This is a genomic window from Photorhabdus temperata, assembly GCF_025384845.1.
Lineage (GTDB): Bacteria > Pseudomonadota > Gammaproteobacteria > Enterobacterales > Enterobacteriaceae > Photorhabdus > Photorhabdus temperata.
Map to the genome: position 1 here is coordinate 1 of NZ_JAJAFX010000023.1, position 57,671 is coordinate 57,671.

Here is a 57,671-nt window from a genome sequence, read left to right on the forward strand (position 1 = left end):
CAAATGTAAAATAAATCTCTTTTTAAAAAGTTAAAAGCCTTTTATTTAAAATTTTGTTTCGGATAATCAAATCACACTTGAAAACTGATGTTAGCAAACAGGCTGGCGTAAATAAACATCAAAGCATATACAGACATTACGGTTCAGTAACCGACCTCACAGCATTTCTTTAATCGTTTTTAATACTACTAAACATTATTGTTCTTTTTCACTATGCGGTTAACCCTATTAAATATTTTAACACAATTTCATATTTTTATTATTTGGTTAACTTTGTTACCTTGTTAATCAATTTAAAACCTGTTTTTCCTGATATTTTAATGTCAATATAACATCGAATTTTTACCCACTTTAAAAAACCCTTAATCACTGTTTTACCTTTGCTGATTAAAGTTTTTACCTGTTTTTCCGTTAAATCCTACGAGCTTGCCAAAAAGCTTTTCTCCAGTAAACATTATTCATAGATGAACGGGTTACACCTTTATGGGTTGATGCATGAATAAATTCATTGTTGGCATCATAAATACCAACATGTAACCCATGTTCACTACTGCCTGTTTTAAAAAAAACTAAATCACCCGGCATTAAATCATCCTTATCAATGCGGGTTCCTAACCCTATTTGCCCACGGGTAGTACGAGGTAATTGAATATCAAACCGATCACTAAATGTACGGTAAACAAAACCAGAGCAATCGACTCCCTTACGATCCATCCCACCATAATGATAGGGTGTGCCGTACCATTGATTAAGCTGCTCTTTAAGTTGAGCAATCACCATGATGGGATCAGAAAGCGCCGTTTTTAACGCAGGAGCCTGAGTTCTGGGGGTATGGCTGGAACAACCAATGAGTAATAGGCTGAATAACAACAACAGCTCTTTTATTCTTATTGTCATCAACCTCACCCCACAGAACCCGCAAAATACGCTAACTTTATCCAGACCCCAATCAAAAAACAAGGCTGTCTTGCAAGCAGAAGAGCTAAGTATTTATTTTGTCATCCGTTCTGGACGGCTAATCAACCAGATACCAAATAAAATGAAAATTACACCTACTGTTTTCAACAAGGTGACTGTTTCATTAAACCAGGGCAATAAAGCCGCCATGAAATAAACAAATACATAACTCAGGCTTATTAACGGATAAGCTTTATTTAATGGTAAATATTTCAGCGCAAATAACCAACATAGCATAGATAACAGATACCCAGCCAGACCAGCCATTATCGTCACGAGAGAATGGCGATTATCCCATAGCCACCCAAGATCAAACCAATGCAAGCCAAGGTTCAATGCCGGCAAATTTACAACGCCCCATTTCAGTAATAGCTGTGCTATTGTCACCAATAATACGCTGGCTAATCCCCAAATATAACCTTTCATTCATTCAGGCTCATCAACAAAATTCCCAACATAATACAAGTAACCCCACTCCAATGCTTTCTGTCTACTTTTTCCTGATAAAGAAATTTCCCCGCCAAAGTAACCATAATAAAATTGATACTCAACATGGGATAAGCTATTCCCAACGGCAATATCTGTAACAAACGCAGCCAAAATAACATCCCGACAGCTAACAGAATCACTGCCCCTACCAACCATTTCAGCGCTAATGCTTTCTTGTTATCGGCATCACTCTGCCAGCATATCACAGCCTGTTTCTGACATAGCTGACCAGCACATGTCATCAGGCTGACCAGCAACAACAAAGCAAAACTTATCATGGGCGTTTCTCATAGACCATAATAACGAAGCGGTAATTACGGCTGACTTGATCTGCTTTTGGTAAATCAGGTAATTCTTCATTTTTATACAAATGAAAAAGTACTGATACCCGGCCTTCTTTACGGGCCTTTTCCAGCCATTGCGGAAAATCTTTATCACTAATATGCCGGTATCGGCTATCCGGATAATTCAAACCATATTCCAGTTCACCAAAACGCTCAAGCATATAAATATCATTGCGTTTCATCTCCCATGCAGCACTAGTCGCAAGACCAACACTTTCCGATACAATATATCGACTGTCTGCAAGCTCCTGACGATGCAGGTTAATAAAACGCTGAGGCAATTTGGAGTTAATGATATTTTCAGGCAAAGCACTACCAATCGTCAGACTGACAACAATAGAGCAAAATGCCGCCCACAACCAATATTTCCCATTCAGCATGAAACACAGATAGCCAATAATTGCCCAGATCCCAAAGGCAACAATAGCTAAAACCCATTTAAGCCATTCTGATGGCTGGTATAAAGCGTGTTTTGTCACTGCTTCCATAGCAAACAAAGCTATTACCGCCAACAGACCAATGAATACGTTAACCATTCCATTGATCTTCAATAACTTCATCTTACCATTTTTTACGCAATCTACGCCAAATTTAGCCATCATCATTGCCAATGGCGCCATACAGGGCAAGATGTAAGTCGGCAGTTTTCCTTTTGCAATACTGAAAAACAGTAATGGCACCGCAAACCAGCAAAGCAGGAAAAACATTTCAGGATGAGATTTTCTCTCTTTCCAGCTTTTAATCACAGCCCCAGGCAATAATCCAAGCCACGGGATCACACCAAGAATCAGAATCGGGATATAATACCAGAATGGTGCTATATGTTGGGCATCATCGGCTGAGAAACGCTTAACATGTTCAATCCAGAAGAAATAGTGCCAATAATCAGGCTCACGCAGGGCAACCGCAATAACCCACGGTAAACTGATTGCTATCGCGGAAATAATGGCAAGCGGACCAAAGCATATTATTTGCCAGACCCGTTTCTGATAAATGACAACCGGCAACATAGCAATCACCGGAACGGCCAAGGCCAGAAACCCTTTCGTCATAAATCCCATACCACAACACAAACCAAGCACCAGATATGCTATAATCCGCTGCCAGGTACAATCTGCTTTTAATGCCCAGAAACTGCACACCATGGCCGCAGTCACCCACAAAGAGAACATCGGATCAAGCACGCTATAAGTGCCAATCGCCAAGACCAGAAACGTTGAGATATAAATCAGACTGGTAGCAAAAGCAATATGCCGGTCCTGCCACATCATCATAGCAAGCCGATATAACAAAATTGCACTGATGAAAATACAGAAAACTGATCCAAAGCGGACAGCAAAGTTATTATCACCAAAAATCCATTGGCTGATATTATTAATCCAATAACCCGCTACCGGCTTTTCAAAATAACGAATATCCAGTAAATATGGAACAATCCAATCTCCCCGTTGCAGCATTTCACGACTAATTTCTGCATAACGGGTTTCGTCTGGTTGCCATAACAGACGACCATTAAGGGGTAATAAATAAGTAAGGACAAAAAAAAGAGCCATCAAAAAGGCCCCTACTTTACACGCCCGGTTATTTAACATAGATAAGTTAAACCTCTTGTTGGCATCCCAACCACCCTTCTCTGCCAGGAAATTCAGAACGAACAATTCTTCCCACAGGAATTCGCTGTATATTTTCAGGCAGCAGATGACTCAATGCACAAAATTGTATGTTTTCCCAGTGAGCCATTTCCAGCAGAGCTTCAAATTCTGTGGATTTAGACATCCCTTCCACTTCCGTATGGATGGTATATACCGGGACTCCCTGGTTGTTTTTTATTTCATCAAGGATAAACCGGTTAAAATCTTCATCTTTAACCTGAATTCCTATCACTTCATCATAAGTTGGCAACGTCACCGGAATTTGCACAGTGCCAATAGTACCATCCGGTAAAATGGGCCGGAATGGATGGGTCCCCCGGCAATCACTGTTGTAATCAAAACCAAACCGCTGCTTTACTGCAAGTACGCGTTCATCTGCCCGCCAGCCAGCAACAGCGGAACACGTTACCCGTTGACCCGTTGCCTGTACCAAAGCCTCCACGCCCAGTTTAACCTGCTCGGTTAACTGAGCTTCAGACCAGCGGCCAACTTTCGCCTGCCAACCCTGATGATCCCATGCATGCAAGCCAACTTCATGGCCTGCATCCAGCGTTTGCTTCATCAGATAGCCTAAGTCCCTGGCTATCTTCTTACCCGGCCATGCAGTACCCGCCAGTAAGATATCAAGACCATATAAAGATGCCGCATTTGATCTCAACATTTTCCATAAGAATTTCGGCCGTAAAAGACGCCATAAATGGCGTCCCATATTATCCGGCCCGACACTGAAGAAAAAACTGGCCTGAATCTGATGCTTCGCCAAGATTTTAAGCAACTGCGGTACCCCTTCAACGGTTCCTCGATAGGTGTCCACATCAATTCTCAAGCCAACTTGTTTCATGCACTTTTCCCTAATTCTTCCACTTCACCACGCAGGAAGAAATCCAATGTTTCATTGATCGTCTGTTTCATCTCAATGGTTGGTTTCCAACCCAGCAGCCGTTCCGCATTTTTAATGCTGGGCTTACGGTGTTCAACATCCTGATAACCTTTACCGTAGTAACTTCCGCTTTCAATCTTTTTGAATCCGGCAAACGGCGGAAAATGGCCTCTCAACTCATGATTTTCAAAGCTATCAAGTAACATTTCTGCTAACTGGCGAATACTGGCTTCGTTAGTTGGATTACCAATATTGACAATTTGACCATCACACAATCCATCACGGTTTTCAATAATCCGGAATAGCGCTTCAATACCATCATTAATATCAGTAAAGCAGCGTTTCTGTTCACCACCATCTACCAGTTTGATCGGTGAACCTTCAACTAAGTTCAATATCAGTTGTGTAATTGCTCTGGAACTGCCAATACGCGCAGAGTTCAGGTTATCCAAACGTGGCCCCATCCAATTAAATGGACGAAATAGCGTGAATTTAAGCCCTTCTTTCTCACCATATGCCCAGATAACACGATCCAATAATTGTTTGGATACAGAATAGATCCAGCGCTGTTTGTTAATCGGACCAACAATCAGACGAGAATCATCTTCATCAAACTCTTTATCATCACACATTCCGTAAACTTCTGATGTGGACGGGAAAATAATCCGTTTATTGTATTTAACACAATAACGAACAATCTTTAGATTCTCTTCGAAATCCAGTTCAAATACGCGCAGTGGATTGCGGGTATATTCAATTGGGGTTGCAATAGCCACCAGCGGCAGAACCACATCACATTTCTTGATGTGATACTCGATCCACTCAGTATGGATGCTGACATCACCTTCAATGAAGTGAAAACGCGGATTACCGATAAAACGTTCAATAGCAGCAGAACCGATATCCATACCGTAGATATCATAGTTGCCATCACGCAACAGGCGCTCTGTCAGATGATTACCGATAAAACCGTTCACACCCAGAATTAAGACACGCTTACGGTGGCTAATTTGAGAGGTTGCCTTTGGGCCGACACGTATATCAGTCACAATGCTCATATCCGCCGCCAGACGCGTCCCCTGAACATACAGACCGGATTCATTCTGCCCACTCATAATTTCCAGCGCACCTTGACCACAGGCAATAATCAGCGGAGCTACAGATAATATAGTACCTGGCTGTTTGTTATGCGTTTTATTCAGCACGGAAGCCTGCCAAATAGTCATCTTGCGATCACCCAGGAAAGTAAATGCGCCAGGATAAGGTTCTGTCACAGCCTTTATCAGGTTGTTGATTTCAGTGGCTGATTTGTTCCAATCAATTTCGCCATCAGCGGCAGTACGGCGACCAAAGTAAGTTGCCTGCTTCTCATCCTGCGGTGTTGCAGTGTAAGTTCCCGCTTTGATCTGCGGTAATACTTGATCAAGCAGTTTTTCCGCCGCTTCACGCATTTTACCGTGTAGAATCAACGAAGTATCTGTTTTTGCAATAGCAACTTTATGTTGAGCAACAATATCCCCTGCATCAGGTTTCAATACCATTTTATGCAGGGTAACACCCGTTTCTGTTTCACCATGCAAAATCGCCCAGTTAATAGGGGCACGGCCACGGTATTTTGGCAACAGAGAACCATGCAGATTAAATGCGCCTGCGCTCGCCAGCGATAAGATATCTTCGCTCAACATGTCCCGGTAATAAAAAGAGAAGATCACGTCAGGCTTCATTTCCCGGATACGTTCAATCCAAAGTGGATGGTTAACGTTCTCTGGTGCAAAAACCGGAAGCGCCAAATCTGCACTCAAACGGGCAACAGAAGAGAAAAAATGGTTTTCAGTAGGATTATCTGTATGGGTAAATACCGCCTGAATATCAAAGCCAGCTTTAGTTAAGGCATTGATCCCGACACAGCCGATATCATGATAGGCAAAGATAATTGCTTTCATTTAGTATTCTTCCTGGTTTTCTGAGTTGTCGTTGGTCTTTTTATTTCCGACCACTTTTTGAATAAAATAACGTGGGCGCGCACGGACATCGTTATAAATACGGCCTATGTATTCACCTAATAAGCCCATTGCGACGAACTGTGCGCCAATAAACATGAAAAGGATGGCAAACAGGGTAAACACCCCTTCTGCTGCCCAAATAGAACCGAAAATCAGACGTAAAGTTATCAGCAGTACCGCCAGTAAAAAACCTGAAACTGCAATGACACTCCCGACTACGCTCAACAAACGCAGTGGTGCCGTTGTCAGGCAGGTAAGCAGGTCATACATCAGGTTAATCAGCTTCATGAAGTTGTATTTGGAATCACCAAATTCACGCTCTGCATGAGCGACATCAATCTCTATCGTTTTACGGGCGAAGGTGTTTGCCAGAATAGGAATGAAGGTGCTGCGCTCATGGCACTGCAACATAGCTTCAATAATGTGACGGCGATAAGCACGAAGCATACAGCCATAATCCCCCATAGAACGGCCTGTTGCCTTAGTAATCATCGCGTTGATGATTTTTGAAGCGGTTTTACGAAACAGGGAATCCTGCCGGTTAGCCCGGCGGGTACCCACAACGTCATAACCCTGTTCTGCGGTTTTAACCAGACGGGGGATCTCTTCTGGCGGATTCTGTAAATCTGCATCAAGCGTAATAACCAGATCGCCATTGACCTGATTAAAACCCGCCATGATTGCTGAATGCTGGCCGTAATTACGATTAAGCAGAATTGCAATAATATTATTTTCAGGTTGTTCCGCTGCCTGAATCAGAATTTCCGCAGATTTATCACTACTGCCATCATCAACGAGAATGAGCTCATATTCCTGAGTCAATTGTTTACAAGCTGCCAAGGTTCTTTCCAGTAAAAGAGGTAAACTTTCCTCTTCGTTATAAACTGGAATAACAACAGAAACTTTCTTAATTTGTTCAAAGGACACTTATCTGCACTCCGAAATAATTTCTTGTAAAGCATCAATTACACAGTCCACATCGTCATCACTCATATCAGGGAAAAGTGGTAATGAACAAAGCGTTGCTGAATTCCATTCTGACTCAGGCAGCGACAATTGCGGGTAACGTTCCCGATAATATTTTTGCGTATGTGCGGCTCTGAAATGCAAACCTGTGCCGATATTTTTTTCCTTTAGACGTTCCATTAATGTGTCGCGGTCAATACCACAGATTTCCTTATTAATCCGCACCATAAACAGATGATGTGCATGTAAATGTTCATAATCGGGTACACTTAGCATCTGCAATGGCAAATTTTTTAATGCCGCTGAATAACGGGCTACAATTTGCCGACGGCGAGCATTCATTGATTCCAATTTACTTAATTGCACAACAGCAATCGCAGCATGAATATCAGATAAATTATATTTGTAACCCGGTTCTACAACTTCCGCCTGCTGTTTCCTGCCCTGAATTTGACGATCAAAAGCATCAACACCCAATCCATGAAACTTTAGACACCGGATTCGTTCAGCAAGTTCATTATTATCAGTAACAATTAAACCACCTTCCGCACAGGTGACATTTTTTATGGCATGAAAAGAGAAAATAGCCGTACCATGCTCACCAACCCACTCATTTTTATAACGAGTCCCTATTGCATGAGCCGCATCTTCAATCAACGGAATACCGGCATCCTGAGCAATGACACGCAGTGCATCCAAATCACAGGGAGCCCCAGCATAATGAACAGGGATAATCGCTTTGGTTCTGGAAGTAATTGCTTCCTTTACGGTTTCTGCTTCGACCATTAAGGTATTGCGATCGACATCAATCATGATCGGCTCGGCACCAAGCAGACAGATCATATTTATTGTGGAAACCCAAGTTTGAGACGGCGTAATAACTTCGTCACCAGGACCAATACCCAACGCCATTAATGTCAGGTGCATACCTGCCGTTGCAGAAGCTAAGGCAACCGCATGTTTACAACCAAACATACGGCAGAAGTCCTGTTCCAATTGATGATTTTGCGGGCCCGTTGTAATCCAGCCCGAACGAAGAACTTTCTCTACCGCCTGAATTTCTTCATCACCTATGGCAGGACGGGAAAATGGCAGAAAACGATCCATAAAAAACAGTCCAATTCATTCATAGTATGATGATATATTAGATGACTGTATTTTAACGAATCATCAACGCAGGTATGATTTAGTAAATTAAGTGAAAATTACAATAGGTTTACCCTGACTGAACTATGATCAAGGCAAAAAAACTCGCCAATATTTATGCCTTTTCTCTGACACGCATTTGATATCAGCCGCAAAAACGCTGGAAAGCGTATTTTCTTTCATTACCTCATCCGGTTTTCCATCCGCAACCAATCGACCATTGGCAAGCAACCAGATCCGATCAGCTTTATCATAACTGTGATTAAGATCATGGCCGCTCATGATAACGGTTCCACCGAGTGCACAGAATTTCTTTACTAACAGATCAAGTGCTGCCACCTGAGTGATATCAAGGTTATTTGCAGGTTCATCCAGGAGTAATAATTTACCTTTCGAATTAACTGATGGCCAAACCTGTAAAAAAACCCCGGTTAACCGCACCCTTTGCCATTCACCACCAGATAAATTTCCTACCGGTGTCTCCAGCAGCATTCCCAATTTAAAATAAACACAGAGTTCTGACAGCACATCGTCACAATTAACCCGATGGTGCATCAAGTGCAGTTGCAGATATTGAAAAACCGGCATTATGGGTACAGAAGAAATTTGCTGGCTGAGCCATGCTCTGTGCCGTGCTAATTCACCGTGGCTATATTGACTCAGGCATTTTTGTTGCAAATCAATTTCACCACTATACGGCAAAATACCTGCCATACAGGCCAATAACGTACTTTTCCCTGAACCATTCGACCCAATGAGATGGATTTGTTCACCTTGGTGTATTGAGGCTGTCAGCGGCATTAATCGGTTTTGTACTGAGATTTGCCGGAGAGTCATCAACTGGCTAGTGATTTGCACATCATTCACTTTCTTAACTCCAGTCTCTGACTTTTAACAATAACCAGATGAATACCGGTGCTCCTAATGTTGCAGTCACAACGCCAATCGGTACTTCTGCATTCGTCAGGCTAAGGCGGGAAAGTAAATCAGCCAGCAATAATCCATAGCCGCCTGCCAGAACACAGGCAGGCAGTAGTGTTTTATAATCTGTCAAACCACACAAACGCAAAATATGTGGGATCACCAAACCAATAAAGCTGATTGTTCCAGCAAGTGCAACACTTAACCCCACCAGCAATCCAATCGCGCAGACAAATAGATTACGCCAGCGATAAAGTGAAATACCCAACTGCTGAGATGTTGTTTCTCCCAGTGAAAGAAAATTAAGTACTTTTCCTTGACTGCTCAACCAAATGATTAAAGGAAACAAAGCAACAACCAACCATTGCTGTCGCCAGTCTATCCCACTGAAACTGCCCATCATCCAGTACATTAGCTGGCGCAAGTCCAGACTGGTGCTAAAATAAACCATCCATGTCATCAATGCACCAGAGACAACACCGAAAGCGACACCCACCAATAACAAACGGGCATTATTCAGATGACGCTTTCTTGAAAAGGTCAGTAATATCATGGTGACAGTGAGCGCGCCCAGCACAGCGCCAATGCTCAACAACCAGAATGGCGTAATACCGTGAAACATCAGCACCAAAAACACAACCACTACGCTGGCGCCATTACTGATCCCCAATAATCCCGGTTCAGCCAGCGGGTTTTCAAACAGCGCCTGCATCACCGCACCCGCCACAGTCAGGCTTGCGCCTACCGCAACGACAGCCAGAACACGAGGAAAACGCAGCTGCCACACAAACAATTGACCCGTTTCAGAAAACCATTTATCAGGCCATATCCAATTTTCCCCAGCACACAGTGAGAGAAAAAAAACAAATAAAAATAAACAAGTTAGAATTGTCAGAAAGCGATAATCACGCCTTTTCTGACGAATCACTAATTCAGCAATGGAATAGGTGGGTTGCATTGGAAATCAGCTCATAAGAGAGGATTTTTATAAGAAAAAGGCCGCTATTAATGCGGCCTTTTTGATTATTCCTTAGGTGTGGCTTTCTCAACCCTGCTTTTTAACTTCTGACCAGGGCGGAATGTCACTACTCGGCGAGCAGTAATCGGAATATCTTCACCTGTCTTAGGATTACGCCCCGGACGTTGGTTTTTATCCCGTAAATCAAAGTTGCCAAATCCAGACAATTTTACCTGCTCACCATTCTCCAAAGAACGACGCACTTCTTCAAAGAATAATTCAACCAGATCTTTAGCATCACGCTTGCTAATTCCCAGTTTCTCAAACAGATTTTCTGACATTTCAGCTTTAGTAAGCGCCATAGGTTCAGTCCCTCAAGGATGCTTGGAATCGCTGTTTCAGTACTGCAACACATTTATTAATAGTTGCAGCAATCTCTTCTTCTTCCAGTGTACGTGCGGTATCCTGCAAGATAAAACTTATAGCAAGGCTCTTGTGACCCTCTGCTACACCTTTACCACAATACACGTCAAACAAGTTTATGCCAACTATATGATTTACGCCAACTTTCTTGCATTCTGCCAAAACATCTTCTACAGCAACATTTTCAGGCACCACAATGGCGATATCACGACGGTTTGCCGGGAAACGTGAAATCTCTCTCGCGTCAGGAACCACGCGGCCTGACAGCTTGTTCCAGAGTATTTCGAATACCACTGTGCGACCATTTAAATCAAGTTTACGTTCTAATTCCGGATGGACAACACCAATGTATCCGATGTATTCATTTTCCAGATAAATCCCGGCACTTTGACCTGGGTGCAACGCCGGATTTACATCTGCTCTAAAAGAAATCTTAGATAATTTTCCGGTTAATTCCAGCACAGCTTCCAAATCGCCTTTCATATCGAAGAAATCGATAGATTGTTTTTCCAATGACCAATGCTCTTCAAAACGATTGCCGGTAATGACACCACCTAGCATCAGCTCCTGGCGAATACCCTGCTCCGCATTTTCATCAGGAACAAAACGCAAGCCGGTTTCAAACAGGCGTACACGGTTTTGCTGACGATTTTGGTTATACACCACCGTTGTCAGCAAACCCGTCAGCAATGATAAACGCATTGCAGACATATCCGCTGAAATTGGGTTAGGCAGCATCAATGCCCGTTGCTGTGGATGCAACAATGCCTGAATTTTAGGATCAACAAAGCTGTAAGTAATCGCTTCCTGATAACCTCGGTCAACCAACATGGTTTTAACACGTTTCAGGGAAAGATCCACTTCGCGGTGTTTTTTCATGATGAGATCTGCACGCATCGGTACATCTGGAATATTGTTGTAACCGTAAATACGGGCAACTTCTTCCACCAGATCTTCTTCAATCTCCATGTCAAAACGCCAGCTTGGTGCAATCGCCTGCCAACAGTTTTCCTGAACAGTGACTTTACAACCTAAACGGGTCAAGATATCACCAACCTGCTCATCAGGCACACAGTGACCAATCAAACGATCCAATTTTTCACGGCGCAGTGTGATTGTTGCAGATTTTGGTAATTGAGATTCATCAGTAATATCAATGATCGGGCCTGCTTCACCACCACAAATCTCAATCAGCAGTTGAGTCGCTCTCTCTATTGCCTGGTGTTGTAACTGAGGATCAACACCGCGCTCATAGCGGTGAGATGCGTCAGTATGTAAACCATAACGACGAGCACGACCAGCAATCGCCAAAGGTGCAAAAAACGCGCACTCAAGTAAAATATTTTGCGTTTCTTCATTCACACCTGAATGTTCGCCACCAAAAATACCCGCCATTGCAATGGCTTGTTTTTCATCAGAAATAACAAGAGTATCAGCAGAAAGCTTGGCTTCTGTGCCATCCAGCAAAACTAGTTTTTCATCCGGTTTCGCCATACGCACAATGATTGAACCCTTTAAGCGTTCTAAATCAAACGCATGCAATGGTTGACCTAATTCAAGCAACACATAGTTAGTCACATCGACAATTGGGTCGATAGAGCGGACACCACCACGACGCAGTTTTTCACGCATCCACAATGGCGTTGTCGCTTTCACATTGATTTTTTCGATTATCCGCCCCAAGTAACGAGGGCAAGCTTCTGTTGCTTCAACATGAATAGGAAAAACAGCATCTGTTGTTGGCTTGATTGCCTCAATTTGCGGTGCAGATAATGGCATTTTATTAGCGACTGCCACATCACGTGCAACCCCCATAATACTCAGGCAATCAGCACGGTTAGGTGTAATGCTGATCTCGATGACGCTATCATCCAGCTTCAGATATTCACGCAGATCAACACCTAAAGGCGCATCAATAGGTAATTCAATAATACCGTCGTGATCTTCAGAAATACCCAGTTCAGAGAAAGAACACAGCATTCCTTCCGAAGGCTCACCACGTAGTTTCGCCGCTTTGATTTTGAAATCACCCGGCAGCACAGCACCCACTGTGGCGACTGCAACTTTCAACCCCAAGCGGCAGTTCGGTGCGCCACAAACGATAGCCAATAAGCGCTCACCACCGACATTCACTTTTGTAACCCGCAACTTATCCGCATTTGGATGCTGGCCACATTCAACAACTTCACCAATAACCACACCATGGAATTGACCAGCAACAGCTTCAGTGCCATCAACTTCCAGACCAACCATAGTGATTTGATCAGACAATTCTTCACTGCCAATGGCTGGGTTTACCCACTCGCGCAACCAGAGTTCACTGAATTTCATGAGATATTCCCGCCTTATTTAAACTGTTTGAGAAAACGCAAATCATTTTCGAAGAACGCACGCAAGTCAGTTACACCGTAACGTAACATTGTCAGGCGTTCCACCCCCATGCCAAAAGCAAAACCAGAATAAATTTCAGGATCAAGGCCAACATTATTCAACACATTAGGATGAACCATACCGCAACCCAACACTTCCAGCCATTTGCCGTTTTTACCCATTACGTCAACTTCCGCCGAAGGTTCTGTAAATGGAAAGTAAGAAGGACGGAAACGAACCTGCAAGTCTTCTTCAAAGAAATTAGTCAGGAAATCGTGCAATGTCCCTTTCAGGTTGGTAAAACTGATGTCACGATCAATAATCAAACCTTCCACTTGATGGAACATGGGCGTATGTGTCTGGTCGTAGTCATTACGATATACACGACCAGGTGCAATGACACGAATTGGCGGCTGTTGGTTATGCATAGTCCGGACCTGAACACCGGAAGTCTGAGTACGCAGCAGACGTTTGGCATCAAACCAAAAAGTGTCATGATCAGCGCGTGCAGGATGGTGGGCAGGAATATTCAATGCATCGAAATTGTGATAATCATCTTCAATTTCAGGACCTGATTCTACAGAAAAACCTAATTCACCAAAGAAAGTTTCAATCCGCTCTATTGTACGGTTAACCGGGTGTAATCCACCATTTTCCATACGGCGACCAGGCAGAGATACATCAATCTTCTCTGCGGCTAAACGGAAGTTCAGGAGGTCAGTCTCCAGTTTTTCTTTACGGGCATTCAAAGCTTCCTGGACTTCCTGCTTCGCCTGATTAATAACCGCCCCGGCGGCTGGACGTTCTTCGACCGGCAGATCACGCAGCGATGACATTTGGAGAGTTAAATGGCCTTTTTTGCCTAAATATTCAACACGCACCAAATCCAACGCAGCAACATCCTGGGCATCTTCTATGGCTGCTTTTGCTTTTGCAACCAATTCAGCGAGATGTGGCATCGTTTTCCTCTTCCTTCGGCCTAACGGCCTGCTAATAATGATCGTTAATGACTCTCTATAAACCTGCTTCTGTTTTTATGTGATAAAAACAAAAAAGCCTCCACAACGGAGGCTCAGGCGCTACTTTTCGTTTCTTTTCTTACGCGCAAAGCCCCCTGAATTCAGGCGCTAAAGTAAAAAAAGAAGCGAAAAAAAGCTAAAGGCATAATATTGGTTCTCTCGGAAAAAATATTTTTTCTGACAACGACGCTCTAGTAAGCCACATTTTCAAACAAAGTAAAAGAGGGAGCATGCTCCCCCTCTTAACGACTCTAACTTATGCCAGAGCGCTCTTCGCTTTTTCAACCAAAGCAGCAAATGCCACTTTGTCAAACACAGCAATGTCAGCCAGGATCTTACGGTCGATTTCAACAGACGCCTTTTTCAGGCCATCAATGAAACGGCTGTAGGACAGACCATTCTGACGTGCAGCAGCGTTGATACGTGCAATCCACAGTTGACGGAACTGACGTTTACGCTGACGACGGTCACGGTAAGCGTACTGCCCTGCTTTGATTACTGCCTGGAAGGCAACACGGTAAACGCGCGAACGGGCACCATAGTAACCTTTCGCTTGCTTTAAAATTTTCTTGTGACGTGCACGGGCGACAACACCACGTTTTACGCGAGCCATATACTTCTCCTATCGTCTCTGAGTTCTAACCTAAAAAATTGCTTATGCGTATGGCAGACAAGCAACAACCAGGCCCAGATCACCTTTGGAGACCATGCCTTTTGGACGTAAATGACGTTTACGCTTGGTTGATTTCTTAGTCAGAATGTGACGAAGGTTAGCGTGCTTACGCTTAAAACCACCACTTGCGGTTTTTTTAAAGCGTTTAGCGGCGCCGCGTACTGTTTTAATCTTTGGCATTTTAATTTCCACTTCGCATTGTTAATTACAACGAATCAGTAAGGCGAATAAGCCCCAACCAGACGAACCGACTGGAGCTTATTACTTGATTGCCTGACTATTTCTTCTTAGGAGCGAGCACCATTATCATCTGACGGCCTTCAATCTTCGATGGGAAGGATTCGACCACTGCCAGTTCATCCAGATCGTCGCGAATACGGTTAAGCATTTCGACACCAATCTGTTGGTGCGCCATTTCACGCCCACGAAAACGCAGGGTGATTTTGGCTTTATCGCCATCTTCCAGAAAACGAACCAGGTTGCGTAGTTTGACCTGATAGTCGCCTTCATCTGTACCAGGACGGAATTTAATTTCCTTAACCTGAATAACCTTTTGTTTCTTCTTCTGTTCTTTGATTGACTTACTCTTCTCATAGAGGAACTTGCCGTAATCCATGATACGGCAAACCGGCGGCTCGGCATTCGGGCTGATTTCAACTAAATCAACACCCGCTTCCTCAGCTTTTTCAAGAGCTTCTCTCAGACTGACGATGCCAATCTGTTCGCCATCTAAACCTGTTAAACGAACTTCAGAAGCGCGAATTTCTCCATTAATGCGATTAGGACGCGCCGTTTGAATTCTTTTTCCGCCTTTAATACCTTATTCCTCCAATTGATGAAGATTACGACTGCGTATTTCTATCAGCAGTTTTTCGATGAACTCGCTAACATCAATGCTACCTAAATCCTTACCGCGGCGGGTCCGAACAGAAACTTTTCCTGATTCGACCTCTTTTTCACCACAAACAAGCATGTAAGGAACACGACGCAGAGTGTGTTCACGGATTTTAAAACCAATCTTCTCGTTTCTCAAGTCTGCTTTTGCACGAATGCCGGCATCTTGAAGTTTTTTTGCTAATTCCTGTACATAATCAGCCTGGCTATCTGTGATATTCATCACAACGACCTGCTGTGGAGCAATCCATGTCGGGAAGAAACCCGCATATTCCTCAGTCAGGATGCCGATAAACCGTTCCAGTGAACCCAGAACCGCACGGTGAATCATTACAGGAACCTTACGTTCGTTGTTTTCACCTACGTAGGACGCACTCAAACGGCCCGGTAGTGAAAAGTCAAGCTGCACAGTACCACATTGCCACGCACGATCCAAACAATCATGCAAAGTAAATTCAATTTTTGGTCCATAAAAAGCGCCTTCACCCGGCTGATACTCAAACTGAACACCGTTTTCTTGCAGCGCTGCCGCCAAAGCTTCCTCGGCCTGACTCCACTGTTCTTCAGTACCAATGCGTTTTTCCGGACGGGTTGACAGCTTAACAACGATTTTTTCAAAACCAAAAGTGCTGTAAACGTCATACACCATCTTAATACAGCTGCTCACTTCCCGGTGAATTTGCTCTTCTGTACAGAAGATATGGGCATCATCCTGAGTAAAACCACGAACACGCATCAAGCCATGTAATGCACCTGACGGTTCATTACGGTGGCAACTACCGAACTCAGCCATACGTAAGGGCAAGTCACGATAAGATTTTAAACCTTGGTTAAAAATCTGAATGTGCCCTGGACAGTTCATTGGTTTAACGCAATATTCACGGTTCTCAGAGGAAGTGGTAAACATATGCTCACCATAGTTTTCCCAGTGACCTGTTCTTTCCCACATCACACGGTCCATCATAAATGGACCTTTAACTTCCTGATATTGATATTCTTTTAGTTTAGTACGTACGAAAGTTTCCAGCTCACGGAAAACAGTCCAGCCATCGTTATGCCAGAACGCCATACCCGGCGCTTCTTCCTGCATATGGTACAAATCCAGCTGTTTACCAATTTTACGATGGTCACGTTTAGCGGCTTCTTCCAAGCGTTGCAGATAAGTGTTGAGCTGCTTCTTATCAGCCCACGCAGTACCGTATATCCGTTGCAACATTTTATTGTTGCTGTCCCCACGCCAGTATGCTCCTGCCACTTTCTGCAATTTAAAATGATGACAGAAACGCATATTTGGCACATGTGGACCACGGCACATGTCAACATATTCTTCATGATTATACAGGCCAGGACGATCATCACGGCTAATGTTGTCATCCAAAATCTGTACTTTGTAATCCTCACCACGGGCGACGAACGCATCACGAGCTTCTTGCCAACTCACTTTTTTCTTGATGATGTCATAGTCTTTTTTGGCAAGCTCCAACATACGTTTTTCAAGCAGCTCAATATCTTCCTGCGTCAGGGCACGGCCAAGATCGATATCATAGTAGAAACCATTATCAATAACGGGTCCGATGGCCATTTTAGTATCTGGCCATAATTGCTTAATCGCATGGCCCAACAGATGTGCGCATGAATGGCGGATAATTTCCAGCCCGTCCTCATCTTTACTGGTAATAATTGCCAGTTTTGCATCAGAATCGATTAATTCACAGGTATCCACCAGCTCACCATCTACGCGGCCAGCAATACATGCTTTCGCTAAACCTGGACCAATATCACAGGCAACATCCATTACAGAAACGGCACGATCAAACTGACGTTGGCTACCGTCAGGAAGAGTAATAACAGGCATTTAAAATCCTTATCGACAGTGGTGACCCGCACGAAAGGTCACTTGAAGGAGTTTGATATTCAACTAAAATAACGATTTAAATTATTATCTAGTCAATCCATTTAGAGTTTGGTACTAAAATTGGTACACAATGTAAAAAGTGACTGCCTTTGATACCGAAACATCGCGAAAATATACCACCAACAAACATTCAGGTCACGGCTATGTTTAGTTAGAAAACCAAAGGGCATACAGCCTTAATAACCCACTGTATCAATAATACAATCATTGCAATGACGAAAAAGCACGATTTCTGCTCTTATTACAAAGCAGAATAGGCATCGCCAGCTTGATATTGAAATCAATGCAAGTCTTGAAAAAATCTTATAGGAAACATGAGTAAACAGTAATGGCGGTTCCCAGTTCTAACTGAATGTAATCATAATCAAATATATATTTCAGAAAAACTCATTAGAAATGGAATAGCCATTATTATCAGCTCTTTAATCTGCCATGGTCAATGAACGGTAAGCATTCTTCACTTTCCACAAATAGCGCGGCGCCTGAGGCGCCGGATGATTATCCTGGACATGCCGATAAAACTCATCCGGTGTCATCCGGTTTATTTTATTAACAGCTAACTGGCGGTCAGCACTAAACGTACGCAAGAGCGCGCCGGCACCATTGACGTAAGCAACGATAGTGGCATAGTAGAGCGTCTCCGGATTATCAATACCCGCCAAATGCTGCTCTTTTAGAAGACTAATATAAGCAGTGCCAAGATCAATATTGGTTTTAGGATCTTTCAACTCGCGGGTTGTCGGCTGACCAGAACGCCCTTTCTGTCGATACACATCCCGTCCTGCTGTTGATGCTTTAATCTGCATAAGGCCAATTGCATTCGATTTACTGATGGCATCGGGGCGAAAACCTGATTCAACTTGAATAATCGCCCTGATAAGCGTTTCATCAACACCGTACCGATTGGATGCCTGTTGAATAAATGTATCAAAAGGTGTCGGCGGGAAAGAAGAAAACCCAGCCAGGTTAGTAACGCTGCCACTGAGCATACGTTGCTGGCTTGGCTGTTTTTCGATATTGGTTTGCTGGGTATTCCTTCCAGCACAACCGACTAATAGCACAATCAGTGCCACAAAGCTGAGTCTTAATTTCACCCTTTAATCCTCTGGATCAAATCTACTACAGCGCAGCATATACAATTTCATTCACAACCCAAAAATATTTTACTTAACTTTTAACTCTATTCATGTTCATATCATACGAAGTGACTATTATAATAATCTCTGTTTCTGAATTTTATAATCTTGACTTTACTTAAATGATATTGATAATCGTTATCATATACATATTTTTAACAAGTAAAGGTTTGAATTCATGAAAAAGAAACTCTCTCTGCTTCCTTACCCTATACCAGGAATCATATTGATTCTCTTATCCATAATCTTATTTAGCCAGCAGGTATCCGCCGCAAAAAAATTCAAAGTCGTCACCACTTTTACTATCATTCAGGATATAGCACAAAATGTAGCTGGCGATGCTGCAATTGTTGAATCAATAACTAAACCAGGTGCTGAAATCCATGATTATCAACCTACTCCCAAAGATATTATAAAATCTCAACATGCTGATTTGATCCTTTGGAATGGATTGAATCTGGAACGCTGGTTCGAACGTTTCTTTGAAAACCTCAAAGATGTGCCCGCTGTTGTTATTACTGAAGGCATTACACCATTATCTATTCGTGAAGGGCCTTACAACGGAAACCCTAACCCTCACGCCTGGATGTCACCAACCAACGCTTTGGTTTATATTGAAAATATCCGCAAAGCATTTGTGAAATATGATCCTGAAAATGCAGAGATTTATAATAGGAATGCCAAATCCTATGCTGAAAAAATCGCCCAACTGGATTCTCCACTGAGAGAGCGTCTTGCCCGGATTCCACAGGATCAACGTTGGTTAGTCACCAGTGAAGGGGCTTTTAGCTATCTGGCTAAAGATTATCAATTCAAGGAAGTTTATCTGTGGCCAATCAATGCGGAAGAACAAGGTTCACCACAACAAGTTCGTCATGTAATTGATACGGTAAGAGAAAATAAGATCCCGGTTGTGTTCAGCGAAAGTACCATTTCCGATAAACCAGCCAAACAAGTCAGTAAAGAAACCGATGCCCGTTATGGTGGCGTTCTTTATGTAGATTCACTCTCCGGCAGTGACGGGCCAGTACCAACTTATATTGACTTACTGAACAAAACTGTAGATACAATCGCAAAAGGATTTAATCAATGAATAGCAATATGCTGTTTGAACGTCCTCATTTAGTGGTTGATGACGCCACTGTGACTTATAACAACGGTCACACTGCTATTTATGACGCCAGTTTTTCTATCACCGGCGGTACTATCTGTGCATTGGTTGGCATTAATGGCAGTGGTAAGTCCACACTGTTTAAGACCATTATGGGGCTGGTAAACCCATCTCAGGGGAAAGTTACCCTGAGCGATATGCCTGTCAAAAGTGCGTTAAAGAAAAATATCATCGCGTATGTCCCTCAGACAGAAGAAGTCGACTGGAACTTCCCAGTACTGGTTTCTGATGTCGTTATGATGGGCCGCTACGGCAAAATGGGGTTTTTGAGAATCCCAGGCAAGAAGGATCACCAGGCTGTTGATGAAGCACTTGAACGTGTTGGCTTGACAGCTCTGCGCAACCGGCAAATTGGAGAGCTCTCAGGCGGGCAAAAAAAACGGGTTTTTCTTGCAAGAGCGCTGGCTCAGGAAGGAAAAGTTCTGTTACTGGATGAACCTTTTACCGGTGTTGATGTAAAAACAGAAAATGCCATCATTGACCTGCTATGTGATTTACGTGATGAGGGTCATCTGGTTTTAGTCTCAACCCACAACCTTGGCAGTGTTCCCGAATTCTGTGACCACGTTATCCTGATCAACCGGACTGTTCTGGCAAGTGGCCCGACAGAAACAACGTTCACCCAGAAGAATTTGGAGATGACTTTTGGTGGAGTACTTCGTCACATTAATCTATCCGGGCCGGAGTTGCATAATGATGATGATCCGCGTTCCCTGACGGTTATTACTGATGATGAACGTGCCGCGGTGTTTTACGGTCAGGACCATCATGTTCCACCGAGGCAAACCCAGCAAAAGGAGAAACGTCAACCATGATAGAACTTTTGCTGCAACCTTTTCACTATAACTACATGGTGAAAGCTATCTGGGTCAGCTCGATTGTCGGTGCCGTTTGTGCCTTTCTTTCTGCCTATCTAATGCTAAAAGGCTGGTCACTAATGGGAGATGCGCTCTCTCACTCAGTTGTGCCTGGTGTCGCCGGTGCTTACGCACTGGGTCTTCCTTACGCAGGCGGCGCTTTTTTTACCGGCATGTTGGCAGCGCTATCAATGACTCTCGTTCGCCATATCACTCGCTTACGTGAAGATGCGGTGATCGGGTTTATATTTTCTACTTTCTTTGCTGCCGGCTTATTGATCGTTTCTCTCAATCCCACATCCGTTAACGTACAAACCATTATCCTCGGCAATATCCTCGGTATCGCTGATGAAGATGTTCTCCAGGTTGAAATTATCATTGCGGTTTCATTTATCGTGTTAATGCTTATTTGGAAAGATTTGCTGGTTGTGTTCTTCGACGAAACCCATGCACGTTCTATTGGTTTATCTCCCCTACGGATGAAAATCATTTTTTTTACTTTACTGAGTGCCTGTACCGTTGCTGCCTTACAAACTGTCGGCGCTATTCTGGTCATTGCAATGGTAGTAACGCCAGGAGCAACCGCCTATTTACTGACTGACCGTTTTAAACACTTACTGATAATTGCAGTGGCTATTGGCTCCCTGACCAGTGCGTTTGGTGCTTATTTAAGTTTCTTCCTTAATGGCGCCACCGGCGGTGTTATTGTCACGCTGCAAACCGTTATTTTCCTATTGGCGTTCTTCTTTGCACCAAAACACGGATTAGTCGCATCCCGTATACGTGCCAGAAAAGAATCCGTGGCATTGGCTAAGGAGACACCACTATGAACCAGTTGATTCAATTAATCACTGAGCCGTTTATGTTTCCATTCATGCAACGGGCAATGTTCGCAGCCATTGTGACAGGCGTAGTATGTGCGATGCTCTCTTGTTACCTGGTACTTAAAGGGTGGTCGTTAATGGGAGATGCTATCTCTCACGCCGTATTACCGGGGATTGTACTGGCTTTCGCTGCCGGGATACCTCTGGCTATCGGCGCGTTTCTTTCTGGTATTTTTTGCGCTTTTGCAACAGGATATCTGAAAGAACACAGCCGGATAAAAGAAGATACTGTGATGGGAATCGTCTTTTCCGGCATGTTTGCTTTTGGTTTAGTTCTTTTTGCCCGAATGGATACCGATCAACACCTCACTCACATTCTGTTTGGTAATATGCTGGGGATCACCAAAGATGAATTGAATCAAACATTATGGATTACCGGTATTACCATGGCGGTGGTACTGCTAAAACGTAAAGATTTCATGCTCTATTGCTTTGATCCGAACCAAGCACGCGTAGTAGGGTTACCTGTTAAATTTTTACATTACGGTTTACTTTGTTTGCTGGCAATGACTATTGTCGCCTCCCTACAAGCTGTGGGAATGATTCTGGTTATTGCCATGTTAATATCGCCGGGAATTATCGCTTTTATGCTATGCCGCAGTTTTGACCGAATGTTAATTGTCGCTACTGTTGCGTCGGTCAGCTCCTGTGTTCTTGGTACATTGATTAGTTTCCATATTGATGGTGCAACAGGGCCATGCATTGTTATTGTCCAGGCTATTTTCTTTACACTGGCACTGAGTTACAACCAGATAAAGCAGGCAAGAACGAAACTCAAACATAAAACCCATCAAGCTACTCTCCAAGTCTCCGACGAACCGAATTAATAACAAAAAGGGTTATATCTGTTTTAAGATATAACCCCGCTAATCATCTTTTTTACCGACTCATATATTTTCTCTGACTATAATTGTTCATAAAAGTGATTGACGATTTAGAGAGGTGAACCATGTGGCAGGCAGTAAATCGTTTGCTAAATGAATATTTCGGTGCTGCCGAAATTCACGATAAAACTGCGTTAACTGGAGGCGATATCCATCAAGCCTGGCAAGTCATTCATGGCGAACGGCAAGTTTTTGTCAAATCAAATCTGAAGGAAATGCTCCCGGTCTTCAAAGCAGAATCTGAACAACTTGAACTACTGGCACGCAGTCAAACTATTCGTGTCCCAGCGGTTTATGGTGTTGGCTGTGATCGAGACTACAGTTTTCTGTTACTTGAATTTCTGCCTTTAAAATCTTTTAACCCACACAATGCTTATTGTTTCGGTCAACAATTGGCAAAACTTCATCAGTGGAGTGAGCAACCCCAATTCGGCTTTGATTTTGACAATATGCTGGCAACAACACCACAACCAAACGGTTGGCAACGACGTTGGCATCAGTTTTATGCAGAGAAACGAATTGGTTGGCAATTACAGATTGCAGCAGAAAAAGGCATGATATTTGGTGATATTGATAATATTGTTCGGGTCATAAGTAACAAGCTTCAACATCACCAACCACAGCCCTCTCTCTTACATGGCGATCTTTGGCCTGCTAATTGCGCTTCTCTGGATGATCACGCCGTTGCTTTCGATCCTGCTTGTTATTGGGGAGATCGTGAGTGTGATTTTGCTATGCTACCGTTGTACCCTAATCTACCAATGCAAATTTTTGATGGTTATCAGAGTGTGTGGCCACTGCCTGCCAATTTTATTGATCGACAACCTGTATATCAGCTCTATTATTTGCTTAACCGTTGTAATCTGTTTGGTAGTGATAATTTTATTGCGGCGCAAGATATTATCGATGACATTATGCAATGAAGAAACAACGGGCTGCGGAAACACTTCATTCCGCAGCCATCACCGCCAGAAGATTTACCAGCCTAAAATTCCCAGCAGAAAATAAAAAATTGCACCGATAATTACCGGTGAAACATATAAAATATAAATCTGACTAAACAATGTATGGTGCGGAAGTTTGATTCTTGATTCAATCTGTTCTCTTGTCAGGCCACCATTGTCTTTGACCTTTTCAATAATCAACTGATCTTCAATATTTTCACGTACAAATTTTACTTGTCTATACATACGCTGGCCTGATGCATTCATAGCAAGACCGACAAAAATAAGAAAATAAATAATCAGAAAGCTCATATTTTCCCCAGTGAAACCAGCCAAACGAACAGGAGTTGGCGAATTTTTCCAGAAAAAATCCAAAAATGACGTATTAAAGCGCACCATTTCAGCCATCATTTTCAGAAAGTCATCTAAAACAGCATTAATGCCACTACCTTTAATACCATGCAACCAGGCAAGATTGATCACAGAAACGATGGTCGATAAGAGTGCCGGAATAAAAATCACCCAACCTAAAACTCGCTTAATAATAGCAATGTATCCGGCTTTTTGGTAAGTCATGATACCTCTCATAGCAGTAAATAGATTTTATTTTTGGCTAATCATAGCCCATCAATGATTAAATTTAACTTTATATTTAATTAACTAAGCATTTCTTACCCTGTTCCCCACAAGAAAAAGATTTCATCTGCCGAGATTGCTACAATCAGTTCTCGCTAACTGTCTGACCTGTGGGAGATACTCATGTCTTTTCATTTACCAATAAAAGCAGTCATTTTTGATATGGACGGTTTACTGATTGACTCTGAACCATATTGGACCCAAGGAGAAAAAGAAGTATTCAGTGAATTAGGTCTGGATTTATCTTTAGCAAAGACACTACCAGATACTCTTGGGTTGCGTATTGACCATGTTGTGGAGCTCTGGTACCAAGCTTCTCCGTGGCAAGGCGCATCAAAATCAGAAGTGGAACAGCGGATTATTGATCATGTTATCAGACAGGTAAAAGAAAACCGTCCCCTGCTCCCAGGCGCCGAATATGCTTTAAACCTTTGCCGTGAACAAGGGCTGAAAATCGGGCTGGCCTCAGCTTCTCCACAATATATGTTGGAACAAGTACTTGAGATGTTCAACTTGAGTCATTATTTTGATACTGTCGTTTCTGCTGCCAAATTACCCAACAGTAAACCCCATCCCGAAGTTTATTTGCTCGCTGCTGAACAACTGAGTGTTTCCCCCATAAGTTGTGTGACCCTGGAAGATTCATTTAATGGAATGATAGCGACAAAAGCAGCAAGAATGCGTTCAATCGTTGTTCCAACAGCCCATCATTTTGATGATCTACGTTGGACATTAGCAGATATTAAACTACGCTCACTTGAACAATTAAGTGTAACAGATATCATCTGACCATAACTTTAGCTGCCATTATCTGTTTAAATGGCAGTTTCTAATTGCTCACATAGCCGCCGTAGCGTTTATTCCTTATTCTGTCAAATGAAAATCTGATAAAATATTAACTTTATATATTAATAAATAAGATATTTTTGCTTTTCACCCCCTATCTTACCCGCATAAAACCCACTATACTTCGCCAACTGTATGGATAGACAGTTATCAGTCAGAGGAATTATATGACCGCTGAAGGGCATCTTTTATTTTCAGTTGCCAGTATTATTATGGCGCACAAACTTGAAATAACACCAGAAATAGCCAATGGTGACTGGTTGCACATGCTACCAGGCGTGCTACTTACTGCATTGTTACCAGATATAGATCACCCAAATTCAACCCTGGGGAGATTATTCAGATTTATCTCCATTCCAATTGCCAAACTATGTGGCCATAGAGGGTTTACTCACAGTTTACTTGCTCTTGCATTAGGTATCGCTTTACTTTGGCTCAAAATACCAGAAGAGTGGCCTGTACCAACCGATTTTTTCCATGCCATGATTGTTGGCTATCTAAGTCATCTGGTAGCGGATATGCTGACTCCCGCTGGCGTACCACTGTTATGGCCAATAAAAATACGTTTCTGCCTGCCTGTACTTGGCAAACAAGGAAATAAGAAAGCAGAAAGATTTATTTCTGCCTTACTGATTGTCATTGCCGTTTTTCTGCCAGAACATATTGATTACTCTATACTTATTTATATAGATTACATCAAAAAACTGTGTTTTTAATAACCTTTGAAAATATTTTTAATGTTATAATCGCGTAAAAATCAATCTTAATTGCCATGATTATTATATCAAATTCGATTTAATTATAAGAGCCGATAACCTTAGCTGGTACCATATTCTCAATTACTTGCTGTAGGGTATAAGTTTATAACTTAACTCGATTAATACAGCTTAACTCCCTCAATAATTAAAATCTGGAGTTTGTGGATGAACTTACCATTAATTCTGAATGTGCTCGTTTTCGCAGCACTGCTTTTGCTGTTGTCAAAAGCCAGCTCACACCAATGGAGTCTGTCAAAAAAGGTTCTTTTCGGCCTCGCCATTGGCGTTATTTTTGGTCTGGCGCTACAACTGACTTATGGAGCTGATAATGCCACACTAAAAGAATCAATCTTATGGTTCAATATTGTAGGTAACGGCTATGTACAACTTCTGCAAATGGTGATTATGCCGCTGGTATTTGCCTCTATTCTAAGCGCTGTTGCCAGATTGCATAAAGCATCTTCTCTAGGAAAAATCAGTTTTCTGACCATCGGCAGCCTGTTGTTCACTACAATGATCGCAGCGCTGATCGGTATCATTATTACTAACCTATTCGGCCTGACTGCTGAAGGTCTGGTGCAAGGAACCCAAGAAACAGCACGCCTGTCGGCTATCGAGAACAACTACATAGGCAAAATCTCTGATTTGTCTGTGCCGCAGTTAATTTTATCTTTTATTCCTAAAAACCCATTTGCTGATTTAGCCGGCACCAATCCAACATCTGTTATCAGTGTTGTTATTTTTGCGACCTTCCTGGGGATTGCTGCACTACAAATGCTGAAAGATGACCGCGAACGTGGTGAACGTGTATTAGCCGCTATCGATATTATGCAAGCATGGGCAATGAAACTGGTTCGCCTGGTTATGCGCCTGACACCATACGGTGTTATGGCTCTGATGACCAAAGTTGTCGCCAACTCCAATATCCACGAAATTGCGAAACTGGGCAGCTTTGTTATCGCATCCTACATTGCACTGGCGCTGGTGTTTGTTGCTCACGGGTTTCTGCTCTCTCTCACTGGTATCAATCCACTTAAATTTTTCAAAAAAATCTGGCCGGTATTGACCTTTGCATTCACTAGCCGTTCAAGTGCAGCCAGTATCCCACTGAATGTTGAAACCCAGACACGCCGTATCGGTGTACCGGAATCTATCGCCAGTTTCTCAGCATCTTTCGGCTCAACAATTGGTCAGAATGGTTGCGCCGGGATTTATCCTGCCATGCTGGCAGTCATGGTTGCGCCGACAGTAGGCATAAACCCATTTGATCCTGTATGGATTGCAACGCTGGTTGGTATTGTGACTATCAGCTCCGCGGGCGTTGCTGGTGTGGGCGGCGGCGCCACATTTGCCGCACTGATTGTCTTACCCGCAATGGGATTACCTGTAACGCTAATTGCACTGTTGATTTCTGTTGAGCCTCTTATTGATATGGGCCGTACCGCGCTGAATGTGAGTGGTTCAATGACCGCCGGTACAATTACCAGCCAGTTAATGGGGCAAACTGATAAAACCACCTTCAATCAGGAAGAAGAAGTTCAGTTAAATCAGCTATGATTTGAATTTCAAAAATCATAAAAAAAGCCGAAGAATACATCATTCTTCGGCTTTTTTATTTTATTCGCAATATTATTTATTCAAGTACTGCCCACTACGTAGAGCTTCAATACGTTTGTCTAATGGTGGGTGAGACAGAAACAGCTCACTGAACGTCTTGGATTTACCATTAATACAGAATGCCATCATACTGCCCTCTTCCTGCGGCTCATAACTGGTTTTCAGACGCTGCAAAGCAGCAATCATCTTCTCACGGCCTACCAACTTAGCGGATCCCGCATCTGCATGGAATTCGCGGTAACGGGAGAACCACATGGTGATAATACTTGCCAGAATACCGAATACGATTTCCAGCACCATTGAAACAACCATGTAAACGATCGGGTTACCAGAAGAGTTACCCTCTTCTTCTTCATTATTACCAGACAGAAAACCTGATACAGCCTGAGCCAACAGACGGGAAATGAAGATAACGAAGGTATTGACTATCCCTTGCAGCAAAGTCATCGTCACCATATCACCGTTAGCGATATGACTAATCTCATGGGCAATAACAGCTTCCGCTTCTGCCCTACTCATATTATCCAACAGGCCAGTACTAACAGCGACCAGAGAAGCATTACGACGAGCGCCGGTAGCAAAGGCATTAATGTCAGGTGCAGCATAAATCGCAACCTGTGGCATCGTAATATTGACCTGTTCCGCCTGACGGCGAACAGTTTCAACTAACCAATGTTCAACTTCATTTGCTGGCTGTTCAATAACCTGACCACCAACAGAACGCAAGGCCATCCATTTGGACATCAGCAGGGAAATAAACGACCCACCGAAACCGAACAGACCAGCCATAATCATTAAACCTTGTACGCTACTTCCCTGAATTCCTGTCAGAGAAAGTATTATCCCGAACACCAACATAACAGCAAGGTTAGTGAGGAGGAACAAAGCAATTCGCATCATAAAAACCGGCTTCCTTTATTAATAATCAATGCACTTTCAGAGTTAATCTATAAATAAGGCTGTTCTTGCTATATTCAAGGCTTTGAACTCTTCAAGCGATAAAATCAACACAACTTTACAAAATTATAAAAAACCGGTACCAGCCTAACACCAATTGGTTAAGCAAAATACTCCGATACCCGGTAACACAGAGAAAATGTGAAACAGTTCATCCTTCCTGAAGAAAAGGGAGAACACTTCAAAAAGCACCGTTTATATGGAGACTAAAAGCCCAATACACCGTCCACTCAAAACATCTCAAGTGAACGGGTATTAGACATCGTTAACGGGCTACTTAAAAATGACTCTACTTAGATTTAGCTAATATTTTCTCAGCAGGTTGGTGCGCCAAATCAAGTGCAATTTTCACTGATTCATCAAGATAGGGATCCGGACCCTGATAATCTTTAGGTAAATCATCCAGTGAGGTTAACAGTTTTTTACCCTCGCGCTTAAAGCGATCATTAATCCGGTTCAGTTTTAAAGCATCATCTTCTTTGTTCTCTTTCTCTCTTTGTGCATAGTTAAGAGAAACAATGTTCTTATGCTCTTTCATTGCCTTATAGTGCGCAATGTCCTCATTGATATATTTGAACTCTGGATCATCCGCGATGCGGGTAGTATGAGCCACATTCAACTGCGGAATTAACCCTGCAATAACTTTAGAGCCGGTATAACGGGCAGGAGGAACGCTATCCCAAGGCAAAGCATTATCTTCAAAACTTTCCCCTGTTTCTGCCGGATCAACCCCCGTTGGCATCACAATATCAGGTGTAACACCTTTACGCTGGGTGCTACCGCCATTCACACGATAGAATTTCTGAATTGTATATTGAACAGAACCCAGTGATGGCCAATCAGGACGCATCATTTGATCGTAAATTCGACTCAAAGAACGATATTGCTGAACCGTACCTTTACCAAACGTAGGCTCACCAACAATCAGCGCCCGCCCATAATCCTGCATTGCCGCGGCAAAAATCTCAGAAGCGGAAGCACTAAACCGGTCTACCAGGACAACCAAAGGCCCTTTATAGTACACCATTTCATCAGTATCGGAATCCTGGCGGATTTTCCCGTTATTATCCCTGACTTGCACAACCGGGCCACTTGGGAGAAACAGGCCAGACAAAGAAACTGCTTCTGTCAGTGCACCACCCCCATTACTACGCAGATCAATAACAATGGCACTGACATGCTGTTTAGTCAGTTTTTGTAATTGAGTTTTAACATTATCAGTCAAGCCAACATAAAAACCTGGGACATCAAGAACGCCCACTTTTTCCTTACCAATTGTCTTGACTGACATCTTCACTGCCCGATCTTCCAGACGGATCTGTTCACGAGTCAAAGTGATAGTACGTGGTTTTGCCCCTTTGGTATCAGAAATAACCTCAAGCCGTACTTTACTGCCTTTAGGGCCTTTAATCAGTGCAACCACATCATCCAGACGCCAGCCAATAATATCCACCATGGACTTCCCTGACTGAGCGACGCCGATAATCTTATCACCCACTTTTAACGCTTTGCTCTTGGCGGCAGGTCCACCGGCAACCATAGAATTTATGACGGTATAATCATCATCTATCTGTAAAACAGCACCTATCCCTTCCAGGGAAAGACTCATCTCTGAGTTAAACTGTTCAGTATTGCGTGGTGAAAGATAATTGGTATGAGGATCAATTTCACGGGCAAACGCCGTCATAATCAATTGGAAAACATCTTCACTCTGACTTTGTGTTAGGCGTTTTAACGCAGACTGATAGCGCTTGGTCAGCACTTGTTTAATTTCTTTATCGTCTTTGCCAGTGAGTTTGAGATTGAGCCAATCATATTTAACTTTAGCATCCCAAAGTTTATTTAACTCTTCGATATTCTGCGGCCAAGGGGCTTTGGAACGATCAACATCAATTGTATCGTTACCACCAAAATTCATTGGCTGCTCAAGACGAGATAAAGCGTATTGATATCGCTCAAAGCGGCGTTTTTGCAACAAATTAAACAGGTCATACGGGATTTCCAGATTCCCACTCTCCAATTCCTTGCCTAACAACTTTTTCCTATCAGCATACTGAGCTACATCTGACGCCAGTAATATATTATGGCTGTAGTCCAGTATATTAAGGTAGCGGTCAAATATTTTTGCTGAAAAATCACCATTTAAACCAAATTGACGATAATGAGAGCGAGTGAAGCGGGATGTAACCCGCTCGCTCACTGTTGAGTGCTGAGGCTCTTGCTTCAATACAGGCAGTTGTTCAATACGAACAGGAACAGCCGCTGGACTGTTTGTATTTGCATAACAAGTACCAAAAATTGAAACGCCTAAGACAAAAGCCAGTCTGACGAATGTGTTCATGCCCAGGTTGGCCTCCGTATCAGAACTGTAAATGTTCTGCGCGTACAATCATCGCTAAACCGGAAGACAATTGTACCCGTACACCGTCTTTGGCGATTTCAAGCACAGAAGCATCCATCGAGCTTTTACCCACTCTTACTTTAATTTCCTGACCAATTTTCAGCGATGAAACATCGGTGCTCTGAGTCGGTACAAGTTGAGCAGGTTTAGCCGCCGGTTTACGTGCTTGCTGAGGGCGATTTTGTTGGCGTGGCTGCCGTTTTTCCCCTTCAGTATTATTGGCACGACGACGAGGAGCTGGCTTTTTGGCTACAGGCCGTTCATTTTTTTCACCGGCAGCCGCATTTTCAGCTTCACGTTTTTTAGCTCTTTGTTCTGCACGCTGTGCCTGAACCCGTGCTTTGGCTTCAGTCAGTTGCTGGAGAGCGTGTTCAATGTGTTCCGCTTCCAGTTCACCGCATGAATTACCATCAAGGTCAACACGCTGCGCGCCCTCTTTAACACCATACAGGTAACGCCAACTTGATGTATACAGACGCAAGGCAGAGCGCAATTGTGTTTTACTTAAACACTCTTCGTCCTGGATACGTTCAACGATATCCTGAAAAATACCGATCTTTAAAGGACGAGCTTCACCTTCGGCTACGAAACAGAGCGGGAAACGCTCAGCTAAAAAAGCAATAATTTCTTTACTACTATTCAACTTAGGTTGATTTTCCATGAAATTTCCTGATTACAACGGTTTTGCCAACCAGCATAGGCATGAACTGGCGTCATTATAATAGCGTTGCTGATAAATGCCACGTTATCCATATGTTAAGTTACATTCAATTCAACATATTTCGGCGCAACGCACTGTTCTAAATGAGCACAAAGCCCATCAATAAGGACTTGTAAGCCAAATTCGTCTTTTTCGTCGAACCTATTAAAAATCGTGCTATCAATATCCAATACACCAATGATTCTATCGTTTACGATTAATGGCAACACAATTTCAGCGTTACTGGCAGCATCACAAGCAATATGACCGGGGAATGCATGAACATCATCAACACGCTGAATACGCTTTTCTGATACAGCAGTTCCACATACCCCCTTGCCAACAGGTATTCTCACACAGGCAACTTTTCCCTGAAATGGTCCCAGAACCAACGTATCACCATCAATCAGGTAAAAACCGACCCAGTTAACGTCATGCAAGCGTTCATACAACAATGCACTGGCATTAGCGAACGTCGCTATTAAGTCAAACTCACCAGACAACAGAGCTTTTAAGTCCGCTGCAAGCTCCCGATAGAACTCATTTTTATTCATATTGACCTATCCGATGAAATTTACAAAACGCATCTCTATTTTTTATATCAAAAAAATATCAAATGCCCATAACAATAAGGTTAACAGCCTGTCACACTGACGTAAATTTTTTACTGTCTTTAATAAGATATTCTTTATTATATTTATTGAGCATAGGTAAAGGCTAGTGAGATGTCACACCTCTTACCAAAACATTAAAAATGTGCAGCCAGTATGAATATGATTCACTGTAAGCGTCTCAATGCCCTCACGCAATAAAAATCAGACTGAATTATTCCACAATTATAAAGATCAATTATCTGATAACCGTACCAATCATTAGTTTCTTTCATTTTAGAGTTAACGCTTCATGAAGTAAAAAACAAAACATCCAAACAATTTATCCGTAGAATTATTGCACTACCACTTTATCATTGATACTTTCAGCTCCTACGACCACACCAAATAAATATTTCCTACTAGATGTGGAAAAGGTCAAAGAATAGCGAAGATGAAAAAAGCAATATGACAAAACTAAGTTTTAGAACAGATAATTATAACAGCAATATCATCTACCGATAATACAGCATGGAAAATATTATTACTGGCATTCTCAGTCATTTGATCTATTCTCAAATGATGGCCTTACTGGTCGTACCTGTTAACTAAAAGTTAAGGAGCCATCATGAATCAGACAAAGTTAAGAATTTCCAGCTACGAAATCGATGATGCTATTCTGTCTTCACCTACCGAAGAAGACGACACGACCATTAGCATCCCTTGTAATTCTGACCGCGAGCTTTGTATGCAGTTAGATGGGTGGGATGAACATACCAGTATTCCCGCCTTACTAAACGATAAGCACATTCTGCTATACAGGAAACATTATGACAGACAAAAACATGCATGGGTTATGAGGGTGGTCTGATGTCCAAAAAACTTTTGACAAAAAAAGGCCGAGTTGACTCCTCTACTCGGCCTAGGGAAAATGGCTCTTAAAGAGCCGTGCGCTAAAAGTGTCATTGAGACGTAAACAACTTACAGTTTAAAGCGTAGCTGACATATGGCATTTTACCAACTTTTTGGATAATAAATAGCCAAACATCATGCTACCGCTTAACTCAATGGCATTATTTTTTATCACACAATGCTAAAGCTGCTTGCTGGAATGGCTCTATACTCATTTTTTGAGCCGGATTTTCGCTATCATTCAATAGAATAATATCCAAAGACTTCGCATTCACTTTCCCTATCCTCATCATCTCTGTGGCTATATCATTCAATGGATATTGCACTAACGTACTTGGATTAATCACAAACAGAGCCTGATTTGCTCTGCAATCCAACATCACTTCTTCCCGTGTAAATGCCCATTTATTACCAAACTGTAGCTTACTCACCGTTTCAATAGGTGCAGCAATACTTTGAAAAGAGAGAGAAAACAAGGGAAATAATAAAAATAAACGTTTCATAATAGTTACCAATGTAGATATAAGAACGAGAAAAGCAGATTCATTCTTACGCACTACCTGTACACTCCGATTTCTGCACGCAGTCCGTATTCACTCTATAATTCTATTGTCAGAAACAGACTGCACCAATATCCCCTACTGCAACAGGGGTAAATTAAGAAAATCAAACCGGCTGGTAAGTCGCGAAAACAGCAACACATAATAAAGCCAGCGCTCCAAGCATAATTTCAACCCAACTATTGATAACTAACAATTGATAGCGGCCGGGTTGCCTCAATTTAGGCACCAGAATATAGCGATTAATTAATGCAAGTACCACCATACCCGCCACCAGTGCTATCTTTATCCATAGCATTGATTGATATTCACTGCCGCTATATTCCGGCCAATCAGGGAGCAAAATCAAGCTACTTATGGTGCCTGTAACAATAATAAGAATTACTGCAATATGACCATACGCGGAAAAACGCATCATAGAAATCATGATCTGTCCATCCAGCCCTACAGCCAATTCATTTTGTATACGCCAAAATTGCAGGCACAACAAAAATGGCCATAATCCACCAAACCAATATCCAACACTCAATAAGTGAATTACCTGATTAATCTGATGAAAAACACCTGTTATCCCATCATGTATTACCGAATGGCCGATAAAAGCATGACAAGACAGTAAAATGGCAGAGATGATTAACATCGTAATATTTCTGGTTTTTGGGTTATTGATAAACAATAACCCTGTAGCAACGATTGAAGCCAGTATTTGCCATTGCCAAACTTTGCCAAAAGTTGTTCCCAGTACTGCCAGCCAGATTTCCAGATTATAAGTATCTTGCCAACCATCCGCCATTATCCCCGCTTGCATCGCCAACCAGCCAATTGCCGTTATGAGTGCCACAATCGTACTGATAATTACCCCCAAACGGAGACGGGTATCAATCAGAACAGATAAACGATCGGGAACCAGCATGGCAGTAAATATGCTGAAGCCAAACATCAACATGACTGCCACGAAATGAGTGAAGCGACAAAGGGTATACAGCGCGGCCAGAGACATAATTACTTAACTGTAAAGCTATAGACGCCTTTAGTCTTATGCCCATCAACAGAGACTACGCTCCAGTCAACATCATATTTACCCGCCACCAGCTTATCTTCGACTGGAAGAATAAGTTTTGTATTGGTTGCCGGATCAAGCTTCAATTTACCCGTCTTTATAAGTTGATTTTCCGGACCAGTCACTTTTACTTTACTGAAATTCAGCTCAATACCTTCTGAAAAACTCAAAGTAATTATCTGTGGTGTATTTTCTACTGTCGTATCTTCTGCTGGAATTTGTTCTGTTAAATGCGCATGGGCCAAAGCTTGTTGGCAAGACATGCCGACAAAAAGAACCACTAAAGCAGATAACTTTCGGCAAAAAGAGTGAATTTTGCTGATAGCCATAAATGACCTCTTAATTTTCAGATGAATTTCTATAAATTGGTATCATCTTATATCAAAAGGATTATTTTATCCGCGATAACTTACAATGAGAATTTCGTCTTGTGAACTATCGCGCAAAAATAAAGGAAAACCGCAGTATTAGCCTTAAATATCCAAAGCTATTGTCGACTACTGCGGTTAATTCATCCCATGCAGTCAGACAGGATTTGCAGCAGCCAGACTTTTCAGATCCTTATCCAGGAAGAAGAGCGCCTTACCATCCTCACCAACCATATCCAGTTTATCAAGGATAGATTTGAATAATTTCTCTTCTTCGTGCTGTTCTGCTACATACCATTGCAGGAAGTTAAAAGTAGAATAATCCTGCGCAGTTATCGCCAAATGGGCAAGTTTATTAATTTCAGCAGTAATAAATTTCTCATGCTCATAAGTTCTCTTCAGTACATGGGATATGGATTCATAATCAGCCGAAGGCGCATCAATCTGTCCCAAACGTGGCATCGCACCAGTATCATTCAAATAATCAAACAAGCGATGCATATGCTGCATTTCTTCCTGAGAATGTGATTTAAAAAACGCGGCGGCGCCTGCTAACCCATTATCACTGCACCATGCACTCATTTGCAGATATAAATTCGCAGAATAGAACTCCAGATTCATCTGCTCATTTAATTTATTGACCATTTCTTGATTTAACATAATAGGCACTCCAGTTATTAATTTACCTGTATTATGCCAACTATATTAAAATAATAAAACCCAACAAGCAAAAATAAATTAAATACATGCATTACATTGAAATATAAATATATTTTCAAAAAACACAAACAGAAATGAATCTCATTTAATATATTTAAATGAAAATGAATTTTATTTACAAAATAACATCCACTCAGAGATTTTTATATTTAATGATAATGAATATTATTTATATTTATAAAATAATCAATTCAGCCCTTGCCAGAAAAGCGAGTCTGGATTAACTTTATCACTTTGTGAATTCGGGTTTCAATTCAGCGAGACACTTATGGGACATAATCTGGCCGGGCTTTCTCCAGAAAGTATGGATAAAGTCAATGTTGATTTGGCGGCATCGGGGGTAGCTTTTAAAGAACGTTACAATATGCCGGTACTTCCTGACACAGTCGAACAGGAACAACCCACGCACCTTAGGGAGTATTTTCAACAACGTTTGGTGCATTATCGCCAGTTATCCAAACAATTTTCCCGTTTACCTTACGAGCCCAAAGGCCGCTGACATCCATTGAGAATTGATAACCACCGGATAACCGGTGGTTATATCAAGTTATTGTTCTGCAAACTTATCCGTTGCACTAATCAAATGATGTAAAATACCCGGCTCATCAAATGAGTGTCCTGCTCCTTCAATGATGTGTAATTCTGCTTCCGGCCATGCTTGCGCTAAATCCCAAGCATTTTGCACCCGGCAAGCCATATCATATCGGCCATGAATGATGACTGCCGGAATATTCCTTATAACGTCAATGTTATTCAGCAGTTGCTGATCGTCATTCATAAACCCCTCATTGATAAAATAGTGGTTCTCAATTCGGGCAAACGCCAAGGCAAACTCATCTTCTGCGAAAGATTCCGCACTATCTGAAGGAAGCAATGTTACCGTCTCTCCTTCCCATAAACTCCAGAGACGAGCGGCTTCTAATTGAACCTGACGATCATCACTGGTCAGCCGCTTATTATATGCTCCGATAATATCCTTTCGCTCTTCTTCCGACAAAATAGATATTGTTCGTTGCCATTTGTCGGGGAAAAAATTAGAAGCGCCATCCTGATAATACCAGTGCAACTCTTGCGGCCTCAGCAAAAAAATTCCCCGAAGAATTAATTCAGAAACTCGCTGAGGGTGAGCCTGGGCATAAATTAAAGATAAAGTAGCACCCCATGAGCCCCCAAATACCAGCCATTTTTCCACCCCCATTAATTGACGCAAACACTCAATATCTTCAACTAAATGCCAAGTAGTATTATTTTCCAGACTGGCATGAGGTTTTGAACGCCCACAGCCACGCTGATCAAATAACATGACATGATATTTCTTAAGGTCAAATAGCCGACGATGATAACAGGCAATACCACCGCCCGGTCCACCATGAATAAATACCGCAGGCTTACCGTTAGGATTACCACATAATTCCCAATAGATTTGATGACCATCACCGGTGTCCAAATAACCAGAACGGTAAGCTTCACAGGCCGGATATAATTTTTTCAATTCTGACATAACATTTCCTTTACTGGCTAACACCAAATCTGGTGTCCATCTAATGACGGGTAGAGATAACTATCAGAAAATGTTATTTCAACTCACTATAGCTAATCGTATTTTGCTGACAATCAACAACAACACGGTAATCTTTGTCACGCTTAGAACCACGAACAGTAAGGGGAATGTTTAATATAGCTTTATCACCAGTGATATTTTCCTCATTTACCCACGCCACAGGTGTCGATGTCCCCAACTGCTTTTTATCTTCTGACCAACGGTTGATACGGTTTTGCAGAAAATCACGTTTTACCTGAGCGGCAATTTGCGACTTGGTTAAATTATCGCAAGAGACAAATTTATCAACACGTTTGCCCTCTGACACAGCAGATGCTGCGAATGAGACAGTGAGCAAAAGTGCAGCACCTGATAGGCCAATGCTATTAATGATATGACATGCTTTCATACTACCTCCTGTTAATATCTCAAAATAAGAGATTAAATATGGAGCTAACCTAACATGCCAGGTAAAATAAATGTATGATTATTGTTAAATAAATAATTTAATTATGTTGATTTTTCATCATCAAACATCACATTAACCTGCTCTTTTGTGCGATGCTGTTCGCGAATCTCTTGAGCAACCAACCCAATGGCTTCCCCACTACTCATTCCCTCAGCCATTAATTGCTGAATTTTCTCCACTGCCAGTTGCTGTTCCTGATGAGATAAGGTTGGCATACTTGAAAACATGATAATAACCTCTAAATAAACTGATCGACGCCGAAGAGTATAGCGATTTTTATCTCAGGTAAGGAGTGGATTTCTATGTTAATCTCTAGGGATGAAAATCAATGCCAACTCTTGCGTTACAACGGTTAAAACCAACACCATAATGAGTACTTCACTGCAAAAGCGACAATTACCTTATCAATCAGACGCTGCCATCCATTATTTCGCGCCAATTTCAAGCCAGCCTTGGGCAATGCTGCTCCATTCTGGTTCTGCAAACCATCCCCATAACCGGTTTGATATTCTGGTTGCAGAACCATTGATAACCCTTCTCAGTCATGAGAAATCAACCGCAATAAATGAACATGGCGATACTTATATTACTGAAGAAGATCCCTTCTATCTGCTAAAAAAACAGCTGGAGAAGTTAAATATTACAGCAAAGTTTGATCCTGATTTGCCATTTCAAGGAGGTGTACTGGGTCTATGGGGATATGATCTTGGACGTTGTATCGAAGAATTACCGTCACAAGCCAAAAATGAGTTGTCATTTCCAGATATGGCAATAGGGATTTATGACTGGGCGCTGATTGTTGATCATCATAAAAAAGAGGTGACTTTATTCAGCTACGGTGATGCTAATGCCCGCCTGAACTGGCTTATATCCCACCAGGCTTCGCCAAAAACGGCTTTTATACTGACCAGCGAGTGGCAGTCAAATATGAGTGCAGAGCAATATAATGAAAAGATTAGCTGTATTCATGACTATCTATTAGAGGGTGATTGTTATCAAGTTAATCTGGCACAGCGATTTTGCGCTGATTACCGGGGAGATGAATGGCAAGCATTTCTAAAACTGAATAAGAGCAATTGCGCACCTTTTTCTGCCTTTATTCGTTTACCGGAAAACTGTGTCATCAGTGTCTCTCCTGAACGTTTCCTACTCCTGGAAAATAAGCAAATCCAAACTCGCCCAATTAAAGGAACACTACCGCGCTTAAATGACGCAGAAAAGGATGCATTACAAGCTGAAAAACTGACGACATCAAAAAAAGACCGAGCTGAAAACCTGATGATCGTCGATTTATTACGTAATGATATTGGCCGGGTAGCCACCCCGGGCTCAGTTAAAGTTCCTGAATTATTTGTCGTTGAACAATTCCCTGCCGTTCACCATCTGGTCAGCACAATTACCGCAGCACTACCAAATGAACAACATGCCACGGACTTACTGCGCGCCTGCTTTCCCGGCGGTTCTATTACCGGCGCCCCTAAAATCAGAGCAATGGAAATAATAGAAGAACTTGAGCCTCATCGCCGACATGGATATTGTGGTTCAATTGGCTATATTAGCTTTTGTGGCACGATGGACAGTAATATCACTATTCGTACCCTTTTGACCGAGAAAGAAAAAATATATTGCTGGGCAGGTGGCGGAATTGTTGCCGACAGTATTGCTGAAAACGAGTATCAGGAAACATTTGATAAGTTGAATCATATTTTACCGCAACTGGGGAAAATAAAATCGATATGATGCCACTAGCTGATTTCATTAACAGATTTCAGCTACAGATTCCATCACCCCCTAAACGGCTTGCAAATAACACCCGCCATGCCGCGGTGTTGTTACCGATCATCTGCAAGCCGAAACCAACACTATTACTGACCCAGCGCGCCACCACATTACGATCACACGCCGGTCAAGTAGCCTTTCCCGGTGGGGTTGCTGATCCAGAAGACAAATCAATCATTGCGACAGCACTGCGGGAAGCAGAAGAAGAAGTCAACATCCCCCATCAGAAAGTTAAAGTTTTGGGGCAACTCATGCCCTTAGACAGCATTAGCGGTTATCTGGTGACACCCATTGTCGGGTTATTACCCCCAGAGCTGTCTTTCCACAGCAACCCGACAGAAGTTTCCAGTATATTCGAAGTCCCTTTATCTGAAGCGCTTTCTCTTTCAAGTTATCATTATCTTGATGTTAACCGCCGTGGTCAGCAACATCGCATCTATTTTCACTGGTATCAGGGGCGACTCATCTGGGGCCTGACCGCCGCTATCATTTATCAATTAGCTCAACAGGTTCAGCTTTGATCCAAATCATGAGAAATAATCAACCTGTGTTTTTTTCATCCATTTTTGTCACAGTTGCTATCATAATTCAAAAAAAACTGTAAACTCACTTATCAACACTACTAAATCACAGTAAAGTAGCGTACCCCAATATATATAACTATATCTCTATCTTTTTTAAGGAGTCTGGCGTGATTAGCGTTTTCGACATGTTTAAGGTCGGTATTGGCCCATCTAGTTCTCATACGGTTGGCCCGATGAAAGCCGGCAAACAGTTTGTCGACGATCTGGTAAACCAGGGCTTAATGCCTTCTATCACGCGTGTAGCCGTTGATATTTACGGCTCACTCTCATTAACCGGCAAAGGTCATCATACGGATATAGCCATTATCATGGGTCTGGCAGGTAATTTGCCAGCTACCGTTGATATTGATTCAATCCCCGGTTTTATTCGTGATGTAGAGCAAACTCAGCGTATTAAGCTGGCCAATGGCTTACATGAAGTCGATTTCCCTCATGATAGCGGCATGGTTTTCCGTAGTGATAACCTGTCGTTACATGAAAACGGTATGCAAATTCATGCATTCGCGGGAGACAAAGAAGTTTATAGCAAAACCTACTACTCAATTGGTGGTGGTTTTATTGTTGATGAAGAGCATTTCGGTAAACCCTCTCAGGATATCAAACCTGTCTCATATCCATTCAATTCAGCAAAAGAATTGCTGATGAATTGTAATAAAACCGGACTATCTATCTCCGGTTTAATGATGAAAAACGAACTGGATCTGCACAGTAAAGAAGAAATTAACGCTTATTTCGCTGATGTCTGGGGTACCATGCAGGCTTGTATTGAGCGTGGTCTGAACACAGAAGGCGTTTTGCCTGGACCATTGCGTGTACCACGCCGGGCAGCGGCATTACATCGTATGCTGGCCTCATCAAACAACCTGTCTGATGATCCAATGAATGTCGTGGATCTGGTGAACATGTTCGCCTTGGCAGTCAATGAAGAAAATGCCGCGGGTGGGCGTGTTGTTACCGCACCGACCAATGGCGCTTGCGGCATTGTTCCTGCCGTACTCGCTTATTACAACCATTGCATTGAACCTGTGACACCAGAGCTGTATATTCGCTATTTCCTGGCATCCGGCGCTATCGGCATTCTGTATAAAATGAATGCCTCTATATCTGGAGCTGAAGTTGGTTGCCAAGGGGAAGTGGGTGTTGCCTGTTCAATGGCGGCAGCCGGCCTTGCTGAACTGCTGGATGGTAGTGCTGAACAGGTCTGTATTGCAGCTGAAATCGGCATGGAACATAATCTCGGCCTTACCTGTGACCCGGTTGCAGGCCAAGTACAGGTGCCTTGTATTGAACGAAATGCAATTGCTTCAGTAAAAGCCATCAACTCTGCCCGTATGGCTTTGCGCCGTACCAGTGAACCATGTGTTTCTCTCGATAAAGTCATTGAAACCATGTACGAAACAGGCAAAGACATGAACGCTAAATATCGTGAAACATCCCGCGGCGGTCTGGCGATTAAAGTTCAGTGTGATTAATCAAATAAATAATCTGTTTTTTGATCAGTAAATCCTTCTGCCATCAAAATATCCCTACCTTAAGGTAGGGATATTTTTTAGCCAAAACTTACAATGATCACTTTTCGATCGAAAAAGATGAATATATTTTTAATTTTGAATTAATAAGATGTTACCGAAAACAGAATAAATAACCATAAATAGTCAAATTACAGATAATTATAAATTAATTTAACAATATTTAGCTTATTAAATTGTTTTGTGGTTAACATTTTCATCTATTTCATTTTTTCTGACTGACAGCAATTTTCCTCAGGTATTTCTAATGGTAATCTAGCAGCCTATTTTTTCAGTCAATAAGAGATAAAGTCTAAATCAAGTCAAATATTCAGGTATCACATTGATAAAAGATTATTATTAGTACAAATATGCTTTTTATTGGAGGAATGATTCATCAAAATTATTGGAGTAACTTTGTAATAATCCTGCGTTTATATTGTTAACAGAGGGGAAAACAGGTGAGTATAGCCATTATGATTGGCACACATGGAGCTGCGGCTGAACAACTGCTTCGTACCGCAGAGATGTTAATTGGGGAACAGGAAAATGTTTCTTATATTGACTTCGTTCCTGGTGAAAATGCCGATACTTTATTTGAAAAATACAACAGTAAACTTGCAGCACTTAACACAGAACAAGGTGTACTGTTCCTTGTTGATACATGGGGAGGAAGTCCATTCAATGCCGCTAACCGTATCGCTGTAGATAAAGAGAATTATGAGATCATCACCGGGGTTAACGTTCCGATGTTAGTTGAAACCTTTATGTGCCGGGATGACGGCCCAACTCTGACAGAACTGGTTTCTGTTGCTCTGGAAACAGGAAAAGAAGGCATTCGGGCCCTGAAAACGGAAGAACCCCAAAAAGCCGAACCCGCTAAACCGGTAACGCCTGCGGCTGTACCTTCATTTACCCCATCTGCGGGTGGTCATATGAAAATAGCCCTGGCCCGGATTGATGACCGTCTTATTCATGGTCAGGTTGCAACTCGTTGGACAAAAGAAACCAATGTGAAACGGATCATTGTCGTCAGTGATGAAGTTGCTGCCGATACTGTCCGCGCCACCTTGCTAAAACAGGTTGCTCCGCCGGGGCTCAGTGCTCACGTTGTTGACGTTGCCAAATGTGTTCGCGTTTATAACAACCCCAAATACGCTAATGAGCGTGTTATGTTGCTATTTACAAATCCAACAGATGTTTTACGTCTGGTCGAAGATGGTGTTGATATCACCTCTGTAAACATCGGTGGAATGGCATTCCGTCAGGGAAAAACTCAGATTAACAACGCAATATCCGTTGATGAAACCGATATTGCGGCCTTCAAAAAACTGGATGAACGTGGCATTGAGCTCGAAGCCCGTAAAGTTGCCAGTGACAGCCGTCTGCAAATGATGGATCTGCTCCAGAAGGTTAAAAACGAAAAACAAACCAGAGCAATTTAACTATTACTCAATGACAAAAATTTCTTACCAAATTTAATTTGGTTATAGGAGACAAACAATGGAAATTACCGTTGTTCAAATTGCATTGATATTCATCGTAGCTTGCATAGTCGGAATGGATTCCATTCTTGATGAATTTCAATTCCATCGCCCACTCGTGGCCTGTACTTTAATTGGGATCATCCTGGGTGATATGACAACCGGTATCATTATCGGCGGTACACTGGAAATGATCGCGCTTGGCTGGATGAATATCGGTGCTGCAATTGCCCCGGATGCAGCTTTAGCGTCAATCATCTCAACTATCCTGGTCATTGCTGGTGGCCGTGATATTGGTGAAGGTATCGCCCTGGCTATTCCTCTGGCAGCCGCAGGACAAGTGCTGACCATCATTGTACGTACTATCACTGTTGCCTTCCAACATGCCGCTGACAACGCAGCAGAACGTGGTAACCTTCGTGCAATCAGCTTTATCCATTTATCCGCATTACTGCTCCAGGCTATGCGTATCGCCATCCCTGCCCTGATTGTCGCATTATCTGTTGGCACCAATGAAGTCCAGCAATTACTCGCGTCTATCCCTAAAGTCGTAACAGATGGCCTGAACATCGCGGGGGGAATGATCGTGGTGGTTGGTTACGCAATGGTCATCAATATGATGCGTGCCGGCTACCTGATGCCATTCTTCTACCTGGGCTTTGTCACAGCAGCATTCACTGACTTCAACCTAGTTGCATTAGGTATTATTGGTATTGTTATGGCCGTACTGTACATCCAGTTAAGCCCCAAATATAACAAACCTCAAGTGGTCGCTGCCCCTGAACACGCCAATAACCACCTTGATAACGAATTAGATTAAGAGGATGAGCAACATGTTAGATACAACAAAAACTACGGCTCAGACAGCAGGCCAGAAAAAACTAACACCAAGCGATATCCGCGGTGTATTTCTCCGTTCTAATGTGTTCCAAGGTTCATGGAACTTTGAACGTATGCAGGCTTTGGGTTTCTGTTTCTCTATGGTTCCGGTTCTTCGTCGCCTGTATCCAGAAAATACCGATGAGCGTAAACAAGCAATTAAACGCCACCTGGAATTCTTCAACACTCACCCTTACGTCGTCGCGCCTGTACTGGGTGTCACGATGGCAATGGAGGAACAGCGCGCTAACGGCGCTCCGATTGATGATGGCGCCATCAACGGCATCAAAGTCGGTTTGATGGGGCCACTGGCTGGTGTTGGCGACCCAATTTTCTGGGGCACAGTCCGCCCGGTATTTGCTGCTCTGGGTGCGGGTCTCGCCATGAGTGGCAGCTGGCTTGGGCCTGTGCTGTTTTTCTTCTTATTTAACCTGGTACGCCTGTTGGTTCTCTATTCAGGTATCTCTTATGGCTATAAGAAAGGGATTGATATCGTTCAGGATATGGGTGGCGGTTTCCTGCAAAAAATGACGGAAGGGGCGTCAATTCTTGGCCTGTTTGTCATGGGGGCATTAGTTAACAAATGGACGAAAGTCAATATCCCGCTGGTTGTATCAGAAATTCCTAACCAGCAAACAGGTGAAAATACAATAACCACAGTTCAGAATATCCTCGATCAGTTGATGCCGGGCCTGGTCCCACTGTTACTGACATTTGCCTGTATGTGGCTATTACGGAATAAAGTCAATGCCCTGTGGATTATTATTGGCTTCTTTATTCTGGGGATTATTGGCGCCAGATTTGGTTTCCTCGGTCTATAGTTAATCTATTCGGGGAAGGGGGAATTCCTCCCCCGAATTTTCTTTCCTACAGCAACACAGGGATTAAAGAATGAGCCTTAATGATATGGTATTAGTTGGTTTAATCGTATTAATGCTGGCTTTCGCTGTCTATGATGAATTTGTGGTTAATCTGCTGAAAGGGAAAACTTACTTACAAATAAAGCTAAAAAGAAAGCACAAAATTGATGCTCTCATCTTTATTATCCTGATACTTATTGTTGTTTATAATAACATCACTGCTTATGGCAGCCGTTTAACCACATATTTATTGTTATTTACTATCCTGGTGACTATTTATATTGCCTATATACGCTCACCTAAATTGTTATTTAAAAATAACGGTTTCTTCTATGCAAACACATTTATTTCCTATGATCGAATAAAAACCATAAATTTATCTGAAGATGGCATCTTGGTTATTGGCTTAGAAAATAAGAAGTTATATCTATCAGTAAGCCAACTTGATGATTTAGAAAAGATTTATAAATTTCTTATCGAAAACAGATAGATAAGAATCAATAATAAATTAAAAAATAATAAACAGTCAGCTTGAATGCTGACTTTTATTTTTACCACATAATAGATAATGATAATTATTATCGACATTATACCTCAATTCTAAAAACAATATTATTTTCCCTTTTTAAATTATTGTGCTATCTTTTAAATAGTCATGGGGAGTAGCCTGTTTCAGGAAAACGATTTAGTTAATTTTTCTGAAAAGCTCGTATCAACACGCTCGTTTAAAAGTAAAACGTGGTGCGGGCAGCCTTATTTCGGTTGGCAAGACCATAGCATATAATACTATCATTGGTTGGGGGTGGGTTATATGTATATGGAAACACCCAACCGAGGTTATTTTAATGAATATGTACGCAACCCTTATCTTAGCTTTAGCGCTTTCAATGGATGCCTTTGCTGCTGCAATTTGTAAAGGGGCCACACTACATAAACCACATTTTCGTGAGGCAATCCGTACTGGTTTGATATTTGGCTTGGCAGAAGCCTGTACCCCACTGATTGGCTGGTCTATAGGGCTTTATACTAGCCAATATATTATGGAATGGGATCACTGGGTTGCTTTTACTCTGTTATTTATTCTGGGCTGTAGAATGATGACAGAGAGTTTTAAAGTGAATCAGGAAAAAAAATGCGAATCACCCTGTCGCCACAACTCAATGGTACTAATAACAACAGCCATTGCTACCAGCCTGGATGCAATGGCAGTCGGTATCGGGCTCGCTTTTCTTCAAGTCAATATCGTGCATACCGCTATAGCTATCGGTATGATGACAATGATTATGGCAACATTGGGGATGTTAATTGGCCGCTATATTGGCCCGCTGCTGGGCAAACGCGCTGAATTTATTGGTGGGTTTATTCTGATTGCGATTGGTTTCAATATATTATTTGAGCATCTCGAATTATTTATGTACGCGAAATAACACCTTCAGCCCAAAATATTAACCTCTCAAGGACTGTATTTTGGGCTGAAATCCTAATTATCTAAGGCGTTGATAAACCCGCAATATAAAATCAGTTTCGCATTCAAACAGCGCCTTATTTGCCAATTCTTTTCCCACCGTTTCAGTTGCCCGCCAGGCAAATGGCGTCATCTGTAATAAATGATACGCTTGTATTCCATCTAATTTCATTGAATAAGATAATGACTCATCTGCTATCAATTCAAATCCTGCCAATTGTTCTGTCTTCAATGGATGAAGATGAATATTTTGATAAATCAACTCTTTGAGCTGATAAAGATGTCGAGGACCAGGAGTCACTGTCAGAACAATTCCTTGTGACTTAATCACCCTTACCAACTCTTCTGCTTTGCAAGGTGCATAAATTCGCAACACCCCAGCAAGAGACTTATCGGCAAATGGCAAACGATGGCTTGACGCGACACAGAAACTGACAGAAGGATAGCGTTTAGCGCCATAACGCACAGCGATCTTAGCGACATCTAACCCATAGATGTTAAGATTACGCCCCTTGCTTAACCGCTCTTCAACCGCGGCGGTGTAGTAACCTTCACCGCATCCTATATCCAGCAAACTATCTGCATTTTCTGGCAGATACTTTCCCAGCAGTTCTGAAACCCGTTGTTGTAATGGCTGATAATATCCTGAATCCAAAAATGCCCTTCTTGACTGCATCATCTCCGGGCTGTCTCCTGGCTCTTTGGACCTTTTATACTGAACGGGCATCAGATTAACATACCCTTCTTTAGCACAATCAAACTGATGATTATTTTCACAGCGCCATTGCTGCCGGGTTAGCAATAAAGGTTGATGGCATAAGGGGCATTGATAAGACATATGATTCCCAAAAAATAAGTAAAAATCAGCGAATACTATAGCATATTCTGATACTTTTCATCGTAAATCATACTACTTAATAGTTCTATATAAGCGATTAATCATTATCTTGAATGAAATTACATTCCACTATTTTCAGAATTATTTTTGAGCCAGCTCGCAATATTTTTATAGAATAAATATATTTATCAGGTATTATTTTCCAATCAAAAATCGAGAAAACACAAGTTATTAATAAGTGATTTAACTAACATAAACAGCTAATAATACAGGTAATAGAATGAATATTTTCATACAATATTTTAATAAATTAAGATCTATTTCACCAAGATTCGACATTATGCCGAATACAAACTACCTTGATCTTATTCCATCAAAGAGTGATGTTGAGACTTTATCTGATGATCTGGATAAAGTCCGAGCGGATTTTGCTGTTGTATTGAAGCAATTCAATGATGAAATTATATTATCTACAGGGAAAGGGACGATATATGACCAAGAGAATAAACAAAAAACACCCGAAAATAGATAAACAAATCTATCCAAGTGATATCAACCCATTATATTACCAGCTTCCTGATTCGGAAATATTAACTATTTATGAACGATATACAAAGGGGGCAACGGATAGATTCTTAATCTTAATCGAACAACAACAAAAGCATAGGCATGAAATGGAAAAAATTGCCTTAGAACAGACAATAAAAAAAAGAATAAGAGGGCAAAATTGTGGGCTGTTACTGACTTTTACCTCTCTATTTGTCGCTTTAATCTTAGGATTAAATGGGCATAATTGGTTAGCAGGCATTATCGGAAGCGGTACTGTAACAACGATTTTAATTATTTATGTTTTGAACAGAAATCCACAATCTTATATAAAATAAATCAAATTCATAGAAAGTGCATTCATACTTAATTTTATGGTAGAAGAACCAAAGTGGATAAAGACAGTGCTAATTTTTAGGATTTTTTTCGAAGGATGAAGAATAAGTAGTTAATTATCTAAATCCGTAATCTTATATATGACATTAACTTCAGCATCCGTAAAGGAGTGAACCCGCTCTGCAATTGGTATTAACTCACTCCTTTCAATTTTCCCCTCTCCCCACAACTAACTAACAGCTCGGCAAACAGCACGTTTTTGATTACTTACCCGTGTTAATATTATGCCGCTGCCACATGGAGTTTCAAACCTAATGCTTTAACGACCTTCAAAATAGTACCAAACTCAGGGTTGCCGTCACCAGATAACGCCCGGTATAAACTCTCACGAGACAGACCGGCATCTTTTGCCACCTGAGTCATACCACGCGCACGTGCAATTGTACCTAACGCACGCGCAATAAAAGCAGGATCATCACCAACTTCTTCAATACAAGCATCTAAATACTCAGCCATATCTGCTTCAGTTTTCAGGTATTCTGCTGAATCCCAACGGGTAAATTGCTCACTCATCATGTTGTTCCTCCCAACTACGGGCCAGTTGTAAAGCAAGTTTAATATCCTTATCTTGTGTGCTTTTATCACCACCACAAAGCAAAACAACAATCTGCCTGCCTTTTTGTATAAAATACACCCTATAACCGGGGCCATAATCAATGCGACATTCGCTGACACCATTACCAACCGGTTTTACATCGCCAAAATTACCTTCAGCAATACGGTCAACGCGAGCCAATATCCGCATCTTGGCCCGTATATCCTTGAGTCCGACCAACCAGTCAGAGAATGTATGGCTTTTCAATATCTCTTTCATAAAAACAATCGTAGCTCATAAGCTACAATTAATCAAGTTTTGAAACTTCACTGGTAATCACATTATCTGCATGCCAAATTCCTTTCCTTATGGAACATGCACTGTTAGACAAACATACGTGATTTCATGCCACAAAAAGATATTGAACTGGTCATTGAGGCCCTGAACTCTGCCCTCAGCGTCTTCCTACGTGAAACTGATCTTTTATGGGATAAAAATGCCCTAAGTTCCACTTCTACAGCCAACATTCGTGAACAACACTTGCCATTATACTTTCCGAAAACAATTGCTTCTTTTTGTCGATTGAATAGATAGCCATAACCGAACGCGGGAGTTCTTAATAAAGGATATATTGCTTTACCTATTTGATCAGGAAAACCTAAAGCTACAGAGGCCAATACTGAAGTAGGCATTACAGAATTACTTGAACGCAATATATAATCGAAAATCCGCTCAATAATGCTGATCTCCTTTGCACTGCTAATCACTTCAATCAACCAGTTTTCTAATGCCATAAGAGCACATTGCAACAAACAAGGTAAAGTTGATACTCCCCGATACCCTTTCCATAAATGCGGAGAAGCATATTGTTTAACAACAGTTCCATCATTAAGTATTAACTCAACCTCTTTTGCTGTAGTTTCAAAAGGCATTATTGAATTTTCTTCATTCTGCTTTGGTTGAGCAAATTCAGAATTTGCATATTTCTGAACCGCTGTATTAAGTAATTGAATTATAAAATCCAAAGCCAATCTAGGATGAAATTTCAGAAGATATTTAAATGGACCTTTTGCCCCACTTGCAGGGAAAAAACCTCGCTCAGTATCTAATCCAAAATATTCCCCTACGTCTAGTCTACGATGTAGAGGAAAACTATTTTCATCTCTATTTTCATCTGGTTGTTCAATTAACCACTCATGTAAAGACAATCGCTTCACAAACTCAGGGCGCGTCTTACAAATAATGGGGGTATTTATACCAATAAAAACCAAACCAGCGAACTCATCAACATACCTTAGCCTTCTAGGATTACGTTTAGAGATAAATACATCTCTTATCATAAGGTTATCAAATTCAATTTCAATTGCAGAAGATACTTTTATTAACGCGCTAAGAATCTTATTTCTAATCTTCATATGAATCTTTGATCGACTCCAGTAACCATAAAGAAATTAGACCAACAACTTTAGCTTCCTCTGGTAATTCATCATGTATATTTATAACATTGCACCATTCATCAACCAAGACAACAATATGAGGTAAAACATTTGCAGTCATCTTATCACGATTATCATATAGAAAATTAAGTAGAGCATTCCAACCTTTGCCATCCGGTCGCAAAAATAATGTATCAATCAGCTCAGTATTATTTTTAGCATTGGGTTTTATATATAATGGATTAGGCCGCTGACAGGTTATTCGAAGAATGAAAAAAATCGAATCAATAAATGACAATTATTCCCCAACAAATCTTTGGACAAATTATTTAAAAACATCTCAGGTAATTCACTCTGTATAATTGCTGAAATAACTTCATCTTTCCAATAGTTTTCAATATCATTTGAAAGTAATAAAGATGATATGAAATCTGTACACACAACCTCAAATTTAATCTGTTGAAATAACCATAAACGAAATGCTCTATTAACAGCTGGCTCGTTACCAATAGCAGTTAAGAATGCCCTTATATCATGAGCGTTTCCAATATATTCCTTTGAAATAAACTCTTCTAATGCCCAGTCTTCTAAAACATCATACATTGGGCTAATCACTGACTTTTGGGAATCTCTATAAATGAGATTATCTTCTTCCAGTTTTGCTACAACCTCAGGATCAAACAATGACTCATCAACACCATATAACATTTGCTTTGCCCGCTTCTTAGCAATTTCAATAAAAGTTGATTTTCTCCGAGCTGGCATTCCAAATTTTCTATCCACATTACATGCTATCACGCTCTGCCAAATAATATTTCTAAAATCTTTTTCACTCACATCAGGCTCAAACTCCGCACCATTATTAATGGCACGTACTGCCAGCTCGATATAAAACGGTATATAGAGCAATTCAGTTAAAGATTGGTTTAAAAAAATCCTTTTAGTGCAGGTATTTCACTACATAACTCTTCAACCTGATCATCATTAAATCCGTTGATATTAATACTTTCGTAATTTATACCTCTTGGCTGGAGATAACTAAAGATAATCTGCTGATAAGCGTAGTCTCTTCCAGTGGCAATCACAGTCCATCCAGACTGCTTCCTAATAAATTGTAATAAATCAACAAATGCATTATCCAGATTCAGTTCTAATATCTTTTCCAATGATTCAATAACTAGTATTTTTCCAGGTAAGAGAGAAAAATATCCTTCAAGTTGCCCAATTGAATGATTCATTCCAATAGATGAAAAAACATCATTTAAATGATTTTTATCTAGGTCTTCAGACCTTAAGTAAAAGACTGGCACATCACTATTTCTGCTTAATATGAAATCCTTTACAATAACTGATTTCCCACTTCCTCTAGAACCAGTTACAAACAGAAAATCATAATCCTTAACTTTTTCATATAGCTCTGTCAGATAGCTTGCTCTAACAATATGGCTACCAGCAATAGTATTATTAATGCCTTGTAAAATATAATCTCCACGTTCTTTCAATATATTAATGTCTTGATTAATATTTCGCGTGGCATTTCGATCAAAAAGCAAATTAATTTCTTTTGACACATTTTTAATCTCTAACGTGCCAGCATTCTGATTAAATTCTTGTATATATGTAACTATTCGAGAAAATACTAATGAAGGAGGTTGAGATGAACTGGTTTCGATAAGTGAACACAAAAGGGTTACAACGGTTGAATTCTTAGAGTCTAAATCATAAGGAACAATTTGAAATATCCTTAAAAATTTCCAAAGATCTTCATCTGTTACTTCAATACCTTTATTAGCTAGATTCAATTGATTACGGAATATCTCTAATCTTCTAATTTTAGTTTCACTGGTAAAGCCTTTTGTTTTCGATTTTTTAAGGAATTCAGCAGCATTAGATGAATATTTAGCCCACTCAAGTATTGGGAGGGTATCATTTACATCTAATTTTGGCAAAGTCCCTGTAATTAATACAATTGAATCAAATTCAGCATTGAAATTATCACTTTTGAAATCATGCCACGCACTATTAATAACTTCTGAAAAAATTTAACTACTTGAATCACTAATCGTTATTTCGTGTTTAATCTGGGCAAATAATTTGCTTTCGTTCCCATAATCATCCGATGCATATAGGATGAAATCATCGGTATGAATACTATCATATTTCCCTTGAAATTTAATTTTGTTAGCTTTCATTGTTGCAGAAAGACATGGCACATATAAGCTGGCCAATAAAGCTATTAAAAATACAGCTTGCACTCTAGTTTCAAAATTTACACCACCTCCACCAGTGGAAAATGGATTACTTTGTTTTTTAAAATCATTTACCATATAACTAGCCCCTTCCTGATAGTGGTATTTTCTGAAAAACACTCCCAATATATATCTATAAGTAAGTTAAAATTGGTATTTACTGATGCCTCATGAATACGACATAATCTGGATTCTTCTTTTTATATTGATGATATTGAAGAATTAATGTTGTCAAATCACCAACAACGATATAAAAATAGGCTTCCGGGACATCAGGTACCTCCGCAAACCAACATGCCAGACTAAAATCTGGGGAATATACTTCATTAAAACCTGCACGAAGACCAAGGTCTGCTTGAGTCAAGTCTGCATTAACCCTTGCTATTTTTAGTCTTTTACCAATCACAATTAATACTCAGTTCTAATTTTAGTACATAAATTATCCCCCTTTTAAGAAGGTCTATCAAGATCTTGATTTTCCTGATGCCAAAAATATGTTGATAGAAGTAAAGCTTACTCGCGCCCTCAAAAAAATTCCTACCTTCTCATGTACACGCGGCTGCAACATTAAAATTAACACCGACTCATTTATCCCGCCTTTTGCCTAGTCATTTTGAAGATATTAGTGTTACTAACCTTGAACGTTATCAAGAGGTAAATAATTAATCTGATAGTCAAACCTAAACGTTACTAAACCTGATTTTGCAACTGTCACATATAAACTATCACGATCAGCGATTCCATAGACTTTATCTTTAGGCTTTAATGAGCTGAATTTTATGTCTGATAATATAACATTTCCCTTTGTAAGTTTTTACCGTTATAACAGTCACAGTAAAAACACTAATTCCATAAGGGTAAAAATTCCCGGATTCCACTAACCCGCCCTGAACTTACATAAATAAAAAAGCCAGACATCATAATGATTAATCTGGCTTTTTTGAACTCATATGCAATTATTTGGACTTAATATTGCTATTCCCACTCAATCGTCGCAGGCGGTTTACCGCTGACATCATACACAACCCTTGAAATTCCATTGACTTCATTGATGATCCGGTTAGAAACCCGGCCAAGGAAATCATAAGGTAAATGCGCCCAATGTGCAGTCATGAAATCGACTGTTTCTACTGCACGTAAAGAGACAACCCAGTCATATTTACGGCCATCCCCCATAACACCCACAGAACGAACGGGCAGGAATACAGTAAATGCCTGGCTTACCTTATTGTACAAATCAGCTTTGTGCAATTCTTCAATAAAGATAGCATCCGCACGACGCAGCAGGTCACAGTACTCTTTCTTCACTTCACCCAAGACACGAACACCCAAACCAGGACCTGGGAATGGATGGCGGTTCAACATGTCATAAGGCAATCCCAGCTCCAGGCCAATCTTGCGAACTTCATCTTTGAACAACTCTTTCAGCGGTTCCACCAGACCCAGTTTCATCTCTTCCGGCAAACCACCTACGTTATGGTGAGATTTGATGACGTGTGCTTTACCTGTCGCAGAGGCCGCTGATTCAATAACGTCCGGGTAAATAGTGCCTTGAGCCAACCATTTAACCTGAGCCTGTTTACTTGCCTCTTGATCAAACACTTCAATAAACACACGGCCAATGGTTTTGCGTTTTTCTTCCGGATCATTGATGCCAGCCAATGCAGTAAGGAAGCGATCTTCTGCGGGAACATGGACGATATTCAGCCCAAATTTACCAGCAAACATTTCCATTACCTGGTCGGCTTCATTCAAACGCAGTAAACCGTTATCGACAAATACACAGGTCAGACGTTTGCCAATTGCACGATGCAGTAATAACGCGGTGACAGAGGAATCAACACCACCGGACAACCCTAAAATAACGTGATCGTCACCAATCTGTTCACGCAGACGTATAACAGCATCTTCAATAATCGAATCAGGAGTCCACAGAGCTTCACATTGGCAAATATCCAATACAAAACGTTCCAGTATGCGTTGCCCTTGATGGGTATGGGTGACTTCCGGATGGAACTGTACACCATAAAAACGTTTTTCTTCATTCGCTATAATGGCAAACGGGCAAGTATCAGTGCTGGCAATAGTGATAAAATCCGCAGGGATTGCAGTGACTTTATCACCATGACTCATCCATACATCCAGTAACGGTTTACCCTGCTCATTCAACGAATCCTGGATACCACGAAGCAATGCACTTTCCGCTTTAATTTCAACCTGAGCATAACCAAATTCACGTTCAATAGAACTTTCTACCTTGCCACCGCATTGCATCGACATAGTTTGCATGCCATAGCAGACACCCAGTACAGGAATATCGGCATTAAAAACATATTCAGGTGCACGCGGACTTTCCTGCTCTGTGGTACTTTCCGGGCCACCAGAAAGAATAATACCGCTTGGGTTGAATTCGCGGATTTGTTCTTCCGTTACATCCCATGCCCAAAGTTCACAGTAAACGCCGATTTCACGGATACGGCGAGCAATCAACTGAGCATATTGCGAACCAAAATCAAGGATAAGAATACGGTGCTGATGGATATTTGTTGTCATGTGTGGCGAATTCCAAAAAAACAAGTAAATAAGAACAAAGGAGATAGGTGGCTCCTACAGGAGCCACAATAAATATGAATTATAGACCTAATCGGTAGTTTGGAGACTCTTTGGTAATGGTTACATCGTGAACGTGGCTTTCCTGAATACCCGCACCACTAATGCGAACAAATTCGGCTTTGGTTCTCAATTCATCAATAGTTGCGCAGCCAGTCAGCCCCATACAGGAACGCAGGCCGCCCATTTGCTGATGGATAATGTTTTTTAGCAATCCCTTATAGGCAACTCGGCCTTCAATGCCTTCCGGTACCAGTTTGTCTGCGGCATTATCAGTTTGGAAATAGCGATCGGAAGAACCTTTAGACATCGCGCCCAGAGAACCCATTCCACGATAAGATTTAAATGAACGCCCCTGGAATAGCTCAATTTCTCCTGGGGATTCTTCCGTGCCTGCCAACATGGAACCAACCATGACACAGGAGGCCCCTGCGGCAATTGCTTTAGCAATATCGCCGGAGAAACGAATACCACCATCAGCAATAACCGGGATCCCTGTGCCTTCCAGCGCTTCAACCGCATCAGAGATAGCAGTAATTTGCGGCACACCGACACCCGTCACAATACGGGTAGTACAGATAGAACCAGGACCAATACCGACTTTAACCGCATTGACACCAGCTTCTACCAACGCTTTTGCACCTTCTCCCGTCGCCACGTTACCACCAATAATCTGTAGATTCGGGTATTTAGCGCGGGTTTCACGAATACGCTGCAATACACCTTCAGAATGACCGTGTGATGAATCAATCAGCAGAACATCAATACCCGCGGCAACCAACGCATCAACACGCTCTTCATTACCGGCACCCGCACCAACCGCGGCCCCAACGCGTAAACGTCCATGCTCATCCTTACAGGCATTAGGTTTACGTTCCGCTTTCTGGAAATCCTTAACCGTGATCATGCCAAGCAGATGAAAGTCCTCATCAACCACCAGCGCTTTTTCAACCCGTTTTTCGTGCATTTTCTGCAACACAACATCACGGGCTTCGCCTTCTTTTACCGTTACCAGACGCTCTTTAGGTGTCATTACCGCAGTAACCGGCTGATCCAGATCGGTAACGAAACGTACGTCACGACCCGTAATAATACCAACTAACTCATTTCCTTCGGTCACAACAGGATAGCCAGCAAAACCATTACGTTCTGTCAGTGCCTGAACTTCACGCAATGTTGTTTTCGGAGCCACCGTGACGGGATTTGTCACAACACCGCTCTCATGTTTTTTCACCCGGCTAACTTCTTCTGCCTGGCGCTCAATAGACATATTTTTATGAATAAAACCAATTCCGCCTTCCTGAGCCAGCGCAATAGCCAAGCCGGATTCAGTCACGGTATCCATCGCCGCAGACAGCATAGGAACATTCAGACGAATAGTGGAAGTCAGTCGAGTAGACAGATCAGCAGTGTTAGGCAGAACAGAAGAGTGGGCAGGAATTAACAAAACATCGTCAAAAGTTAAAGCTTCTTTTTTAATTCGTAACATAAGCAATATCTCACCAGGCTGCGGACAATTTAAGGAATAAAATATTGCCGCGGCATTATACAGAACGTAATCGGTTGCCTCCAGCATTTTATTAAAAAATTTCTTGCTTACTTCATAACGAACGTTAGTATCGGTGAATTAAGCCCTTGTTTTGGAATTTGATCTGGCTCACATGTCACTACCTTCTAATACTGGAATTTTTTCTGTCAGCCGCCTCAATCAGACGGTCCGTCAACTGCTCGAAATGGAAATGGGCAGAATTTGGCTAAGTGCTGAAATATCGAATTTTTCTCAACCCTCCTCCGGACACTGGTATTTCACCCTGAAAGATGAACGCGCTCAGGTGCGGACCGCAATGTTTCGCAGTAGTAATCAACGGGTGACATTCAAACCACAAAATGGTCAGCAGGTTTTAGTCCGCGCGGCAATTACGCTTTATGAACCCAGGGGAGACTACCAGCTTATTGTTGAAAGTATGCAACCCGCCGGTGATGGCCTGTTACAGCAACAGTTTGAATTATTGAAACAGAAACTCAATGACGAAGGATTATTTGATCAGCGTCATAAGAAACCCCTTCCCTCTCCTGCTCAACAGCTTGGGGTGATTACATCAGCCAGTGGCGCCGCCCTGCATGATATTCTGAATATTTTGCAGCGCCGTGATCCATCATTGCCAATTGTCATTTATCCAACAGCCGTTCAAGGGACCGAAGCGCCGCTACAGATTATTCGGGCAATTGAATTAGCTAATGAAAGGCAGGAATGTGATGTATTGATCGTCGGCCGCGGTGGTGGCTCGTTGGAAGATTTATGGAGTTTCAATGATGAACGTGTCGCCAGAGCGATTTTTCACAGTGATATTCCGATAGTCAGTGCAGTAGGCCATGAAACGGATGTTACCATTGCTGATTTCGTGGCAGATTTGCGGGCCCCGACACCATCAGCAGCCGCTGAATTGGTCAGCCGTAATCAACTCGAATTGTTACGTCAAATCCAGTCGCAACAACAGCGATTGGAGATGGCAATGGATTACTTCTTTGCACAAAAACAGCAGGTTTTCAGCCTGTTATCTCACCGTTTACAACAACAGCACCCTCATTTACGGCTGGCTCGTCAGCAAAACTTACTGGTTAGCTTACGCCAGCGACTCACTGACAGTTTGCAACGACATCTGCGACAAAGCGATCTGGCTTATGAGAAATTGCAACAACGGCTCGGGTATTCAGAACCCAGTCAGCAGATCCGCCAGTATAGCCAACAGATTCAGCAACAAGATTTTCGGCTAAAACAAGCGATCGAACGACAAATCAGCCGTTCCAGAGAAAAATTTGCTGTTTCCTGCTCACGAATGGAAGCCGTCAGCCCACTGGCGACACTGGCCCGTGGTTACAGC

63 protein-coding genes and 1 other annotated feature (1 of these 64 running past the window's edge) are annotated in these 57,671 nt (G+C 41.8%); of the genes, 21 read left to right on the top strand and 42 right to left on the bottom strand.

Annotated elements, in window-relative coordinates:
- Positions 1 to 411: 411 nt before the first annotated feature.
- From LGZ99_RS10560 to LGZ99_RS10645, 19 genes are all read right to left on the bottom strand, one after another.
- Positions 412 to 897, bottom strand: coding sequence for a C40 family peptidase (locus LGZ99_RS10560; RefSeq protein ID WP_036838001.1), 486 nt, complete (start codon positions 895 to 897; stop codon positions 412 to 414).
- A 93-nt stretch (positions 898 to 990) separates the two neighbouring features.
- Complete coding sequence (arnF, locus tag LGZ99_RS10565) at positions 991 to 1,383, bottom strand: 4-amino-4-deoxy-L-arabinose-phosphoundecaprenol flippase subunit ArnF (RefSeq protein ID WP_021323025.1); 393 nt, start codon at positions 1,381 to 1,383, stop codon at positions 991 to 993.
- Positions 1,380 to 1,724 carry a 4-amino-4-deoxy-L-arabinose-phosphoundecaprenol flippase subunit ArnE gene (arnE, locus tag LGZ99_RS10570; RefSeq protein WP_021323024.1) on the bottom strand — a complete coding sequence of 115 codons (345 nt, stop codon included), beginning with the start codon at positions 1,722 to 1,724 and terminating at the stop codon, positions 1,380 to 1,382. The genes arnF and arnE overlap by 4 nt, the downstream gene beginning before the upstream one ends.
- Positions 1,721 to 3,382: a lipid IV(A) 4-amino-4-deoxy-L-arabinosyltransferase gene (arnT, locus tag LGZ99_RS10575; RefSeq protein WP_031280623.1), complete on the bottom strand. Its 1,662-nt coding sequence runs from the start codon at positions 3,380 to 3,382 to the stop codon at positions 1,721 to 1,723. The genes arnE and arnT overlap by 4 nt, the downstream gene beginning before the upstream one ends.
- Positions 3,383 to 3,389: 7 nt before the next feature.
- Positions 3,390 to 4,283, bottom strand: coding sequence for a 4-deoxy-4-formamido-L-arabinose-phosphoundecaprenol deformylase (gene arnD, locus LGZ99_RS10580; protein ID WP_021323022.1), 894 nt, complete (start codon positions 4,281 to 4,283; stop codon positions 3,390 to 3,392).
- Positions 4,280 to 6,265, bottom strand: coding sequence for a bifunctional UDP-4-amino-4-deoxy-L-arabinose formyltransferase/UDP-glucuronic acid oxidase ArnA (gene arnA, locus LGZ99_RS10585; RefSeq protein ID WP_262979105.1), 1,986 nt, complete (start codon positions 6,263 to 6,265; stop codon positions 4,280 to 4,282). The genes arnD and arnA overlap by 4 nt, the downstream gene beginning before the upstream one ends.
- Positions 6,266 to 7,252, bottom strand: coding sequence for an undecaprenyl-phosphate 4-deoxy-4-formamido-L-arabinose transferase (arnC, locus tag LGZ99_RS10590; protein WP_021323020.1), 987 nt, complete (start codon positions 7,250 to 7,252; stop codon positions 6,266 to 6,268). It abuts the gene before it with no gap.
- A complete protein-coding gene (gene arnB, locus LGZ99_RS10595) occupies positions 7,253 to 8,398 on the bottom strand; it encodes a UDP-4-amino-4-deoxy-L-arabinose aminotransferase (protein WP_036837998.1) in 1,146 nt (381 codons plus the stop codon).
- A gap of 129 nt (positions 8,399 to 8,527) precedes the next feature.
- Positions 8,528 to 9,304 carry a vitamin B12 ABC transporter ATP-binding protein BtuD gene (btuD, locus tag LGZ99_RS10600; protein WP_235184716.1) on the bottom strand — a complete coding sequence of 259 codons (777 nt, stop codon included), beginning with the start codon at positions 9,302 to 9,304 and terminating at the stop codon, positions 8,528 to 8,530.
- Positions 9,305 to 9,308: 4 nt separating this feature from the next.
- Positions 9,309 to 10,316 carry a vitamin B12 ABC transporter permease BtuC gene (gene btuC / locus LGZ99_RS10605; RefSeq protein WP_023044034.1) on the bottom strand — a complete coding sequence of 336 codons (1,008 nt, stop codon included), beginning with the start codon at positions 10,314 to 10,316 and terminating at the stop codon, positions 9,309 to 9,311.
- A gap of 65 nt (positions 10,317 to 10,381) precedes the next feature.
- Entirely contained in the window at positions 10,382 to 10,678 is a 297-nt protein-coding gene (gene ihfA / locus LGZ99_RS10610; protein ID WP_011146885.1) for an integration host factor subunit alpha, read from the bottom strand.
- A 4-nt stretch (positions 10,679 to 10,682) separates the two neighbouring features.
- Complete coding sequence (pheT, locus tag LGZ99_RS10615; protein ID WP_036837995.1) at positions 10,683 to 13,070, bottom strand: phenylalanine--tRNA ligase subunit beta; 2,388 nt, start codon at positions 13,068 to 13,070, stop codon at positions 10,683 to 10,685.
- A gap of 14 nt (positions 13,071 to 13,084) precedes the next feature.
- The gene (gene pheS, locus LGZ99_RS10620) at positions 13,085 to 14,068 is read right to left on the bottom strand and encodes a phenylalanine--tRNA ligase subunit alpha (RefSeq protein WP_021323016.1); all 984 of its coding nucleotides are present in this window, start codon (positions 14,066 to 14,068) and stop codon (positions 13,085 to 13,087) included.
- An 87-nt stretch (positions 14,069 to 14,155) separates the two neighbouring features.
- Positions 14,156 to 14,280 (bottom strand) — a sequence feature (Phe leader region).
- On the bottom strand, positions 14,230 to 14,274 hold the full coding sequence (pheM, locus tag LGZ99_RS24810; RefSeq protein ID WP_133814189.1) for a pheST operon leader peptide PheM: 45 nt from the start codon (positions 14,272 to 14,274) through the stop codon (positions 14,230 to 14,232). It overlaps the preceding feature by 45 nt.
- Before the next feature lie 104 nt (positions 14,281 to 14,384).
- Positions 14,385 to 14,741 (bottom strand): 50S ribosomal protein L20, encoded by a 357-nt coding sequence (gene rplT / locus LGZ99_RS10625; RefSeq protein WP_021323015.1) that lies wholly within the window; start codon positions 14,739 to 14,741, stop codon positions 14,385 to 14,387.
- Positions 14,742 to 14,783: 42 nt separating this feature from the next.
- Positions 14,784 to 14,981 (bottom strand): 50S ribosomal protein L35, encoded by a 198-nt coding sequence (gene rpmI / locus LGZ99_RS10630; RefSeq protein WP_006118955.1) that lies wholly within the window; start codon positions 14,979 to 14,981, stop codon positions 14,784 to 14,786.
- Between the two features lie 97 nt (positions 14,982 to 15,078).
- Positions 15,079 to 15,618: a translation initiation factor IF-3 gene (gene infC / locus LGZ99_RS10635; protein ID WP_072008840.1), complete on the bottom strand. Its 540-nt coding sequence runs from the start codon at positions 15,616 to 15,618 to the stop codon at positions 15,079 to 15,081.
- Between the two features lie 3 nt (positions 15,619 to 15,621).
- Positions 15,622 to 17,550, bottom strand: a complete 1,929-nt coding sequence (thrS, locus tag LGZ99_RS10640) for a threonine--tRNA ligase (RefSeq protein WP_023044037.1) — start codon at positions 17,548 to 17,550, stop codon at positions 15,622 to 15,624.
- Between the two features lie 482 nt (positions 17,551 to 18,032).
- Positions 18,033 to 18,704 carry a transglycosylase SLT domain-containing protein gene (locus tag LGZ99_RS10645; protein WP_021324212.1) on the bottom strand — a complete coding sequence of 224 codons (672 nt, stop codon included), beginning with the start codon at positions 18,702 to 18,704 and terminating at the stop codon, positions 18,033 to 18,035.
- Positions 18,705 to 18,924: 220 nt separating this feature from the next.
- Between LGZ99_RS10645 and LGZ99_RS10650 the strand changes: the two genes are divergently transcribed.
- From LGZ99_RS10650 to LGZ99_RS10670, 5 genes are all read left to right on the top strand, one after another.
- Entirely contained in the window at positions 18,925 to 19,839 is a 915-nt protein-coding gene (locus LGZ99_RS10650; protein ID WP_023044039.1) for a metal ABC transporter substrate-binding protein, read from the top strand.
- Positions 19,836 to 20,732 (top strand): manganese/iron ABC transporter ATP-binding protein, encoded by an 897-nt coding sequence (locus tag LGZ99_RS10655; protein ID WP_021324214.1) that lies wholly within the window; start codon positions 19,836 to 19,838, stop codon positions 20,730 to 20,732. The genes LGZ99_RS10650 and LGZ99_RS10655 overlap by 4 nt, the downstream gene beginning before the upstream one ends.
- Positions 20,729 to 21,604 carry a metal ABC transporter permease gene (locus LGZ99_RS10660; RefSeq protein WP_021324215.1) on the top strand — a complete coding sequence of 292 codons (876 nt, stop codon included), beginning with the start codon at positions 20,729 to 20,731 and terminating at the stop codon, positions 21,602 to 21,604. The genes LGZ99_RS10655 and LGZ99_RS10660 overlap by 4 nt, the downstream gene beginning before the upstream one ends.
- Positions 21,601 to 22,485, top strand: a complete 885-nt coding sequence (locus tag LGZ99_RS10665; RefSeq protein ID WP_021324216.1) for a metal ABC transporter permease — start codon at positions 21,601 to 21,603, stop codon at positions 22,483 to 22,485. Before LGZ99_RS10660 ends, LGZ99_RS10665 begins: the two co-directional genes overlap by 4 nt.
- Before the next feature lie 122 nt (positions 22,486 to 22,607).
- Positions 22,608 to 23,465, top strand: a complete 858-nt coding sequence (locus LGZ99_RS10670; protein WP_021324217.1) for a fructosamine kinase family protein — start codon at positions 22,608 to 22,610, stop codon at positions 23,463 to 23,465.
- Positions 23,466 to 23,519: 54 nt separating this feature from the next.
- On the opposite strand, the gene LGZ99_RS10675 is transcribed toward LGZ99_RS10670, so the two are convergent.
- Positions 23,520 to 24,062, bottom strand: coding sequence for a YniB family protein (locus LGZ99_RS10675; RefSeq protein ID WP_021324218.1), 543 nt, complete (start codon positions 24,060 to 24,062; stop codon positions 23,520 to 23,522).
- 183 nt (positions 24,063 to 24,245) lie between these two features.
- On the opposite strand from LGZ99_RS10675, the gene hxpB reads away from it, so the two are divergent.
- The 3 genes from hxpB to LGZ99_RS10690 all read left to right on the top strand — a co-directional run bounded on the left by hxpB (position 24,246) and on the right by LGZ99_RS10690 (position 27,283).
- Positions 24,246 to 24,911 carry a hexitol phosphatase HxpB gene (hxpB, locus tag LGZ99_RS10680; RefSeq protein ID WP_036837993.1) on the top strand — a complete coding sequence of 222 codons (666 nt, stop codon included), beginning with the start codon at positions 24,246 to 24,248 and terminating at the stop codon, positions 24,909 to 24,911.
- Between the two features lie 224 nt (positions 24,912 to 25,135).
- A complete protein-coding gene (locus tag LGZ99_RS10685) occupies positions 25,136 to 25,684 on the top strand; it encodes a metal-dependent hydrolase (RefSeq protein ID WP_021324220.1) in 549 nt (182 codons plus the stop codon).
- 207 nt (positions 25,685 to 25,891) lie between these two features.
- Positions 25,892 to 27,283 carry an L-cystine transporter gene (locus LGZ99_RS10690; protein WP_036837991.1) on the top strand — a complete coding sequence of 464 codons (1,392 nt, stop codon included), beginning with the start codon at positions 25,892 to 25,894 and terminating at the stop codon, positions 27,281 to 27,283.
- Positions 27,284 to 27,355: 72 nt separating this feature from the next.
- On the opposite strand, the gene htpX is transcribed toward LGZ99_RS10690, so the two are convergent.
- From htpX to LGZ99_RS10710, 4 genes are all read right to left on the bottom strand, one after another.
- Entirely contained in the window at positions 27,356 to 28,243 is an 888-nt protein-coding gene (gene htpX / locus LGZ99_RS10695) for a protease HtpX (protein ID WP_021324222.1), read from the bottom strand.
- Between the two features lie 346 nt (positions 28,244 to 28,589).
- Complete coding sequence (prc, locus tag LGZ99_RS10700) at positions 28,590 to 30,641, bottom strand: carboxy terminal-processing peptidase (protein WP_023044043.1); 2,052 nt, start codon at positions 30,639 to 30,641, stop codon at positions 28,590 to 28,592.
- A gap of 19 nt (positions 30,642 to 30,660) precedes the next feature.
- A complete protein-coding gene (proQ, locus tag LGZ99_RS10705) occupies positions 30,661 to 31,362 on the bottom strand; it encodes an RNA chaperone ProQ (RefSeq protein ID WP_023044044.1) in 702 nt (233 codons plus the stop codon).
- A gap of 95 nt (positions 31,363 to 31,457) precedes the next feature.
- Complete coding sequence (locus tag LGZ99_RS10710; protein WP_023044045.1) at positions 31,458 to 31,955, bottom strand: free L-methionine (R)-S-oxide reductase MsrC; 498 nt, start codon at positions 31,953 to 31,955, stop codon at positions 31,458 to 31,460.
- Between the two features lie 664 nt (positions 31,956 to 32,619).
- On the opposite strand from LGZ99_RS10710, the gene LGZ99_RS10715 reads away from it, so the two are divergent.
- Positions 32,620 to 32,862: a DUF1480 family protein gene (locus LGZ99_RS10715; RefSeq protein ID WP_021324225.1), complete on the top strand. Its 243-nt coding sequence runs from the start codon at positions 32,620 to 32,622 to the stop codon at positions 32,860 to 32,862.
- A 202-nt stretch (positions 32,863 to 33,064) separates the two neighbouring features.
- Here the strand turns inward: LGZ99_RS10715 and LGZ99_RS10720 are convergent, their stop codons facing one another.
- The 4 genes from LGZ99_RS10720 to ftnA all read right to left on the bottom strand — a co-directional run bounded on the left by LGZ99_RS10720 (position 33,065) and on the right by ftnA (position 35,551).
- Positions 33,065 to 33,406 carry a YebY family protein gene (locus LGZ99_RS10720; protein WP_023044046.1) on the bottom strand — a complete coding sequence of 114 codons (342 nt, stop codon included), beginning with the start codon at positions 33,404 to 33,406 and terminating at the stop codon, positions 33,065 to 33,067.
- Between the two features lie 163 nt (positions 33,407 to 33,569).
- Positions 33,570 to 34,463 carry a copper homeostasis membrane protein CopD gene (gene copD / locus LGZ99_RS10725; protein WP_036837990.1) on the bottom strand — a complete coding sequence of 298 codons (894 nt, stop codon included), beginning with the start codon at positions 34,461 to 34,463 and terminating at the stop codon, positions 33,570 to 33,572.
- 2 nt (positions 34,464 to 34,465) lie between these two features.
- Complete coding sequence (gene yobA, locus LGZ99_RS10730) at positions 34,466 to 34,852, bottom strand: CopC domain-containing protein YobA (protein ID WP_036837988.1); 387 nt, start codon at positions 34,850 to 34,852, stop codon at positions 34,466 to 34,468.
- Between the two features lie 195 nt (positions 34,853 to 35,047).
- Positions 35,048 to 35,551, bottom strand: coding sequence for a non-heme ferritin (gene ftnA, locus LGZ99_RS10735; protein ID WP_021324229.1), 504 nt, complete (start codon positions 35,549 to 35,551; stop codon positions 35,048 to 35,050).
- A 328-nt stretch (positions 35,552 to 35,879) separates the two neighbouring features.
- On the opposite strand from ftnA, the gene LGZ99_RS10740 reads away from it, so the two are divergent.
- Complete coding sequence (locus LGZ99_RS10740; protein ID WP_021324230.1) at positions 35,880 to 36,110, top strand: DNA polymerase III subunit theta; 231 nt, start codon at positions 35,880 to 35,882, stop codon at positions 36,108 to 36,110.
- Positions 36,111 to 36,158: 48 nt separating this feature from the next.
- Here LGZ99_RS10740 and pip read toward each other — a convergent pair whose 3' ends face one another.
- The 3 genes from pip to LGZ99_RS10755 all read right to left on the bottom strand — a co-directional run bounded on the left by pip (position 36,159) and on the right by LGZ99_RS10755 (position 37,847).
- Positions 36,159 to 37,112 carry a prolyl aminopeptidase gene (gene pip, locus LGZ99_RS10745; protein WP_021324231.1) on the bottom strand — a complete coding sequence of 318 codons (954 nt, stop codon included), beginning with the start codon at positions 37,110 to 37,112 and terminating at the stop codon, positions 36,159 to 36,161.
- 73 nt (positions 37,113 to 37,185) lie between these two features.
- On the bottom strand, positions 37,186 to 37,560 hold the full coding sequence (yebF, locus tag LGZ99_RS10750) for a protein YebF (RefSeq protein WP_021324232.1): 375 nt from the start codon (positions 37,558 to 37,560) through the stop codon (positions 37,186 to 37,188).
- A 101-nt stretch (positions 37,561 to 37,661) separates the two neighbouring features.
- Positions 37,662 to 37,847, bottom strand: coding sequence for a YoaH family protein (locus LGZ99_RS10755; protein WP_021324233.1), 186 nt, complete (start codon positions 37,845 to 37,847; stop codon positions 37,662 to 37,664).
- A gap of 142 nt (positions 37,848 to 37,989) precedes the next feature.
- Here LGZ99_RS10755 and pabB point away from each other — a divergent pair, with 142 nt between their 5' ends.
- The 8 genes from pabB (at position 37,990) to mntP (ending at position 46,141) form a co-directional block, all read left to right on the top strand.
- Entirely contained in the window at positions 37,990 to 39,360 is a 1,371-nt protein-coding gene (pabB, locus tag LGZ99_RS10760; RefSeq protein WP_036838017.1) for an aminodeoxychorismate synthase component 1, read from the top strand.
- Entirely contained in the window at positions 39,357 to 39,920 is a 564-nt protein-coding gene (locus LGZ99_RS10765; protein ID WP_021324234.1) for a CoA pyrophosphatase, read from the top strand. Before pabB ends, LGZ99_RS10765 begins: the two co-directional genes overlap by 4 nt.
- 170 nt (positions 39,921 to 40,090) lie before the next feature.
- Positions 40,091 to 41,455: an L-serine ammonia-lyase gene (locus tag LGZ99_RS10770; RefSeq protein ID WP_021324235.1), complete on the top strand. Its 1,365-nt coding sequence runs from the start codon at positions 40,091 to 40,093 to the stop codon at positions 41,453 to 41,455.
- 497 nt (positions 41,456 to 41,952) lie between these two features.
- Positions 41,953 to 42,936 carry a PTS mannose transporter subunit IIAB gene (gene manX, locus LGZ99_RS10775; RefSeq protein WP_072008839.1) on the top strand — a complete coding sequence of 328 codons (984 nt, stop codon included), beginning with the start codon at positions 41,953 to 41,955 and terminating at the stop codon, positions 42,934 to 42,936.
- Between the two features lie 58 nt (positions 42,937 to 42,994).
- The gene (locus LGZ99_RS10780) at positions 42,995 to 43,795 is read left to right on the top strand and encodes a PTS mannose/fructose/sorbose transporter subunit IIC (RefSeq protein ID WP_036837986.1); all 801 of its coding nucleotides are present in this window, start codon (positions 42,995 to 42,997) and stop codon (positions 43,793 to 43,795) included.
- 13 nt (positions 43,796 to 43,808) lie between these two features.
- Positions 43,809 to 44,675: a PTS mannose transporter subunit IID gene (locus tag LGZ99_RS10785; protein WP_023045202.1), complete on the top strand. Its 867-nt coding sequence runs from the start codon at positions 43,809 to 43,811 to the stop codon at positions 44,673 to 44,675.
- A gap of 70 nt (positions 44,676 to 44,745) precedes the next feature.
- Positions 44,746 to 45,204, top strand: a complete 459-nt coding sequence (locus LGZ99_RS10790; RefSeq protein ID WP_021324436.1) for a DUF986 family protein — start codon at positions 44,746 to 44,748, stop codon at positions 45,202 to 45,204.
- 355 nt (positions 45,205 to 45,559) lie between these two features.
- Positions 45,560 to 46,141, top strand: a complete 582-nt coding sequence (gene mntP / locus LGZ99_RS10795; protein ID WP_021324437.1) for a manganese efflux pump MntP — start codon at positions 45,560 to 45,562, stop codon at positions 46,139 to 46,141.
- A 57-nt stretch (positions 46,142 to 46,198) separates the two neighbouring features.
- On the opposite strand, the gene rlmA is transcribed toward mntP, so the two are convergent.
- Positions 46,199 to 47,017 carry a 23S rRNA (guanine(745)-N(1))-methyltransferase gene (rlmA, locus tag LGZ99_RS10800; RefSeq protein ID WP_021324438.1) on the bottom strand — a complete coding sequence of 273 codons (819 nt, stop codon included), beginning with the start codon at positions 47,015 to 47,017 and terminating at the stop codon, positions 46,199 to 46,201.
- Between the two features lie 340 nt (positions 47,018 to 47,357).
- Here rlmA and LGZ99_RS10805 point away from each other — a divergent pair, with 340 nt between their 5' ends.
- Positions 47,358 to 47,549, top strand: coding sequence for a hypothetical protein (locus tag LGZ99_RS10805; protein WP_031281054.1), 192 nt, complete (start codon positions 47,358 to 47,360; stop codon positions 47,547 to 47,549).
- A complete protein-coding gene (locus LGZ99_RS10810; RefSeq protein ID WP_023045204.1) occupies positions 47,509 to 47,901 on the top strand; it encodes a DUF2335 domain-containing protein in 393 nt (130 codons plus the stop codon). The genes LGZ99_RS10805 and LGZ99_RS10810 overlap by 41 nt, the downstream gene beginning before the upstream one ends.
- Before the next feature lie 280 nt (positions 47,902 to 48,181).
- Here the strand turns inward: LGZ99_RS10810 and LGZ99_RS10815 are convergent, their stop codons facing one another.
- The 10 genes from LGZ99_RS10815 to guaB form a co-directional block, all read right to left on the bottom strand.
- The gene (locus tag LGZ99_RS10815; RefSeq protein ID WP_021324440.1) at positions 48,182 to 48,472 is read right to left on the bottom strand and encodes an addiction module antidote protein; all 291 of its coding nucleotides are present in this window, start codon (positions 48,470 to 48,472) and stop codon (positions 48,182 to 48,184) included.
- Complete coding sequence (locus tag LGZ99_RS10820) at positions 48,465 to 48,773, bottom strand: type II toxin-antitoxin system RelE/ParE family toxin (protein ID WP_021324441.1); 309 nt, start codon at positions 48,771 to 48,773, stop codon at positions 48,465 to 48,467. The genes LGZ99_RS10815 and LGZ99_RS10820 overlap by 8 nt, the downstream gene beginning before the upstream one ends.
- A 104-nt stretch (positions 48,774 to 48,877) precedes the next feature.
- Complete coding sequence (locus LGZ99_RS10825) at positions 48,878 to 49,909, bottom strand: hypothetical protein (RefSeq protein ID WP_023045206.1); 1,032 nt, start codon at positions 49,907 to 49,909, stop codon at positions 48,878 to 48,880.
- The gene (locus LGZ99_RS10830; protein ID WP_023045207.1) at positions 49,899 to 50,228 is read right to left on the bottom strand and encodes a hypothetical protein; all 330 of its coding nucleotides are present in this window, start codon (positions 50,226 to 50,228) and stop codon (positions 49,899 to 49,901) included. Before LGZ99_RS10830 ends, LGZ99_RS10825 begins: the two co-directional genes overlap by 11 nt.
- A complete protein-coding gene (locus tag LGZ99_RS10835) occupies positions 50,189 to 50,767 on the bottom strand; it encodes a hypothetical protein (protein ID WP_262979106.1) in 579 nt (192 codons plus the stop codon). The genes LGZ99_RS10830 and LGZ99_RS10835 overlap by 40 nt, the downstream gene beginning before the upstream one ends.
- A gap of 89 nt (positions 50,768 to 50,856) precedes the next feature.
- Positions 50,857 to 51,879 carry a hypothetical protein gene (locus LGZ99_RS10840; RefSeq protein ID WP_051769309.1) on the bottom strand — a complete coding sequence of 341 codons (1,023 nt, stop codon included), beginning with the start codon at positions 51,877 to 51,879 and terminating at the stop codon, positions 50,857 to 50,859.
- Positions 51,880 to 51,972: 93 nt separating this feature from the next.
- Positions 51,973 to 52,257 carry a hypothetical protein gene (locus tag LGZ99_RS10845; protein WP_023045210.1) on the bottom strand — a complete coding sequence of 95 codons (285 nt, stop codon included), beginning with the start codon at positions 52,255 to 52,257 and terminating at the stop codon, positions 51,973 to 51,975.
- A 79-nt stretch (positions 52,258 to 52,336) separates the two neighbouring features.
- On the bottom strand, positions 52,337 to 52,585 hold the full coding sequence (locus LGZ99_RS10850) for a helix-turn-helix domain-containing protein (RefSeq protein ID WP_021324442.1): 249 nt from the start codon (positions 52,583 to 52,585) through the stop codon (positions 52,337 to 52,339).
- 569 nt (positions 52,586 to 53,154) lie between these two features.
- The gene (gene guaA, locus LGZ99_RS10855) at positions 53,155 to 54,732 is read right to left on the bottom strand and encodes a glutamine-hydrolyzing GMP synthase (RefSeq protein ID WP_036837984.1); all 1,578 of its coding nucleotides are present in this window, start codon (positions 54,730 to 54,732) and stop codon (positions 53,155 to 53,157) included.
- A 79-nt stretch (positions 54,733 to 54,811) separates the two neighbouring features.
- A complete protein-coding gene (guaB, locus tag LGZ99_RS10860; protein ID WP_036838015.1) occupies positions 54,812 to 56,278 on the bottom strand; it encodes an IMP dehydrogenase in 1,467 nt (488 codons plus the stop codon).
- A 172-nt stretch (positions 56,279 to 56,450) separates the two neighbouring features.
- Here guaB and xseA point away from each other — a divergent pair, with 172 nt between their 5' ends.
- Positions 56,451 to 57,671 carry the 5' portion of an exodeoxyribonuclease VII large subunit gene (gene xseA, locus LGZ99_RS10865; protein ID WP_036837983.1) on the top strand. Its footprint extends 153 nt past the window's final position, so only the first 1,221 of its 1,374 coding nucleotides appear in the window; it begins with the start codon at positions 56,451 to 56,453; the stop codon falls past the right edge of the window.

Excerpts from the sequence above, each read along its gene's own strand:
- LGZ99_RS10560 (WP_036838001.1), bottom strand. The coding sequence starts at position 897 with ATGACAATAAGAATAAAAGAGCTGTTGTTGTTATTCAGCCTATTACTC.
- arnF (WP_021323025.1), bottom strand. The coding sequence starts at position 1,383 with ATGAAAGGTTATATTTGGGGATTAGCCAGCGTATTATTGGTGACAATA.
- arnE (WP_021323024.1), bottom strand. The coding sequence starts at position 1,724 with ATGATAAGTTTTGCTTTGTTGTTGCTGGTCAGCCTGATGACATGTGCT.
- arnT (WP_031280623.1), bottom strand. The coding sequence starts at position 3,382 with ATGTTAAATAACCGGGCGTGTAAAGTAGGGGCCTTTTTGATGGCTCTT.
- arnD (WP_021323022.1), bottom strand. The coding sequence starts at position 4,283 with ATGAAACAAGTTGGCTTGAGAATTGATGTGGACACCTATCGAGGAACC.
- arnA (WP_262979105.1), bottom strand. The coding sequence starts at position 6,265 with ATGAAAGCAATTATCTTTGCCTATCATGATATCGGCTGTGTCGGGATC.
- arnB (WP_036837998.1), bottom strand. The coding sequence starts at position 8,398 with ATGGATCGTTTTCTGCCATTTTCCCGTCCTGCCATAGGTGATGAAGAA.
- btuC (WP_023044034.1), bottom strand. The coding sequence starts at position 10,316 with ATGCAACCCACCTATTCCATTGCTGAATTAGTGATTCGTCAGAAAAGG.
- ihfA (WP_011146885.1), bottom strand. The coding sequence starts at position 10,678 with ATGGCGCTTACTAAAGCTGAAATGTCAGAAAATCTGTTTGAGAAACTG.
- pheT (WP_036837995.1), bottom strand. The coding sequence starts at position 13,070 with ATGAAATTCAGTGAACTCTGGTTGCGCGAGTGGGTAAACCCAGCCATT.
- pheS (WP_021323016.1), bottom strand. The coding sequence starts at position 14,068 with ATGCCACATCTCGCTGAATTGGTTGCAAAAGCAAAAGCAGCCATAGAA.
- rplT (WP_021323015.1), bottom strand. The coding sequence starts at position 14,741 with ATGGCTCGCGTAAAACGTGGTGTTGTCGCCCGTGCACGTCACAAGAAA.
- rpmI (WP_006118955.1), bottom strand. The coding sequence starts at position 14,981 with ATGCCAAAGATTAAAACAGTACGCGGCGCCGCTAAACGCTTTAAAAAA.
- thrS (WP_023044037.1), bottom strand. The coding sequence starts at position 17,550 with ATGCCTGTTATTACTCTTCCTGACGGTAGCCAACGTCAGTTTGATCGT.
- LGZ99_RS10650 (WP_023044039.1), top strand. The coding sequence starts at position 18,925 with ATGAAAAAGAAACTCTCTCTGCTTCCTTACCCTATACCAGGAATCATA.
- LGZ99_RS10655 (WP_021324214.1), top strand. The coding sequence starts at position 19,836 with ATGAATAGCAATATGCTGTTTGAACGTCCTCATTTAGTGGTTGATGAC.
- LGZ99_RS10660 (WP_021324215.1), top strand. The coding sequence starts at position 20,729 with ATGATAGAACTTTTGCTGCAACCTTTTCACTATAACTACATGGTGAAA.
- LGZ99_RS10665 (WP_021324216.1), top strand. The coding sequence starts at position 21,601 with ATGAACCAGTTGATTCAATTAATCACTGAGCCGTTTATGTTTCCATTC.
- LGZ99_RS10670 (WP_021324217.1), top strand. The coding sequence starts at position 22,608 with ATGTGGCAGGCAGTAAATCGTTTGCTAAATGAATATTTCGGTGCTGCC.
- LGZ99_RS10675 (WP_021324218.1), bottom strand. The coding sequence starts at position 24,062 with ATGACTTACCAAAAAGCCGGATACATTGCTATTATTAAGCGAGTTTTA.
- hxpB (WP_036837993.1), top strand. The coding sequence starts at position 24,246 with ATGTCTTTTCATTTACCAATAAAAGCAGTCATTTTTGATATGGACGGT.
- LGZ99_RS10685 (WP_021324220.1), top strand. The coding sequence starts at position 25,136 with ATGACCGCTGAAGGGCATCTTTTATTTTCAGTTGCCAGTATTATTATG.
- LGZ99_RS10690 (WP_036837991.1), top strand. The coding sequence starts at position 25,892 with ATGAACTTACCATTAATTCTGAATGTGCTCGTTTTCGCAGCACTGCTT.
- htpX (WP_021324222.1), bottom strand. The coding sequence starts at position 28,243 with ATGATGCGAATTGCTTTGTTCCTCCTCACTAACCTTGCTGTTATGTTG.
- prc (WP_023044043.1), bottom strand. The coding sequence starts at position 30,641 with ATGAACACATTCGTCAGACTGGCTTTTGTCTTAGGCGTTTCAATTTTT.
- proQ (WP_023044044.1), bottom strand. The coding sequence starts at position 31,362 with ATGGAAAATCAACCTAAGTTGAATAGTAGTAAAGAAATTATTGCTTTT.
- LGZ99_RS10710 (WP_023044045.1), bottom strand. The coding sequence starts at position 31,955 with ATGAATAAAAATGAGTTCTATCGGGAGCTTGCAGCGGACTTAAAAGCT.
- LGZ99_RS10715 (WP_021324225.1), top strand. The coding sequence starts at position 32,620 with ATGAATCAGACAAAGTTAAGAATTTCCAGCTACGAAATCGATGATGCT.
- LGZ99_RS10720 (WP_023044046.1), bottom strand. The coding sequence starts at position 33,406 with ATGAAACGTTTATTTTTATTATTTCCCTTGTTTTCTCTCTCTTTTCAA.
- copD (WP_036837990.1), bottom strand. The coding sequence starts at position 34,463 with ATGTCTCTGGCCGCGCTGTATACCCTTTGTCGCTTCACTCATTTCGTG.
- yobA (WP_036837988.1), bottom strand. The coding sequence starts at position 34,852 with ATGGCTATCAGCAAAATTCACTCTTTTTGCCGAAAGTTATCTGCTTTA.
- ftnA (WP_021324229.1), bottom strand. The coding sequence starts at position 35,551 with ATGTTAAATCAAGAAATGGTCAATAAATTAAATGAGCAGATGAATCTG.
- LGZ99_RS10740 (WP_021324230.1), top strand. The coding sequence starts at position 35,880 with ATGGGACATAATCTGGCCGGGCTTTCTCCAGAAAGTATGGATAAAGTC.
- pip (WP_021324231.1), bottom strand. The coding sequence starts at position 37,112 with ATGTCAGAATTGAAAAAATTATATCCGGCCTGTGAAGCTTACCGTTCT.
- yebF (WP_021324232.1), bottom strand. The coding sequence starts at position 37,560 with ATGAAAGCATGTCATATCATTAATAGCATTGGCCTATCAGGTGCTGCA.
- LGZ99_RS10755 (WP_021324233.1), bottom strand. The coding sequence starts at position 37,847 with ATGTTTTCAAGTATGCCAACCTTATCTCATCAGGAACAGCAACTGGCA.
- pabB (WP_036838017.1), top strand. The coding sequence starts at position 37,990 with ATGAGTACTTCACTGCAAAAGCGACAATTACCTTATCAATCAGACGCT.
- LGZ99_RS10765 (WP_021324234.1), top strand. The coding sequence starts at position 39,357 with ATGATGCCACTAGCTGATTTCATTAACAGATTTCAGCTACAGATTCCA.
- LGZ99_RS10780 (WP_036837986.1), top strand. The coding sequence starts at position 42,995 with ATGGAAATTACCGTTGTTCAAATTGCATTGATATTCATCGTAGCTTGC.
- LGZ99_RS10785 (WP_023045202.1), top strand. The coding sequence starts at position 43,809 with ATGTTAGATACAACAAAAACTACGGCTCAGACAGCAGGCCAGAAAAAA.
- LGZ99_RS10790 (WP_021324436.1), top strand. The coding sequence starts at position 44,746 with ATGAGCCTTAATGATATGGTATTAGTTGGTTTAATCGTATTAATGCTG.
- mntP (WP_021324437.1), top strand. The coding sequence starts at position 45,560 with ATGAATATGTACGCAACCCTTATCTTAGCTTTAGCGCTTTCAATGGAT.
- rlmA (WP_021324438.1), bottom strand. The coding sequence starts at position 47,017 with ATGTCTTATCAATGCCCCTTATGCCATCAACCTTTATTGCTAACCCGG.
- LGZ99_RS10805 (WP_031281054.1), top strand. The coding sequence starts at position 47,358 with ATGCCGAATACAAACTACCTTGATCTTATTCCATCAAAGAGTGATGTT.
- LGZ99_RS10810 (WP_023045204.1), top strand. The coding sequence starts at position 47,509 with ATGACCAAGAGAATAAACAAAAAACACCCGAAAATAGATAAACAAATC.
- LGZ99_RS10815 (WP_021324440.1), bottom strand. The coding sequence starts at position 48,472 with ATGAGTGAGCAATTTACCCGTTGGGATTCAGCAGAATACCTGAAAACT.
- LGZ99_RS10820 (WP_021324441.1), bottom strand. The coding sequence starts at position 48,773 with ATGAAAGAGATATTGAAAAGCCATACATTCTCTGACTGGTTGGTCGGA.
- LGZ99_RS10825 (WP_023045206.1), bottom strand. The coding sequence starts at position 49,909 with ATGAAGATTAGAAATAAGATTCTTAGCGCGTTAATAAAAGTATCTTCT.
- LGZ99_RS10845 (WP_023045210.1), bottom strand. The coding sequence starts at position 52,257 with ATGGTAAATGATTTTAAAAAACAAAGTAATCCATTTTCCACTGGTGGA.
- guaA (WP_036837984.1), bottom strand. The coding sequence starts at position 54,732 with ATGACAACAAATATCCATCAGCACCGTATTCTTATCCTTGATTTTGGT.
- guaB (WP_036838015.1), bottom strand. The coding sequence starts at position 56,278 with ATGTTACGAATTAAAAAAGAAGCTTTAACTTTTGACGATGTTTTGTTA.